Annotated in this window: 47 protein-coding genes (2 of these 47 running past the window's edge); 27 read left to right on the top strand and 20 right to left on the bottom strand. The window is 71.1% G+C overall.

Features of this window, described 5'->3' with window-relative positions; genetic code table 11:
• Window positions 1-78, bottom strand: the 5' end (the start) of a protein-coding gene (locus FOF48_RS28450; protein WP_143906582.1) for a DNA repair exonuclease. Its footprint begins 1173 nt before the window's first position; the window shows 78 of its 1251 coding nt (coding positions 1-78); it begins with the start codon at window positions 76-78; its stop codon lies beyond the left edge, outside the window.
• Window positions 79-361: 283 nt separating this feature from the next.
• Here FOF48_RS28450 and FOF48_RS28445 point away from each other — a divergent pair, with 283 nt between their 5' ends.
• On the top strand, window positions 362-1723 hold the full coding sequence (locus FOF48_RS28445; protein WP_143906580.1) for an outer membrane beta-barrel protein: 1362 nt from the start codon (window positions 362-364) through the stop codon (window positions 1721-1723).
• A gap of 74 nt (window positions 1724-1797) precedes the next feature.
• Here FOF48_RS28445 and FOF48_RS28440 read toward each other — a convergent pair whose 3' ends face one another.
• From FOF48_RS28440 to FOF48_RS28430, 3 genes are all read right to left on the bottom strand, one after another.
• Window positions 1798-2199, bottom strand: a complete 402-nt coding sequence (locus FOF48_RS28440; RefSeq protein ID WP_186002101.1) for a hypothetical protein — start codon at window positions 2197-2199, stop codon at window positions 1798-1800.
• 147 nt (window positions 2200-2346) lie between these two features.
• Window positions 2347-3300 (bottom strand): cyclopropane-fatty-acyl-phospholipid synthase family protein, encoded by a 954-nt coding sequence (locus tag FOF48_RS28435; RefSeq protein WP_235685554.1) that lies wholly within the window; start codon window positions 3298-3300, stop codon window positions 2347-2349.
• Complete coding sequence (locus tag FOF48_RS28430) at window positions 3297-4652, bottom strand: sensor histidine kinase (protein WP_143906578.1); 1356 nt, start codon at window positions 4650-4652, stop codon at window positions 3297-3299. The genes FOF48_RS28435 and FOF48_RS28430 overlap by 4 nt, the downstream gene beginning before the upstream one ends.
• A gap of 328 nt (window positions 4653-4980) precedes the next feature.
• Here FOF48_RS28430 and FOF48_RS28425 point away from each other — a divergent pair, with 328 nt between their 5' ends.
• Window positions 4981-5601, top strand: a complete 621-nt coding sequence (locus tag FOF48_RS28425; RefSeq protein WP_143906576.1) for a hypothetical protein — start codon at window positions 4981-4983, stop codon at window positions 5599-5601.
• A gap of 4 nt (window positions 5602-5605) precedes the next feature.
• Here FOF48_RS28425 and FOF48_RS28420 read toward each other — a convergent pair whose 3' ends face one another.
• On the bottom strand, window positions 5606-6343 hold the full coding sequence (locus FOF48_RS28420) for a site-specific DNA-methyltransferase (RefSeq protein WP_143906574.1): 738 nt from the start codon (window positions 6341-6343) through the stop codon (window positions 5606-5608).
• A gap of 195 nt (window positions 6344-6538) precedes the next feature.
• Between FOF48_RS28420 and FOF48_RS28415 the strand changes: the two genes are divergently transcribed.
• Window positions 6539-7327: an alpha/beta fold hydrolase gene (locus tag FOF48_RS28415; RefSeq protein ID WP_143906572.1), complete on the top strand. Its 789-nt coding sequence runs from the start codon at window positions 6539-6541 to the stop codon at window positions 7325-7327.
• A gap of 24 nt (window positions 7328-7351) precedes the next feature.
• Window positions 7352-7774, top strand: a complete 423-nt coding sequence (locus tag FOF48_RS28410) for a hypothetical protein (RefSeq protein WP_235685555.1) — start codon at window positions 7352-7354, stop codon at window positions 7772-7774.
• Window positions 7775-7778: 4 nt separating this feature from the next.
• Here FOF48_RS28410 and FOF48_RS28405 read toward each other — a convergent pair whose 3' ends face one another.
• From FOF48_RS28405 to FOF48_RS28395, 3 genes are all read right to left on the bottom strand, one after another.
• Entirely contained in the window at window positions 7779-8474 is a 696-nt protein-coding gene (locus FOF48_RS28405; RefSeq protein ID WP_143906568.1) for a molybdopterin-dependent oxidoreductase, read from the bottom strand.
• The gene (locus tag FOF48_RS28400; protein ID WP_143906566.1) at window positions 8467-9126 is read right to left on the bottom strand and encodes a cytochrome b/b6 domain-containing protein; all 660 of its coding nucleotides are present in this window, start codon (window positions 9124-9126) and stop codon (window positions 8467-8469) included. Before FOF48_RS28400 ends, FOF48_RS28405 begins: the two co-directional genes overlap by 8 nt.
• Before the next feature lie 266 nt (window positions 9127-9392).
• Window positions 9393-10154 (bottom strand): hypothetical protein, encoded by a 762-nt coding sequence (locus FOF48_RS28395; RefSeq protein ID WP_143906564.1) that lies wholly within the window; start codon window positions 10152-10154, stop codon window positions 9393-9395.
• A gap of 351 nt (window positions 10155-10505) precedes the next feature.
• Between FOF48_RS28395 and FOF48_RS28390 the strand changes: the two genes are divergently transcribed.
• The 6 genes from FOF48_RS28390 (at window position 10506) to FOF48_RS28365 (ending at window position 22672) form a co-directional block, all read left to right on the top strand.
• Window positions 10506-13106, top strand: a complete 2601-nt coding sequence (locus FOF48_RS28390; protein WP_143906562.1) for a right-handed parallel beta-helix repeat-containing protein — start codon at window positions 10506-10508, stop codon at window positions 13104-13106.
• A 57-nt stretch (window positions 13107-13163) separates the two neighbouring features.
• Complete coding sequence (locus FOF48_RS28385) at window positions 13164-15110, top strand: penicillin-binding transpeptidase domain-containing protein (RefSeq protein ID WP_143906560.1); 1947 nt, start codon at window positions 13164-13166, stop codon at window positions 15108-15110.
• 84 nt (window positions 15111-15194) lie between these two features.
• Window positions 15195-17822, top strand: a complete 2628-nt coding sequence (mgtA, locus tag FOF48_RS28380; RefSeq protein ID WP_143906558.1) for a magnesium-translocating P-type ATPase — start codon at window positions 15195-15197, stop codon at window positions 17820-17822.
• 168 nt (window positions 17823-17990) lie between these two features.
• The gene (locus tag FOF48_RS28375) at window positions 17991-20531 is read left to right on the top strand and encodes an RND family transporter (protein ID WP_161664738.1); all 2541 of its coding nucleotides are present in this window, start codon (window positions 17991-17993) and stop codon (window positions 20529-20531) included.
• Window positions 20528-22015, top strand: coding sequence for a serine hydrolase (locus tag FOF48_RS28370; protein WP_143906554.1), 1488 nt, complete (start codon window positions 20528-20530; stop codon window positions 22013-22015). The genes FOF48_RS28375 and FOF48_RS28370 overlap by 4 nt, the downstream gene beginning before the upstream one ends.
• Window positions 22016-22099: 84 nt before the next feature.
• Window positions 22100-22672 carry a glutathione S-transferase family protein gene (locus FOF48_RS28365; protein ID WP_143906552.1) on the top strand — a complete coding sequence of 191 codons (573 nt, stop codon included), beginning with the start codon at window positions 22100-22102 and terminating at the stop codon, window positions 22670-22672.
• Between the two features lie 40 nt (window positions 22673-22712).
• Here FOF48_RS28365 and FOF48_RS28360 read toward each other — a convergent pair whose 3' ends face one another.
• Window positions 22713-24602: a hypothetical protein gene (locus FOF48_RS28360; RefSeq protein WP_143906550.1), complete on the bottom strand. Its 1890-nt coding sequence runs from the start codon at window positions 24600-24602 to the stop codon at window positions 22713-22715.
• Between the two features lie 11 nt (window positions 24603-24613).
• Entirely contained in the window at window positions 24614-26338 is a 1725-nt protein-coding gene (locus tag FOF48_RS28355; protein ID WP_143906548.1) for a hypothetical protein, read from the bottom strand.
• 181 nt (window positions 26339-26519) lie between these two features.
• On the opposite strand from FOF48_RS28355, the gene FOF48_RS28350 reads away from it, so the two are divergent.
• Both FOF48_RS28350 and FOF48_RS28345 read left to right on the top strand, forming a co-directional pair.
• On the top strand, window positions 26520-27308 hold the full coding sequence (locus tag FOF48_RS28350) for an ABC transporter ATP-binding protein (protein WP_143906546.1): 789 nt from the start codon (window positions 26520-26522) through the stop codon (window positions 27306-27308).
• Between the two features lie 79 nt (window positions 27309-27387).
• Window positions 27388-28344, top strand: a complete 957-nt coding sequence (locus FOF48_RS28345) for a hypothetical protein (RefSeq protein WP_143906544.1) — start codon at window positions 27388-27390, stop codon at window positions 28342-28344.
• 25 nt (window positions 28345-28369) lie between these two features.
• On the opposite strand, the gene FOF48_RS28340 is transcribed toward FOF48_RS28345, so the two are convergent.
• On the bottom strand, window positions 28370-29278 hold the full coding sequence (locus FOF48_RS28340) for a CPBP family intramembrane glutamic endopeptidase (RefSeq protein WP_143906640.1): 909 nt from the start codon (window positions 29276-29278) through the stop codon (window positions 28370-28372).
• Between the two features lie 5 nt (window positions 29279-29283).
• Complete coding sequence (locus FOF48_RS28335) at window positions 29284-32049, bottom strand: hypothetical protein (RefSeq protein ID WP_143906542.1); 2766 nt, start codon at window positions 32047-32049, stop codon at window positions 29284-29286.
• A gap of 88 nt (window positions 32050-32137) precedes the next feature.
• Between FOF48_RS28335 and hflX the strand changes: the two genes are divergently transcribed.
• A complete protein-coding gene (gene hflX, locus FOF48_RS28330) occupies window positions 32138-33553 on the top strand; it encodes a GTPase HflX (protein WP_143906541.1) in 1416 nt (471 codons plus the stop codon).
• Window positions 33554-33557: 4 nt separating this feature from the next.
• Here the strand turns inward: hflX and FOF48_RS28325 are convergent, their stop codons facing one another.
• Window positions 33558-34367, bottom strand: a complete 810-nt coding sequence (locus FOF48_RS28325) for a hypothetical protein (RefSeq protein WP_143906539.1) — start codon at window positions 34365-34367, stop codon at window positions 33558-33560.
• A gap of 237 nt (window positions 34368-34604) precedes the next feature.
• Window positions 34605-36314 (bottom strand): R3H domain-containing nucleic acid-binding protein, encoded by a 1710-nt coding sequence (locus tag FOF48_RS28320; protein ID WP_143906537.1) that lies wholly within the window; start codon window positions 36312-36314, stop codon window positions 34605-34607.
• Between the two features lie 244 nt (window positions 36315-36558).
• Between FOF48_RS28320 and FOF48_RS28315 the strand changes: the two genes are divergently transcribed.
• Window positions 36559-37035, top strand: a complete 477-nt coding sequence (locus tag FOF48_RS28315) for a response regulator (protein ID WP_143906535.1) — start codon at window positions 36559-36561, stop codon at window positions 37033-37035.
• On the opposite strand, the gene FOF48_RS28310 is transcribed toward FOF48_RS28315, so the two are convergent.
• On the bottom strand, window positions 36969-37544 hold the full coding sequence (locus tag FOF48_RS28310; protein WP_143906533.1) for a GNAT family N-acetyltransferase: 576 nt from the start codon (window positions 37542-37544) through the stop codon (window positions 36969-36971). The two genes, FOF48_RS28315 and FOF48_RS28310, sit on opposite strands and share 67 nt — an antisense overlap.
• 57 nt (window positions 37545-37601) lie before the next feature.
• Window positions 37602-38168, bottom strand: a complete 567-nt coding sequence (locus FOF48_RS28305) for an RNA polymerase sigma factor (protein ID WP_201756021.1) — start codon at window positions 38166-38168, stop codon at window positions 37602-37604.
• A gap of 203 nt (window positions 38169-38371) precedes the next feature.
• Between FOF48_RS28305 and FOF48_RS37610 the strand changes: the two genes are divergently transcribed.
• Window positions 38372-39682: a DUF2185 domain-containing protein gene (locus FOF48_RS37610; RefSeq protein ID WP_143906531.1), complete on the top strand. Its 1311-nt coding sequence runs from the start codon at window positions 38372-38374 to the stop codon at window positions 39680-39682.
• A 299-nt stretch (window positions 39683-39981) separates the two neighbouring features.
• Window positions 39982-40785 carry a lectin ESA-2 gene (locus FOF48_RS28295; RefSeq protein WP_143906529.1) on the top strand — a complete coding sequence of 268 codons (804 nt, stop codon included), beginning with the start codon at window positions 39982-39984 and terminating at the stop codon, window positions 40783-40785.
• A 65-nt stretch (window positions 40786-40850) separates the two neighbouring features.
• Here the strand turns inward: FOF48_RS28295 and FOF48_RS28290 are convergent, their stop codons facing one another.
• On the bottom strand, window positions 40851-42110 hold the full coding sequence (locus FOF48_RS28290) for a Fic family protein (protein WP_143906527.1): 1260 nt from the start codon (window positions 42108-42110) through the stop codon (window positions 40851-40853).
• A 201-nt stretch (window positions 42111-42311) separates the two neighbouring features.
• On the opposite strand from FOF48_RS28290, the gene kdpF reads away from it, so the two are divergent.
• Genes kdpF through FOF48_RS28260 form a run of 6 tightly spaced genes read left to right on the top strand, consistent with a single transcriptional unit; the run spans window position 42312 to window position 49883 of the window.
• Window positions 42312-42401, top strand: a complete 90-nt coding sequence (gene kdpF / locus FOF48_RS28285; protein WP_143906525.1) for a K(+)-transporting ATPase subunit F — start codon at window positions 42312-42314, stop codon at window positions 42399-42401.
• Between the two features lie 9 nt (window positions 42402-42410).
• A complete protein-coding gene (kdpA, locus tag FOF48_RS28280; RefSeq protein ID WP_143906523.1) occupies window positions 42411-44129 on the top strand; it encodes a potassium-transporting ATPase subunit KdpA in 1719 nt (572 codons plus the stop codon).
• A gap of 2 nt (window positions 44130-44131) precedes the next feature.
• Complete coding sequence (gene kdpB / locus FOF48_RS28275) at window positions 44132-46192, top strand: potassium-transporting ATPase subunit KdpB (RefSeq protein WP_143906521.1); 2061 nt, start codon at window positions 44132-44134, stop codon at window positions 46190-46192.
• 22 nt (window positions 46193-46214) lie between these two features.
• Complete coding sequence (gene kdpC / locus FOF48_RS28270; protein ID WP_143906519.1) at window positions 46215-46847, top strand: potassium-transporting ATPase subunit KdpC; 633 nt, start codon at window positions 46215-46217, stop codon at window positions 46845-46847.
• A gap of 37 nt (window positions 46848-46884) precedes the next feature.
• A complete protein-coding gene (locus tag FOF48_RS28265; protein ID WP_143906517.1) occupies window positions 46885-48051 on the top strand; it encodes a sensor protein KdpD in 1167 nt (388 codons plus the stop codon).
• Window positions 48048-49883: an ATP-binding protein gene (locus tag FOF48_RS28260; protein ID WP_143906515.1), complete on the top strand. Its 1836-nt coding sequence runs from the start codon at window positions 48048-48050 to the stop codon at window positions 49881-49883. Before FOF48_RS28265 ends, FOF48_RS28260 begins: the two co-directional genes overlap by 4 nt.
• 3 nt (window positions 49884-49886) lie before the next feature.
• Here the strand turns inward: FOF48_RS28260 and FOF48_RS28255 are convergent, their stop codons facing one another.
• Complete coding sequence (locus FOF48_RS28255; RefSeq protein WP_143906513.1) at window positions 49887-50348, bottom strand: hemerythrin domain-containing protein; 462 nt, start codon at window positions 50346-50348, stop codon at window positions 49887-49889.
• A 160-nt stretch (window positions 50349-50508) separates the two neighbouring features.
• Window positions 50509-51858, bottom strand: coding sequence for a sigma-54 dependent transcriptional regulator (locus FOF48_RS28250; protein WP_143906636.1), 1350 nt, complete (start codon window positions 51856-51858; stop codon window positions 50509-50511).
• A gap of 193 nt (window positions 51859-52051) precedes the next feature.
• Here FOF48_RS28250 and FOF48_RS28245 point away from each other — a divergent pair, with 193 nt between their 5' ends.
• The 5 genes from FOF48_RS28245 to FOF48_RS28225 all read left to right on the top strand — a co-directional run bounded on the left by FOF48_RS28245 (window position 52052) and on the right by FOF48_RS28225 (window position 55870).
• Entirely contained in the window at window positions 52052-52462 is a 411-nt protein-coding gene (locus FOF48_RS28245) for a hypothetical protein (RefSeq protein ID WP_255442760.1), read from the top strand.
• 35 nt (window positions 52463-52497) lie between these two features.
• Window positions 52498-52821, top strand: a complete 324-nt coding sequence (locus FOF48_RS28240; protein ID WP_143906511.1) for a hypothetical protein — start codon at window positions 52498-52500, stop codon at window positions 52819-52821.
• A 178-nt stretch (window positions 52822-52999) separates the two neighbouring features.
• Entirely contained in the window at window positions 53000-53353 is a 354-nt protein-coding gene (locus tag FOF48_RS28235) for a hypothetical protein (protein ID WP_143906509.1), read from the top strand.
• Window positions 53354-53409: 56 nt separating this feature from the next.
• On the top strand, window positions 53410-53910 hold the full coding sequence (locus FOF48_RS28230) for a PTS sugar transporter subunit IIA (protein ID WP_143906507.1): 501 nt from the start codon (window positions 53410-53412) through the stop codon (window positions 53908-53910).
• A 367-nt stretch (window positions 53911-54277) separates the two neighbouring features.
• A complete protein-coding gene (locus tag FOF48_RS28225) occupies window positions 54278-55870 on the top strand; it encodes a methyl-accepting chemotaxis protein (RefSeq protein ID WP_143906506.1) in 1593 nt (530 codons plus the stop codon).
• Between the two features lie 77 nt (window positions 55871-55947).
• Here FOF48_RS28225 and FOF48_RS28220 read toward each other — a convergent pair whose 3' ends face one another.
• Window positions 55948-56460, bottom strand: partial view of a formate--tetrahydrofolate ligase gene (locus FOF48_RS28220; RefSeq protein ID WP_143906504.1) — the 3' end only. Its footprint extends 1140 nt past the window's final position; the window shows 513 of its 1653 coding nt (coding positions 1141-1653); its start codon lies beyond the right edge, outside the window; the stop codon is at window positions 55948-55950.

Genomic DNA, 56460 nt, shown 5'->3' with positions numbered 1-56460 from the left:
AAGCGGGCCGTGCGTGGCCACTCCCCGAAACGGCGTGTCCAGATGCAGATCCGCGGCGTGCACGAAGGAGAAGCGCATCGTGCGGGAAAACTACCCGAGTCCCGCCCTCCACCCGACTTTCCCACCCCCAGGGTGATGCACCGGTGGACACACCGGACACCCCGGGGTCGCACGCGCAGTCCACCCGCGGAAACCCGGTGCGTGGGCACCTCGCAGGCCCCTTGCGCTTCGCGGGAAGGCCTCGTTCCCGTCCCTGCATTCCGCACGACGCTCGGACGCGAGTGGATCGCCAACCCACCGAGGTCCTTGGACTCCGGCGCTGGCCGCGCCCCGGTACGACGGCTGCACTCGGGGGCAGGCCATGAGACCCGTCACCTCCTGGCTGTTCCTGTCGCCGTTGCCATCCTTTGTGCTCGCGGCGCTCACCGTGGCTCCGCTCGCCCACGCGGGGGCCGATGTCCCCACCGATGTCCCCTCCGGGGAGCCTCCCGCGCCGCTGGCCTTCGCGGACTTCTCCTGGCTGCCCGGCAACGCGGGCGCCAGCGAGAGGCCCCTGTCCCATGGGCCGTTCACCGGCGAGTTCCGCCTGGATACCGCGTACCACTACAGCTTCAACCGCCCCCAGGACGACACCCTCGCTGGCTCCAGCGAGGTCTTCCGCCACGGCGAGGTGCAGGTCACGCAGCTGGGGATCGGCGGTGACTTCCTCTACAAGAACGTGATGGGCCGGCTGATGACCCAGTTCGGCATGTATTCACAGACAACGCCGCGCAACGACGCGAGCCCCTCGCGCGGACAGTGGAGCCTGGACAATGCCTACCGATACATCTCCGAGGCCTACGGCGGCTATCACTTCGACGCGCTGAAGGGCATCAACCTGCAGGCTGGCATCTTCATGAGCTACATCGGCTTGTGGAGTTACTACAACGCGGACAACTGGACCTACCAGCCGTCCTACGTGTCGTCGAACACGCCGTGGTTCTTCAACGGTGTGCGCGCCCAGATTTTCGTGAGCGACACCCTGAAGATCGAACCGTGGCTCGTCAATGGCTGGCAGTCGTATGGCCGCTTCAACGAGGGCTACGGCGTGGGCGGGCAGCTGCTGTGGCGCCCCACGGGCTGGCTGTCGGTGGTGGGCAACCAGTACTACGGCACGGACACGCTGGGGACGCCGGGCCGCAAGCGCGTGCACACGGATGACAGCGTGATGGTGAAGTACCTCGACACGCCGAACGGGTTCCTCCGCAAGGCGGCGGTGTCCCTCACGCTGGACGCGGGCTGTGAGTTTGGTGGTGGCGTGAATTGCGGCTCGCAATACTTCCTGGGGTTCATGGCCTACCACCGCATGTGGTTCCACCAAGACCGTCTGGCATTGACGGTGGGCGGCGGCGCCATCACCAACCCCGGGCGCTACCTGGTGCTGCTGCCGCCCATCAACGGGGCGACCGCGGCCTCGGGCACGCCGTACTTCACCGCGAGCCCGGGCGACCGCTACCGCGCCTGGGACTTCCAGGTGGCGGCGGATGTGATTCCCCAGCCGTTCCTCACCTTCCGCGTGGAGTTCAACCACCGCGCCGCCAACGTGCCGTACTTCTCCGGTCCGGGAGGCGTCACGCCGCCGGGTGGCAACCAGGGCGCGCCCGGGTCACTCGTGGACGGGTGGAGCCCCGACCTGGTGAAGACGGAGAACCGCCTCACCGCCGCGCTGATGGTGAAGCTGTGAGGCGCGGGCGCGGGCGGGGCATCCAGTGCCCGCCCGCGCCTCGCGTGTGTCAGGCGTCGCGGTCGTGTCCACGCCTAGTGCGTGGACTCGTTCCCAGAGGTGTCGTGGCCGCCGGAGGGGCTCGTGGTGTTGCTGGAGCCCGTGTCGCCAGAGGTGTCCATGGAGTTCGTCGGCTCCTGCATCCCGGAGCCGCCCGTGCCTCCGTCATCCATCATCCCGGAGCCGCCGGTGCCCGCGTCGTCCATCATCCCGGAGCCGCCCGTGCCGGCGTCCATCATCCCGGAGCCGCCCATGCCCTCACCGGTGGAGCCCGAGCTCGTCGAGCTCCCCGTGCTCTGACTGCTTCCGGAGCCGCCCGAGCCCTGACCCTGCTGGGGCGCCATGCTTTCCGACGAGCGGTCCCGGCTCTGACACCCGGTCAGGGCCATCGCGCCCGCCACCGCCCCCATCACCAGCCATCGCGTGTAACCCGCCATTCGCACTCCCTCCGTTGGATGTGACGAACCCAAGGCTGGGGGTGGAGGGGCGCGGGGGCATCGTCCGGGGGGCTCCAAGGGGCCCGCCCGCCGTCCCCCCCACCGACCCGGGAGGGGCTTGCTCGCAAGGCTGTTGGAGGGCGGCCGTCAGGGCTCGCGGCGCAGGACGAGCAGCGCGTACTCCAGGCCCCCGTCCAGCAGGCCCTGCTGCAGCCACAGGTGGTCGCGCCGGGACTCCATCCGCACCGCGTTGAGCGCGGCGCGCAGGCTGCGCGTGTCGGGGGCGGCGCGGGCCATGTGCTCGTGGATCAGCAGCTCCGAGCTGAGCGTCCAGAAGCCCACCGTCCTCGCGGACACGTCGTCGTGCGCCTCCAGCTCCAGGCCCGCGTCGTGCGCGGCGGCGAGGAACGCGCTCATGCTGCCCAGGTGCTTGCGCCAGGGGTCGTCGGACGGAGGCACCGCGCTAGGACGCACCCAGAAACAGTCCGCCACGGCCAGCATGCCGCCGGGCCGGAGCCGGGTGTGCACCCGCCGCAGCCACTCCGCGCGGGGAAGGGCGCAGGTGTTCTCCACGGCGATGATCGCGTCGTAGCGCTCGCGCTCCCAGGGCGCCTCGCCCGTGCACAGCAGGGGCTGCACGCGGTCCGCCACGCCTGCTTCGAGCGCGAACCGGCGCACCCGCTCCACCTGCGCGGGCACGGTCACGAGCGCGGTCACGGACGCGCGGTGCTCCTGGGCCCAGTACAGCGCGCCGCCGCCCAGGATGCCGCCCATGTCCAGCACCTCGCAGCCGTCCGGGATGCGGCCCATGGCGCGCGCCAGCTCCTGGAGCAGCGCCTCCTGTGCGGCCCGGAGGCGATCGCGCAGCTCGGGGCCGGGCGCGCCAGGCGGGGGCAGCCGGTCCACCAGTCCCGTGTGGCAATGCACCCGGCGACCGGGGCCGAAGCGCTCCAGTCCGCGCGCGGCCAGGGACTCGTGATGGGCGCGCACTTCGAAGGGCGTCGGGTGTGGCGGGATGGCGGGGGCCTTGGCGTCATCCGTGTCCAGGGCGCGCGCGAGCGTGGAGGAGGACGTCGAGGAGAGAGCGCTCAGGGGCTTCATTGGTACTCCCGGGGCAACAGGATGCGGAGCAGGGCGCCGCCGCCCGGCCCGTTGTGGCGGTGGAGCAGGCCACCGCTGGCGCGCAGCAGGCATTCACTGGTGTAGAGGCCCAGCCCCGTGCCCTGGGGCTTGGTCGTGTAGAGCTCCTCCGCTGGGGCGAGGAGTCGCTCTGGGGGGAAGCCGGGGCCGTCGTCCTCGATCTCCACCTCCAGCCGTCCGCTGAGCGGTTCGGTGCGCGCACGGATGTAGACCCGGGATGCGCCCTGTTCGCCATTGCCCTCGCATGCGTTGACAACCAGGTTCTCCACCACCTGGCGCAGCATGAGGGGGCCGCCGCGAAGGAGCGCGCGTGGCCGCGGCGGCGGCTCCACGTGGATGTGGATGGCCACGTCCGGGAAGCGCAGCGACACGTGGGCCTGCACGGAGTCCAGGACGAGCCCCAGGTCCACGGCCTCCGGCTCCGCGCCGGCGAAGCGGCGGCTCTTCGCGCGCACCTCCTTCACCATCTCCTGGAGCTGCCGCAGGCTGTCCTGGAGCTGGCGGGCCTGGTCCTCGAAGCCGGTGCGCGCGACGAGGCCGCGCTGCGTGCCGAACGCCTTCATCATGTCCGCGGCGGTGCCCGCGTGGTGCAGCGCCTGGTCCATCTCCTGGTGGTGGCCGAGGATCTCCGCCATCGCCTGGGTGAGGCGGCCCACGTCGCGCTCCTGCTGCTCCAGCAGCTGCGCGTGCACGGCGGCGCGCAGGCGGTCGGCGTCCGCGCGGGCCCGGTCGTACCGCGTGGCGAGCGTGCCCAGGTACAGCTCCGCGAGCAGGGCCGCGGGGCCCACGACGACGAAGAGCACCGCGTGTCCGGTGCTGGCGGCCAGGGGCGCCGCGCAGAGCACGGCCGCGAGCGTGCCCACGACGAGGAACGGTTCGCGCCACGTCACCCGGTGGCGCCGGCCGTGCACGGCGGTGGTGCAGAGGAGCAGCACGCCGAAGACGATGGCCCCGGGAATCGCGGCGAGCGCCATGAGGCTCGCGAGGAAGAAGTGCAGGAGGGCCAGGGACTGCGCCCGCCACAGCCAGCCCCACAGGGCCACGCGTTCGCGGCGCGAGTGGACGGCCGCGAAGGCGAGCGTGTTGACGGCGCAGGGCGCGAAGCACGCGAGCGCGGGGACGAAGGGCACGGCGAAGAAGTCGCTCACGCGGGGGACGCAGGTGACGACGCCCAGGAGCGCGGTGCTCCGCAGGACGAAGCCGAGACAGGGGCCCACGCGCTCCGAGGCGAGGAGCCGGCTTGCGTCCTGGGCATGCACCCAGCGGCGGAAGGCCGTCACCCCGCGGGGAGCGGACGCGGGCGGGGACTTCATCAGGTGGCCCCGGCCGTGAGGAGAGGAAGAGGGGAGGCGCCGTGGGAGACGGACCGCGAAACGGCCGTGCGAGCCCGCTCGTCAGCGGACGGCTGGATGTGTCCCCACTGCGGCCGCATGCGGCTCCACCCCCCGGTGCCAGGCACAGCCTTCCCGGGGGGAAGCAGAGAGCGACCGCGACCTTCCGGTCAAACCCGGGGGCGTGGAGACTGTTGGCCAGTCCGCCGACCCTGTCTTCCTGGCCAGGGGGTGGGCGGCCCTGCGTGATTCCACCTGTCCCGCGCGACAGCGCTTGGGCATGCGTGCGGGCCGCGATAGAGGGGCGCCCATGCGCGACAGAATCCAGGCGGTGTTGCGGCGGCTGGCCCAGTCCCCCGAGTTGGAAGTGCGGTGGCTGCACACGGTGTCACTGATGGAGTTCATCGGCGCGCGGAAGATTTCGCGCACGGTGGCGGACCGGCACCCGTCGCTGGAGGTGCTGGGGCACCTGGCGGACGAGACGCGCCACGCGTTCATCTTCAAGCGGCTGGCGTGCGAGGTCGCGGGCCGCGAGGACGTGACGGAGTTCCTGAGCATGGAAGCGGCGGCGACGTGGTTCCAGTCGCTGGACCGCCAGCTGGCGGAGTGGGCGACGCGGCTGACCGGGACGACGGACGTGTACCTGCACTACCTGCTCACCACCGCCGTGGTGGAGCGCCGCGCGATGGTGCTCTACCCGCTCTACAAGGCCGCCACGCGGCAGGCCGTGGTGCGCGAGGAGCTGGGCCGCGTCGTCGTGGAGGAGCAGTCCCACCGGCGCGCCATCGAGGACGCCTGCCAGCAGCGCCTGGCCCAGGTGGGCGCGACGCTGGAGTCCGCGGTCGCGCTGGAGGAGCCCCTGTTCGAGGCGTTCCTCTCCGTGCTGGAGAAGGACGTGGACGCGGCGCTCGCGGGCGCCCAGGCGGCCTGAGGCGTCACCCCTCGCCGGGCGGCGCGTCCTCCGCGTCGTCGCCGCCCGCTTGGGACAGCACCAGCTTCCCGCCCAGCCACGCCGCCTGGAGGTTGCGCGCCTTGCGCGCCCGCTTGCGGCTCAGCTCCACCCCCACCGCGTCCAGGCCCAGCGCGTTCGCCACCGCGAGCGCCGTGCCGTGCCCACAGAAGGGGTCCACCACCGTGCGCGTGCGCGTCTGCTCCAGGATGAAGCGGCACGCCACCAGACACGCGGACAGCCCCATGCCTCGCGTCCACGTCACCTCGCCGGCCTCCGGCAAGACGTCCGCCGTGGACTTCGCCGCGTCCGCCCTCAGCCCCCGGCTGAAGCACAGCAGGTGCGAGTACGCCGGCCTCCCGAACGTCACCGTCCCTGGCGTCCTGCGGCACACCACCTTGTGCCACAGCGTCTCGCACCCGGCCGCCTCCGCCGCCTTCGATACCAGGTAGCCCTTGTCCACCCAGGCCCCGTCCTTCTTCACGTCGGACTGGTAGAACACCGCCACCCCGTCCTCCGGCACCCGCGACAACACCTTCGCCGCCGCCCCCACGAACCACTCCTTCCACTGGGGCAGCGTGAGGGACGGGAACTCCGAGACGTCCGGCATCGACGCCACCACCGAACACCCCTCCAACACTGGCCGTGCCTCCAGCCACGCCAGCGCGTCCTCGCAGTACACCGTGCGCTTCGCTCCCGCCGTCCCGCTCCGTGCGTCCGTCATGACGCCCTGAGTCTGCCGGAAGCGCCCACCCACTCCCACCCTTCATTCCCTCCGGGCACCTACCCCACGGGGCAGCCCGCCCTTCCAGGTTTCAAGCAACCTCCGAGCAGGTGGACGACCGCGCCCTAGTCATGGCTAGCTACGCTTCCCCGTAAAGCGACGACTTCTCGCTCTTTCCCCCCGAAGAGGACCCCCATGCCCACGACGAACGCGACGGACGGAACACCCCTGCACTATCGGGTGCTCGGAGAGGGTTCGCGCGACGTGGTGCTGGTGCACGGGTGGATGGTGTCCGGCGCGGTGTGGGACGCGATGTTGGAGAAGCTGGACCTGACGGGGCTGCGGCTCATCGTCCCGGACCACCGCGGCTCCGGGAAGTCCGGGCGGCCGGCGTCGGGGTACACGCTGGCGCAGTACGCGAAGGACGTCATGGCCGTGGCGGACCACGCGGGGGCGAAGCGCTTCGCGCTGGTGGGCCACAGCATGGGCGGGCAGATCGCCAAGTGGGTGGCGGCCGACGCGCCCGAGCGCATCACCGGCCTGGTGCTGCTCAACACGGTGCCCGCGTCGGGCCTGCCGCTGCCTTCGGACGCGGCCGGGCTGTTCCGCACGTCCGCGGGGGACCGGGAGAAGCAGAGGACCATCCTGAGTCTGGCCTGCAAGGAGCTCTCCCCCGAGTCGTTGGAGCGGCTGCTCCAGGACTCCGGCGAGGTGGCGCGGGACGCCATCGAGCAGTGCTTCGATTCCTGGACGGCGGGCGGCTTCGCGGACCGGCTGTCCGCCATCACGGCGGCCACGTTGGTGGTGGCCACGGATGATCCGTTCCTGCCGCCCTCGTTCCTGAAGCAGTCGGTGGTGGCGCTCATTCGCGGCGCGCGGCTGGCGCACCTGCCGGGGCCGGGGCACTACCCCCAGGTGGAGCGTCCGACGGAGACGGCGGCGCTGGTGTCGGCCTTCCTCGCGGGCAGCTCCGCGCAGGCCTGAGGGGGACGCGCGATGGCTTGGAGTATGTCCTTTGACCACGACGCCGAGAACGACGTGGTCACGGCGAGCTTCACCGACTGCATCCTGGCATCGGATGAGGACGTGTATCGCTGGAAGCGCGAGGTGGAGGCGCAGTTCGCGAAGTTCAAGGGCCGGGTGGACCTGCTCATCAACCTGGACGGGTTGGTGGTGCGTCACACCGCGGGGCGCACCTTCGGCAAGGAGCGCCGCGAGGTGCTGGAGCGAAACACGCACCGCTCGTTCCGCTACGGCGGCGACGAGATGACGCGCATGTTCGTGACCACCAGCGGCGCCATCAACGGCGCGGCGGTGAACCACTACCCGTCGCGCGAGGCCGCCCTGGCGGCGCTGCTCGCGGAGCGTGATTCCCTGCGCAAGCGCGGCTTCATGCCCTTCCATCCGGGCGTGGGCAATAGCAAGGGCTGACGCGCTACACGCCCGCGAACCACTCGTAGCCGCGGTCCTCCCAGGTGCCTCCCGTGGCCTCTGGGAGGAAGTGCACGGTGGTGAGGTACTTCACCATCTTGTAGCCCAGCTTCACGCCCGAATAGAGGCGCAGGGGCGCGCCGTGGCCGGGCGTCAGCGGCTGGCCGTTCATGCCGTACGCGAGCACCGTCTGCGGATGCAGCGCGCTGGGCGCATCCCATGACGAATAGTAGCCCTGGTCGAACGAGCGGAACTCCACGAAGCCCGCGCGCGGGTCGGCGCCCACGGCCTGGGCCAGGTCGCTGATGCGCACGCCGTGCCACGACGCCACCGCGGTCCAGCCTTCCACGCAGTGGTGGCGGATCCGGAAGTCCGTCCGGGGCAGCCGTCGCAGCTCCTCCACGGAGAAGGTGCGCGGCCGGGACACGAGCCCGCCCACCTCCAGGCGCCAGTCCGCGGGGGCCAGGGGCACGGTTTCGGAGATGAAGTACTTGGGGAAGTCGCCGGGCGGGGTGAGGCGCGCGACGGGTTCCTCGGGGGCGAGCCGGGTGGGGCTGAAGAGGCCGGTCTGGACGCGCTTGTTGAAGCGCTCCATCACGCCGAGGAAGCCCTCGCGGGGACGGCTGGAGTCACACGCGCTGGTGCCGAGCGCGGCGGCGCCCAGGAGGACGTGGCGGCGGGTGAGGATGCGCTCAGACATCGGGCTTCCTCCCTCCGGTGACCATCTCTCCGAAGGTGCGCGGGTGCAGGGCGACGAGCACCACGTGGCCCACGGTGAAGAAGGCGAGCAGCACGAGCAGCAGCAGGTGGATGGCGCGGGCGGGGTCGTAGCCGCCGAAGAGCGCGGTGAGCCATTGCAGCTGCACGGGCTTGTAGAGGACGAGGCCGGACAGGACGGACAGCGCGCCCAGGACCAGGGCGGAGGTGTACGCGAGCCGCTGGAGGCCGTTGTAGAGGCCCGGCTGCGCGGGCGCGGGGCGGATCCGCAGGTAGTACGCGAGGGTGGCCACGGCGTCGCGCGCATCGCGGCGGGGGAGGAACAGGCGGCGGCGCCACTCGCCGCTGAGCGCGAGGTAGAGCACGTACACGCAGCCGTTGAGGGCCAGGAACCAGCCGAACGCGAAGTGCCAGTGCCGCGCTCCCGCGAGCCAGTCTCCCAGCCGCAGCCAGGAGGGAGGCACGGCGCCCTGGAAGGGATAGAGCGAGTAGAGGTGCCCGCGAGGCCCCATGCGCGGATACGCGGCGAGGATCTGCAAACCGCTGGCGGCGAGGATGGCCAGCAACGGCACATTGGCCCAGTGGGCGAGGCGGATGGGCCACGGTTGGGGACGACGCTGCTCGGGTGCTTGCACGCGGCGCACCCCAGCACCGGGGCGTGAAGGGAGACATGCGGCGTGAGGACGGTTGCCCGATGGAGGACGCCTGCGCGGTGACTCCGTTGTCCAACGGATGGCGGCCGGGCCCCAGGGCTGAGCGCTCCCTCATGTCGGCAAGCTGAGCGCCAGCCGCCTGCCTGGCGGTCCCGTGCGAGGTGGGGGGCGGGGCAACAGGAGAGGCCATGCTGGGGCGCAAGGTGGCCATCAACGAGGAGTTGGTGCGGGCGCTCCCCGCACGCACCTCAGAACGCGTCCGCCTGGGCGCGACGTCGCGTAGCGATGTCCTCGAAGACGTCGGCGCGGACGACCTGGGCGAAGTCGCGTCCCTCGTAGTGGAGGGTCAGCATCCGCTCGCTGCGGCCCTCGTTCAGGCCCTCGCCGCCCATCAAGTAGACGGAGGTCTCGTCCGTGCGCCACGTGGCCGTCACGAGCGCCTGGAGGCGACGGACGAAGCCGTCGGCGCGAGCGACCGCGTCCGGCGGAACGGCGACCGCGTAGCTGGGGCTGGGCTCACCGGGGCCGGGGTGCGACTGGGGGAGGGTGTCCGTGAAGAAGGCGAGTGGCCAGGACAGGTCCGTCCCCACCTTGTGCCGGTTGGCGTGGCTCGCCTCCTTGTTCAGCAGCGTCCTGTATCCGCGAGGCCGCCCGTACTTGGCCACCATCGCGTCCACCAGCACCTTGTGCTCCTGGCGGACGTCGAACGTCTCCGTGAAGCGCACCAGCACGTTCCCCAGGTGCCCCTCCGTGAAGACGAAGAGCACCATGCCTTGCAGTCCGGCCAGCTCGGTGGGCATGAAGAGGTCGCCCCGCGTCGTGGGTTGGACCTCCGGGTGCAGCGCGCGCACCTCGTCGGGCGTCATTCCCCAGCGCGTGGCCCGGAAGCCATCGCCGCCGCGATGGTTCTGGGCATACCCCGCTTGGAGCAGGGCCCGCTGCTCCGAGACCGGCGAACCGCAACCCATCAGGACCAGCAGGACCAGTAACACCGCCCCATGACGATTCATGGCGGCATCCTCATGTTTCCATGAGGCCGTGGCAACTGAGCTGTCATTCGACTGGATCAGCCAGCAGGCGTGTGTCTGCCCAAGCTTCGGTCGCTGAGCCATGAGTGCGTCAAGGCCACATTGGGCAGGGCATCAAGGCGACCGAGCGAGGCGTGCACGAGGCCGCCGGAGTTCGACGGCGACCACGAGCGGGTGACTGCCCGGATAGCGCGGTGGGCCGAGCGGTGCTGCGCCGAGCGGAAACTTCCATGGCCAGGGTCGTGCCGGGAGTGCGCTCCCGGTGGATTGGACGTCCGGGAACGACCCGATATCGTTCCCGCCTCGCCCGTCTGCCCCAAGGACACCCAGACCATGAAACGAATCCACCTGGTGCACCTGGTCGGAGCGCTGCTGCTGTCTTCGCTGGGCTGCGTGGAGGAGGAGCCCGAGTTCTCCGTCGCGCCGTCGGGCGGTGCTCGGCTGGTGGTCGAGCTGCCCCGGACGGTGGGGGCCAGCCGGGTGACGTCCACGGTGACGCACGCCTCGGGCGCCACCGAGGCGACGTCGCTGACGTTGGATCCGGAGGGGGGGCGCGCGTGGTCGGCCGTCGTGAAGCCGGAGGCCCCCGGGGAAGAGGTCGGGCTGCGCGTGGACGCCGTGGATGCCTCCGGTGAGGTCGTGGCCACGGCGCGCCTGGACGCGAAGGTGAAGCTGCCCTTGTACGGTGAGGCGCTGGTGGTCGTGGTGCCCCAGCCGGAGTCCGGCATGGCGGGCCTGTCCAACCATGCGCCGCTCATCCACGCGGTCATCGGCTCCAAGGCCCGCGTGGCGTTGGGCGAGACCGTGGCGTTTCAAGCGCAGGCCCGTGACCTGGACGGCGATGCGCTCACCTACGCCTGGAGCGCGTCCTCGGGGACGCTCGAGTGCGAGGAGGCCGCGTGCACCTGGACGGCGCTCCGGCCCGCGGATGCAGGAGACGGCTCGGAGGCGCGGGACGGCGCGCTCGTGGAGGTGCGGGTCACGGATGCGCGCGGTGCCCGGTCCACGCTCCAGTTCCGCGTCGCCGTGGGCACCGTGCGAGGGGACGCGGCGTTGACGGACACGCGCTTCAACCGCTCGCCCGTGCCCGCCGCGATTGGCCAGCCCCAGCCAGTGGGCCTGAACACACAGGTCCAGGTGTCGGCGACGGCGACGGACGAGGACGGTCCCCTGGACGTGCTGACGTACGCCTGGAGCGCGACGTGCGAGGGACGCTTCGATGACCGCACCCTGGCCCTGCCCGTCTTCACCCCGACGGCGGAACCTCCGGCGTGCGCCTGTCAGTTGATGGGTGAAGTGAAGGACGGCTTCGGCGGAAGCACCGAGCAGGTCGTGCACCTGTGCGTGCGCGCGTCCGCGCCCCCGGTGGTCGAGACCGCCGTCCAGTCCGCCCCGAGCGCGATCTCAGGCGACCGCGTGCTGTTCACCGTCACGACGACGGATCCTCGGAGCGAGTCGCTGACGTACCGCTGGACGTCGAACGTGGGCGCGGTCGGCACGGCGGTGACGAGCGGCACGGGGAGCACGGTGGACTGGACGGAGGTGTCCTGCGTGCCCGCCGGGGTGACGCCCGCGGTGGAGTTGGTGGTGACGAATGCCTCGGGCGCGAGCACGCGCCAGTCCTTCCCGGTGGAGTGGCTCGGCCGTCGCTGCGGCGCGCTGGAGACGGCGTGCGCCACCACGCTGTCGCCAGGACAGGTGACGCTGCGCGAGGACTGCGTGACGCAGGGCACGGTGTTCATCCCGGATGGCCTCACGTTCAACGGGGCGGCGCACACGCTGACGGCATCGGAGGACGGGGCAGGGGACCACTACAAGGGCGCGGTGCTGCGCAACCGGGGCACGGTCGCGAATGTGCTCGACCTGACCGTGACGGCGCGGAACCTGTCGGATGTGTGCGACGCGGACGCGGACCGGCTGCGCGGCATCCTGCTGGAGGGCGCGAGCGGCACCATCGAGGGCGCCGTGGTGGAGGACCTGCACCAGGCGGGCAACGTCGGCGGGTGCCAGGAGGGCTTCGCCATCGACGTGCGCAACACCGCGCCGGGGGCCGCGCCCGTGACGGTGATCATCCGGGGCAACCGGCTGACCGGCTACCAGAAGGCGGGCGTGGTGGTGCTGGGCCCGGTGGACGTGACGGTGGAGGACAACCTCATCGACGGGCTGGGCCCGACGGACCGCATCGCGCGCATCGGCATCCAGCTGGCGTATGGGGTGTCCGGGCGCGTGGTGGGCAACGCGGTGAAGGGCAATGCGTACCTGCTCGAGAGCGACTACAGCTCCGGCATCCTGGTGCTGGGCGGCTCCTACTACGGCGCGGGACGGGCGCTGTGCCACGACCTGCTCATCCAGCAGAACACGCTGACGGAGAACGATGTCGGCGTCAGCCTCTTGCAGGCGGAAGGCGACGACTTCAGCCCGCCCGCCAGCTCCCAGAACATCGCGGTGCTCGCGAACGAGCTGAGCAAGGAGGCCCTGACGAACAACTATCAGGCCGCTGTCTCCGACAATGGGACCGCGAACCTCATCAGCCGCAATCGCATCAGCGGTGATGGCTACGACCCCGCCGTGTATCCAGACAACGCCCTCGCCGTGGACGTGACGACGCAGGGGGAGGAGCGAAGGGTGGGCTTCGCCACGCCCGCGCGGACGCTGGAGGCGGGGACGTGCTCGGAGGCGCTGGTGGTGCAGGGCTGGGACCTGGTGGGCAACCTGGCCACGCTGTCGGTGCCCGCGGTGGCGCTGGCCGCGTCGGACGCGGGGGCGACCTTCCACCTGCGGCCGGATTGCTCGGATGCGCCGGTCACGGAGGTCGTCCTCAAGAACACGCAGCGCGAGGGCATCTTCTACCTCCGGGCCAGCGCGGCGGGCGTGCTGACGGTCACGGCGACGGGCGACGGCGTGAACACGACGCAGGACCAGACGGTGCGTTGATCCAGGCGCCCGCGCTCCGCGTGCGCGCGGCGCGACCGCTGGTCCGGGGGAGGACGGATGCTCGCGTCGGCGGTGACGGCGCGGTACACGGGGCGCGTGTACGGACGGGCGGTCATTTCCTGGGTGGGGCTCTGCCTCCTGCTGTTGTCTCCCGCGTGTCTTCCGCGAGCCACCCGGCCCGCCGTGCCCGGAGGGCCGGAGGACCTGGCCCGCCAGTACCTGGAGGCCTGGGCGCGCAATGACCTCGCGGCCCAGCGCCAGGGGCTCCTCGACGCGCCCGCGGACTTCGACGCGCAGCACGCGCGCTGGAGACAGGACCTGGGCGTGGTGGCCTCCCGCTTCGCACCGCCCGAGCTGGAAGCCGACGATGGCACCACGGCGGTGGTGGTGTTTCGCGGCGTGCACACGCTGCGGGGACTGGGGGAGTGGGAGGTGGCGTCCCGGCTGCGCTTCGAGCGCCGGGGAAAGCGCTGGGGCCTGCGCTGGACGCCCCAGGTGTTCCACCCCGACGCACGGCCGGGAGACCGCTTCGCCCGGCTGAGGACCTGGGGGCCTCGCGAAGCGCTGCTCGACGCTCGGGGGACGCCGCTCACCGTGCCGGGAGAGGTCATCCGCGTCGGCGTGCTGCCGGGCCGGGTGAAGGACCGCGCCGCCGTGGCCACCGCGCTCCAGGCCCAGCTGGGCGTGGAGCCCACCAAGGTGCTCGCCGCGCTGAACGCCGCGAGCGCGCAGCCTGAGCAGTTCCTCGCGTTCATCGACGTGCGGCCGGAGCGCTACCAGCAGGTGCGCGCCGCGCTCGCGCCGGTGCCCGGCATCTTCTTCCGCAAGAAGACCGCGCGCCTCACCCCCTCGGAGGGCTTCGCCGCGCACACGCTGGGACGGGTGGGCGAGGTGACGGCGGAGGCGCTTCAGGCGCTGGGCCCGCTCTATCAGCCGGGGGATGTCGTGGGGCTGTCGGGCCTGGAGCGCGCACAGGAGCGGACGCTGGCTGGCCGGCCCTCGGGCGAGGTGCGGCTCCTGCGCCGCTCGGGCGACAGCGACGTGCTGCACCGCTTCGATGGCGAGCCGGGGCGGCCCGTGCGCACCACGTTGCGCATGGACGTGCAGGCGGCGGCGGAGGCGGCGCTCGCGGACATCGCCCGGCCCGCCGCGCTGGTCGCGGTGGACGCGGGGACGGGCGAGGTGCTGGCGGTGGCCAGCCGGCCGCTCGGGGAGGCGCTGCACCGGGCGCTGACGGGGCGCTACCCGCCGGGCTCCACGTTCAAGGTCGTGACCGCCGAGGCCCTGCTCGCGAGCGGCTTGAAGCCGGACTCCCGCGCCGACTGCCCGGTGGAGGTGACGGCCGGGCGCAAGCGCTTCCGCAACTTCGAGTCCGAGGTCCTGGGCACCACGACGCTGCGGCGCGTGTTCGCGCTGTCGTGCAACACGGCCTTCATCCAGCTCTCCGCGCGGTTGGCGCCGGGGGCCCTGGAGGACGCGGCCCGGCGCTTCGGCTTCGGGGTGGCCTACGACGTGGGACTGCCCTCGCCGGGCGCCACCTTCCCCGCGCCCCGAGACGACGCCGAGCGCGCGGCGGCCTCCATGGGACAGGGCCGCGTGCTGGCCACGCCGCTGCACATGGCCACGGTCGCGGCGGCGGTGGACTCGGGCGTCTGGCGCGCGCCGCGCCTGCTGGCGGACGCGGAGGCGGGCCCCGAGGCGCGGTTGAGTCCGGGGACAGCCGAGCCGCTCCGCGGCCTGATGCGCGCGGTGGTGACGGAAGGAACGGCGAAGTCCGCCGCGAGCATCCCCGGCCTCCTGGGCAAGACGGGGACCGCCGAGTACGGCACCGCGGCGCCGCCCGAGACCCACGCCTGGTTCATCGGCGTGCGCGGCGGCGTGGGCTTCGCGGTGGTCGTGGAGGGCGGTGGCGTTGGCGGCCGCGTCGCTGTCCCGCTCGCGCTTCGCTTCCTCCAGGCACTCGACGCGGTGGCGGTGCGCTCCATCCGCGGGGGCGATGTCTAGCCACGGAGGCGGCCCTCCGAGCCCCACGCTCCTCCCACGCCCCGCCGGGTGGCCATCCCAGCGGGCGCGGCCCAGCTTCAGGGGATGGCCGGTGAATCCCTGAGCGGCCGGGCCGCTCGCGCCGGGGTGCTTCCCACGCGCCGTGGCGGCAAACAGCGGAGACCGTCACCGAAGCCGGCGGGGAAGTCCACGGGGCCCCCTGCCTGGAGCGAGCCGGCGGAGGCGCTGTGTGAGCGGCTGGGCACCACGCCCCAGGGCCTGTCGGAGGATGCGGCGCGCGAGCGCCTCGACTCCCTGGGCGCGAACACCGCGGAGGCGCGGCGCCGCCATCCGCTGGCCCTGGAGTTGTTGCAGCGGCTGGGCAACCCGCTGGTGCTCGTGCTGCTGGTGGCCTGCGGCGTGTCCGCCGTCGTCCATGACCTGACCAGCTCCGCCATCATCGCCGTCATCGTGTTGATCAGCGTGACGCTGGACTTCGTCCAGGAGCACCGCGCCAACAACGCGGCGGAGCGCCTCAGGAGCGCCGTGGCCCTTCGCGCCCGCGTGCTGCGGGATGGAGAGGACCAGGAGCGGCCCGCCGTGGAGCTGGTCCCCGGGGACGTGGTCCTGCTCGCGGCCGGCAGCCTGGTCCCCGCGGACGCGCGCCTGCTGGAGTCGCGGGAGCTGTCCGTCAATGAAGCGCTGCTCACCGGCGAGCCCTATCCCATGGAGAAGGCGACGGGGCTGGCCGCCGCGGACGCGCCGCTCGCCGAGGTGGGCAACACCGTCTTCGCCGGCACGTCGGTGCTGGGAGGCACGGCCCGCGCGCTCGTCTTCGCCACCGGGGGCCGCACGGAGGTGGGGAGCATCGCCCGCGGGCTGGAAGAGCCCGTGGCCTCCACCGCCTTCGCTCGGGACACGCGCCGCTTCTCCGTGATGCTGATGCGGCTGACGGTCCTGATGGTCCTGTTCGTGCTCCTGGTGAACCTGGTCCTGGAGCGCCCGCTGCTGGAGTCCTTCCTCTTCGCGGTGGCGCTGGCGGTGGGCCTGACGCCGGAGCTGCTGCCCATGGTCGTGTCGGTGACGCTCGCGCGCGGCGCCCTGCGGCTCGCGGGGCAGGGCGTCATCGTCAAGCGCTTGAGCGCGGTGCACGACCTGGGCTGCATGGATGTCCTGTGCACCGACAAGACGGGCACGCTCACGGAGGCGCGGATCCGGATGGAGCGCGCCGAGGACGCCGCCGGCCACCCCAGCCCCCGCGTCCGGGGCTGGGCCTTCCTCAACAGCCACTTCGCGACGGGCCTGCGCAGCCCCATGGACGCGGCCATCCTCGACCAGCGGCTGGAGTGCACGGAGGGCTGGGACAAGCAGGACGAGCTGCCCTTCGACTTCGAGCGCCGCCGGGTGTCCGTGCTGCTTCAGAGGGGCGCCCGCCGCGTGCTGGTGGTGAAGGGCGCGCCGGAGGCCCTGCTGCGCCTCTGCGAGGCGCGCGAGGACGCGGACGGGGCGGTGCGCCCGCTGGACCCGGAGGCGCGCGAGGCCTTGCAGGCCCGCTCGGACGCCATGGGGGAAGAAGGCCTGCGGGTGCTGGGCATCGCCTGGCGTGATGAGCCCCCGCGGGCGGAGCCCCTGACCCTGGAGGACGAGGCGCGGCTCGTCTTCGCGGGCTTCGTCACCTTCCTGGATCCGCCCAAGCAGAGCGCGCGCCCGGCGCTGGACGCGCTCGCCCGGGAGGGCGTCGCCGTCAAGGTCGTGACCGGGGACAACGCGCGGGTGGCGGTGCACGTCTGTCAGCAGCTGGGGCTGGACGTGCGGGGCGTGCTCTCCGGCGCGGAGCTGGCGCTGCTGGACGACGAGGCCCTGAGCGCCCGGGCGCAGGACACCACCGTCTTCGCGCGCGCGTCCCCCGCGCAGAAGGGCCGCATCCTGCGCGCGCTGCGGCAGCGCGGCCACGTGGTGGGCTACCTGGGAGACGGCATCAACGACGCGCCGTCGTTGCACGAGGCGGACGTGGGCATCTCCGTCGAAGGCGCGGTGGATGTCGCGCGCGAGGCCGCGGCGCTGCTGATGCTGCGCCAGGAGCTGGGCGTCCTCCACAGCGGCGTGCTGGAGGGGCGGCGCACCTTCGGCAACGTCATGAAGTACATCCGGATGGGGACCAGCTCCAACTTCGGGAACATGCTGAGCATGGCCGTGGCGTCGCTGGCGCTGCCGTTCCTGCCCATGCTGCCCATCCAGATCCTCCTCAACAACATGCTGTACGACGTGTCGGAGCTGGCCATCCCGCTGGACACGGTGGACGCGGCTCAGCTGGCGCGGCCCACGCGCTGGGACCTGCGCTTCGTGCGCCTCTACATGGCGGTGTTCGGCACGCTCAGCTCGCTCTTCGACGCGGCCACGTTCGTGGTGCTGCTGCACGGCTTCCGGGCGGGCGCGCCGCTCTTCCAGACCAGCTGGTTCATGGAGTCCCTGACCACGCAGGTGCTGGTCATCTTCATCATCCGCACCCGGGGCGGACCGGGACGCGCGCCCCCTTCACGCGTCCTGCTGCTGTCGTCGCTGGGCATGGTGCTGGTGGCCAACGCGCTGCCCTTCACGCCCGTGGGGCACTACTTCGGCTTCGTGCGGCCGCCGCCCTCCGTGCTGCTGTCGCTGGGCGTGTTGGTGGCGCTCTACCTGGGCTGCGCGGCGTGGCTCAACCGCTGGTTCTTCCGGCACCTCGACACCTCGTGACCCGGCCCGGCGGGGCCGCCGAACGCGGCGTGGCGGACACCCGTCCCGCCCGGGTGTCCTGTAGCGGGCGCGCGGCCTCCCGGGGCGGTGGGCCGCGCCGGTGACCAGGGACTATCGCCCTCGGAAGCGGCCCCCGACGCCATGCGAGGGGCTGGAAACGGGGGCAGGGTGCACGGGCATCACGGGCATCACGATGGACGCTGGGGCGCCTCGCGGGACCAGTTCGCGCACGCCTTCGTGAGCGGGCTGGTCCGCCACCGCCGTGCCATCCTGGGCATCGCGGCGCTGATGTCCGTCGTGGGCGTGGCCCTGACGGTGTCCCTCTACGGCGATCTGCGCAGCGAGGTGGAGGAGCTGCTGCCCTCCACCGCCCCCAGCGTGGTGTCGGCCCGCGTCCTCGGTCCCCGGCTGTACGACGTCAACCACCTGTCCGTCGTGCTGGAGGGGGACGACCCCGCCGCCTTGAGGCGCTTCGCGGATGCCTTCGCGGCCCGGGTGCGCGCGCTGCCGCCCACGCTGGTGCGCGAGGTGGAGTACCGCTCGGACGCGGAGCTGGATTACGTGCGCCGCTTCGGCCTCTTCTACCTGTCCGTCGAACAGCTCCAGACGCTCATCCAGCGCGTGCGGGCCCGGCTCGATTGGGAGAAGCGCCATGCGAACCCCTTCGTGGTGGACCTGCTGGGCAACGACACGCCTCCCTCGCTGGACCTCCCCGCGCTGGCGGGCGCGGCGGGCGGAGGGGCGCTCGCGTCCGTGGAGCGCTTCAAGAACGGCTACTTCCAGAGCGCGGACGGCAAGCGGGTGGTGTTGCTCATCCGGCCGCCGGAGGCCACCACCGGGTATGCCTTCAACCACGCCCTGCTGGAGCGGGTGAGGGCGGAGGCCCAGGCCCTGTCCGCGGGGTTCCCCGGGGCTCCGTCGCGCATCGGCTACGACGGCGAGGTCGCCACGATGACGGAGGAGCAGGCGTCGCTGCGGCAGGACCTGGTGGTGTCCGGCATGTTGGTGCTGGGGGGCGTGTCGCTGGTGCTGTGGCTGTACTTCCGGAGGTGGCGGGCCATCGCCGCGCTCGTCGGCTCGCTGGCCGTGGGGTGCGCCGTCACGTTCGGCCTGGCGAAGCTGCTCATCGGCTACCTCAACGCGAACACGGCGTTCCTGGGCTCCATCGTCGTGGGCAATGGCATCAACGCGGCCATCATCTTCATGGCCCGCTACCTGGAAGAGCGCCGCGACGGGCTGTCCGTGGACGACGCCCTGCCCCTGGCCTGGAGCCGCACCCTGGAGCCCACCTTCGTGGCGTCCTTCGCCGCGGGGTTGGCGTACCTGTCGCTGATGGTGACGCGCTTCCGGGGGTTCAACCAGTTCGGCATCATTGGCGGGCTGGGGATGGCGCTGTGCTGGGCGGCGACCTATGTGCTGCTGCCGCCGCTGCTCGTCACGCTGGAGGGCCAGCGGCCCATGGACTTCACCGGCGTGCGGGGCGCGGCCCGGTTGACGGAGACGCTGGCCCGGCTCGTCGAGCGACACCGGCGGTGGGTGCGAGGCGTCGCGCTGGCGCTGCTCCTGGGCTCGATGGGCGCCATCGCGACCTACCGGGGCCCGCTGGTGGAGGCGGACTTCAACAAGCTCCGCGCCCGCGACAGCCAGAAGAATGGATCCATCTACTGGGGCCAGCAGGTGGACGCGGTCTTCCAGACCTACCTCACGCCCATCGCCATCGTCGCGGACACTCCGGCGGACCTCCAGCGCGTCGTCGGGGCGCTGGACGCGCGGCAGCGGGCGCTGGGCACCGGTGCCCCCGTGGGCGAGGTGCGCACCGCGAGCACGCTGATGCCCCAGGATCCCCAGGCGAAGCTGCCGCTGCTGCGAGAGCTGCGCCGGCTGCTGCCGGATGACAAGGTGGCGCGGCTGCCTCCCGCGGACCGCGATGAAGCCAGCCGCTTCCTGCCGCCCGTGGACGCGAGGCCCCCCACGTGGGAGGACCTGCCCGCGACGATTCGTCAGCCGCTCACCGAACGGGACGGCACGGTGGGGCGCATCGCGTTCGCCTATCCGAAGCGCGTGGGCGCCATCGATGCGACGTACGGCACCCAGCTGACGGAGCTCATCCGCGGCGCCATCCAGGACGCGGGAGGCCACGCGCTGGCGACGGGGCGTCCGCTGCTCATCTCCGACATCAACCAGTCCATCCTGCGCGACGGGCCCCGGGCCACGCTGCTCGCGTTCGCCGCGGTGACGCTGCTGGTGCTCGTGGTGGTGCGGCGGCCGGCGTATTCCGTGGCGGTGCTGGTGGGCCTGCTCCTGGGCGTGGCGTGGCTGATTGGGCTGGCCGCGGCGCTGCGGCTGCGGCTCAACTTCCTCAACTTCGTGGTGCTGCCCATCACCTTCGGCATCGGCGTGGACTACGCGGCGAACCTGGTGCTGCGCTACCGGCAGGAGGGCCCGGGGTCGTTCATCCGGGTGATGGACGATACGGGGGGCGCGGTGGCGCTGTGCTCCTCCACGACCATCATCGGCTACGCGTCGCTCATCTTCTCCAACAACCAGGCCCTCGCGGGCTTCGGCCTGCTGGCGACCCTGGGCGAGGTGGCCTGTCTTTCCGCGGGGTTGCTCGCGCTGCCCGCGTTCTTCTTCGTCCCCTCCACTCCCCCCGGGCAATCGCCGCGCGCCCGGGACGTAGAGCCGCTCATGAGCGGAGAGATTGAATGACCTGGAGCCCCCTGCGCCTCGTGTCCGTGGCCGCGGTCGTCCTGTTGTCCGTGCCCGCGTTGGCGGGCGCCCCGAACCGGCAGCAAGCGCTGGACCGGCTGGTGACGCAGTACCACCAGCTGCGCCAGTTCAACGGCGCGGTGCTGGTCGCGGACGAGAAGGGGGTCATCCTGAAGAAGGGCTATGGCTCCGCCAACTTCGAATGGAACGTGCCCAACACGCCGGACACGAAGTTCCGCCTCGCCTCCATCACGAAGCAGTTCACCGCGACGGTCATCCTCCAGCTGGTCGCGGAGGGGAAGCTGAAGCTCGACGACACGCTGTCCTCGGCGCTGCCTGACTACCGCAAGGACACGGGCTCGCGCGTCACCATCACCCACCTGCTCAACCACACCTCCGGCATCCCCAGCTACACGTCCGCGCCCGACTTCTTCGCGAAGGTGTCGCGCAACCCCTACGCCGTCGCGGACTTCGTGAAGCAGTTCGCCAGTGGGGACCTGCAGTTCGAGCCCGGCTCGAAGTTCGCCTACAACAACTCCGGCTACTACCTGCTGGGCGCCATCATCGAGCGCGTCACCGGCAAGACGTACGCGCAGGCGGTGCAGGAGCGCATCTTCACCCCGCTGGGCATGAAGGACTCTGGCTTCGACGTGTCCGCGACGGTGCTCCCGAAGCGGGCCAGCGGCTATGAAGTGACGCCGGACGGCTACGTCAACGCGGCCTACCTGGACATGTCCCTGCCCTACGCCGCCGGGTCGCTGTATTCGACGGTGGAGGACATGTACCGCTGGGACCGCGCGCTCTACGGCGACACGCTGCTGCCGGCGGAACTCAAGCAGAAGATGTTCACGCCGGGCCTGGAGCACTACGGCTTCGGCTGGACGATGGATGCGCTGAAGCTGGACGACGGGAAGACGGAGCTGGCCACCATCGGGCACAGCGGCGGCATCAACGGGTTCAGCACCCGCATCTTCCGCGTGGCGGCGGGCCGGGAGGTGGTCATCCTCCTGGACAACACGTCGCGCGGGGACAAGGTGAAGGAGCTGGCGGCCGGGCTGTTCAGCGTCCTCCACGGCCTCCCGCCCCGGGCGCCCCGTCCGAGCATCCAGGAGGCCCTGAGCGCGACGCTGGACACCGTGCCCATCGCGCGGACCCTCGCGACGTACCGCGAGCTGAAGGCCACGAAGCCGGACGCGTATGACTTCTCCGAGGGGCAGCTCAACAGCCTGGGGTACAAGCTGCTGCGCTCCGGGCGCATGACGGACGCCATCGAGGTGTTCAAGCTCAACGTGGAGATGTTCCCCGCCGAGGGCAACGTCTACGACAGCCTGGGGGAGGCCTACCTGGCCCACGGCGACAAGGACCTGGCGCGGGTGAACTACCGCAAGGCCCTGGAGCTGACCCCCACCAACGCGGGCGCGGCGTCCGTCCTCAAACAGCTGGAGCCCCAGTCAGGGGCCCCCGCGTCGAAGGCCACGCCCTAGTCCTTCCAGATGTGAGCGAATGCGGTCCGTTCCCGGGGCGTTCCGCCCTGGGAGTTCAACGCGTTGCTCACAAGGGGTGGCTGGATGAAGCTCTATTTCAATCCGCGGAGCCGGGCGGTGATCGCCAAGTGGATGCTCGATGAGGCGGGGGTCGAGTACGAAATCATCCCCATCGACCTGCGGAAGCACGAGCACAAGACGCCGGAGTTCCTGAAGGTCAACCCCGCCGGAAAGCTGCCCGCGCTGGTGGACGGAGACACCCGCGTCTTCGAGAACGCGGCCCTCTGTCTCTACGTGGCGGACCGCTATCCCCAGGCCCGGCTCGCGCCGGCAATCGATGCGCCGGAGCGCGGGCGATACCTGTCGCTGATGGTGTACTCGACGTCGCAGCTGGAGCCGTCGGCGGCCGACCACATGACGAAGACCGCGACGCTCCCGCAGCGCGGCTGGACGGAGTACCCGCTGGCGCTGGACGCGATGGAGCGCGAGCTGGGCAACGGGCCCTATCTCTTCGGCGACTGGTTCACCGCCGCGGACGTGATGATTGGCTCCATCTTCATCTACCAGCGCATGCTGGGCGCCCGGACGGACCGGCCCGTACTGGATGCCTACGTGGACCGGCTGATGGCCCGTCCCAAGGGCATGAAGCTGGGCTGAGGCTCACGGCCCGGCGAAGCCCCGCGACACGCCGCCAGCGCTAACGGGGGTTCAGCTCCCAGCGGTAGGGGCTCCGGTCATTCGAGCCGCTGAGCCAGGGGTTGACCCGGAGGTAGTGCCGCCCCGCGACGCGAGGCCGCACGTTGCCCGAGCCGGAGTCGGGGACGGGGGTCACTCCATCCGCCTCGAAGAGGGTGAAGATCGGGGGGTTGGAGTTGGCCCGCAGGCTGCGCACGGCGTAGGCGCGCGGCTCCAGCTCCAGCGCGAACCAGTCCACGTCGTCCCACGTGTCCAGCACGCCGTCGGCCCTCAAGGAGGGGCCGGGGACGGTCGTGGCGGCTTCGCGCGTGTCCCCGTGGTCATCCGGTCCCAGGTCGTCGATCCTCAGCACATAGGGGCTTTCGTTGACGACCACATCGAGGCCCACCTGGAAGACGATGGGCTCCGAGCGATCCGACTTGAAGAGGCCCTGCGTGGCGGAGAAGGCGCGCATCAGGTTCGTGGCGGGCTCCGCGGGTCGGAATGCTCCGAAAAGTCCGGAGGACACCTGGGGGGCGAAGGCCAGGCGGTAGACGTGTCCGGCCTCCACGTCCACGCGGAAGTAGTCCCGATCCGTGAAGGACGCGAAGTAGACCGGGATGGGGACGCCGACACTCGCGGGGACCGCATCCGCCACGCCCGTGCCTTGATCCGCGCCCAGGTCCACCACCTTGAACGTGTAAGGGACCGGGGCATGGGGACCGGCCTCCTTTCGAGGGGTGTTGTACACATACGCCCGCAGCAGGCCGTCCTGCGAGACGACAACGGGTTGCCCCAGCTCGCGGTCCGGGAAGCGGATGGAGGCGGCGCCACAGCCGCTCGGCGCGGCGCTGTCGCAGGCGAGGTTGTACGCGTGGCCCGCCTTCGCGGGGAAGCTGAACCAGTCCAGGTCGAAGCGAGTCCCCAGCACGCCCGTGAGCGCCGTGTCGAACGTGGCCAGGGGCGTGGCGTGGGCCGAGTCATCTCCGTGGTCATCCGCTCCCAGGTCCTGGAGGGTGCACTGGTAGTCCGCGGTGTCCGAGAGCGCGGCGGTGCCCACCCACAGCAGATAGGACCCCGCGGGCAGCTTCACCTCCGCGGTGCGGCCGCCATCCTCGTCGCGTTGGAGCTTCTGGCCCGTCCCCCATCCCCCGGCCGCTCGGATGTCCGCCACCAGCTCCGGGCCCGTGCAGTGCGCCCGGTACACGTGTTGCTCCAACGTGGTGAAGGCGAACGCATCCGTGTCGCCATGGAAGTCGATGCGGCCCGTGATGGGCGTCCCGTCCGTGGAGACGCTGGCCGCGTGCTGCTCCAGCGTGCCCTCCGGGTCCTCCACCTCCAGGAGCGAGAACGTGTACGCACCCCTGTCGAAGGAGTACCCGCCCGGCCACGCGGCGAGCTCCGCGGTGCGCAGGCTCGCGGTGTAGAGCGTGAGGGTGAGCACGGTGGCGCGGCCCTCGTAGCTCACCCGTGCGGGTTCGTACGGAGCGCCAAACCAGGGACTGATGGCCAGGTCGCACCACTGGAAGGCTTCCGGGATGCAGGTGAAGCGGTACGTGCGGCCGGCCTCCCCGGCGAAGGTGAATCGGTCGGTGTCGCCGCGATGCAGCCATCCGGATTCGGGGCCCACGGGCAGGCTGCGCATCTGGGGGCCAGGGGTCGGGAGATCGTCGAAGTCGCCTTCCTCATCCACTTCGCAGACCGAACCGGCCTCTTCATCCACCGGCCCGCAGCGGCACGTGGCCACGCCGCCCGCGCTGGTGCAGTAGCCCGCGGTGCAGTGCACGCCGGCGCAGACGCGTTCAACCTCTTCGAAGGAGGGGACGGCGGGGACGGACGGCTGTTCAGGGCCGCAGCCAGACAGCAGCGACGCGGCCACCAGGGCATGGAGAGCGGAAGAGAGGGCGCGCATGGTCGGTGACATCAAAGGGGGAGGAGTTCGAGGACGTAGGCGTCCGGGGCGGAGAAGGTGCCGAACACGTCGGCCCGTACGAAGTGCCGTCCGGCGGCGCGTGGCACCCAGGCGCCCCGGGCCGTGTCCCAGGGCACGGGTGTCACGCCGTCTGCTTCGAACAGCAGGAACTTCGTGTCGCGCGAGGTGATGCGCGGGGCATGGGGCCGAGCCTCCAAGACCAGCGAGAACCCATCCACGTCCGTGCTGGCATCCAGCACGCCACTGACCCGAAGCGCATCGCCCACGTCCGTCGCCTCTTCAGGCGTGCCCGCGTGGTCATCCACGCCCACGTCCTGCACGCGCAGCAGGTACTTCGCCCGGGGGCCGGAGACGCGCAGCAGCACGGTGGCGTCGGCGTCGACCAGGAAGCGCTGGACCTTCGCGATGTCGTAGCGGGTGAGGCTCTGCGATGGGGATGCGAGCAGGAGGGCCTCCACGGAGGCCCCGTCCACCTGGACGGTGTACACGTGCCCCGCCTGGGCTTCGAAGCGGAAGAAGTCCTCGTCCCCGGCAGGGGTGAGGTAGCCCGTGAGGGGCACGTCCGCGGTCACGCGCACCGCGTCCCGCGGGCCCGCGCCTTGATCCGCGCCCAGGTCCAGCAGCGTGAGCGCGTAGACGCCTGGGGTCCCCTGTCCCTCCACCTTCACCCGGAGCCGGGTGTCGCTGGCGACGCCCACGGGCGCGGGGAGTTCATTCCCTCGCGCGTCGAGGATGCGGGCGTCGCGGCAGGGGCTGAAGGTGGGGGTGTCGCAGCGCAGCGCGTAGGCATGGCCCGCGCGGGCGAGGAAGGTGAACGCGTCCAGGTCGTATCCGAGCTGGATGGCGCCCGTCAGCGGGACGCTGTCGCCCTCGGGCAGCGGGGTCGCGGTGGCCCACGCGTCTCCGTGGTCGTCCACGCCCAGGTCTTCCAGCGAGCATGCATAGGCAAGAGAGGTGGTGCGGTCGCTGACGAGCTGGAAGACGTAGCGGCCGGTGCGCGTCGCCAGGGCCCTGCCTGTCCAGCCGTCGCCGCTGACTCCGATGCTGAGTTTCGCGAGGCTGTCCTCATCGGGGCCCGTCAGCCTGGCCGTGATGCCGCGTTCGAGGTTGGCGGCGCCTGTGCAGTGCGCGGAGAAGGCGTGGCCCGCCTGCATGTCGAAGGCGAACGTGTCCGTGTCCGGTCCTGCCTGGAGCAGTCCCGGGACCGCCGGTCCGCCGGGAGTGAGGCGCGTGGCGTTGGCGGCGTCGGGCGCATGGTCGTCGGGGCGTTCGCTGAAGGCGTACCGGAAGGTGCCGGTGCTCCCCACGGGCCGCGCGCTCACGTAGGCGAAGTGGCTGTCCGGGCGGGTGCTCCGGAAGTGGACATGCGTGGTGCTCCCCTCCTGCTCAACGAACCCCTCGGTCTCATTCCCGTTGCGCAGGTACACATCGCAGGACTCGAAACCCTCCGCGGTGCAGGAGAAGGTGTAGATGCGGCCGGGCTCCGTCCTGAGCGCATAGCCGCGCCAGGGGACGTCCTCGCCCAGGCGGATGAGCTCCCCCGTCCGGGGTGGGGTGGGCGCGACCAGCGTTTCATAGGGCAGCCCCAGCCAGCCGCAGCTCCGGTCCTCATCGCAGGGATTGGGCTGGTAGCACCTCAGGTCCTCGCAGGGGCCCTCGGAGCAGCTGGAGGCGGACAGCGCGAGCAATGCAAGACAGAGGGTGCGGACGGTCATGCGCGAGGACCCTGGAAGGGAAGGGGGCGCACCGTACCGAAGCGCGTGTCGGGCGGACACTCGCGGGCGCGCCAGTGGGCCAGATGCTTGCGCCGCGAAAGCAACTCAGAGGACAGGCCCAGGGGGCCCCCCTCCTTTGGGGAGGGCGTTGGCGGGGCGTGCGCGCTAGGGTGCCGGGGCGATGAGTGACGCGAGCCGTGAGCCGGCGCCGAAGCTGACCCTGGAGGTGCGGGACCTGCACAAGTCGTTTGGTGGGCAGGCCGCGCTGCGGGGCGTGGACCTGGTGGTTCCGGAGGGGACGACCTGCGTGCTGATGGGGGTGTCCGGTTCAGGCAAGACGGTGCTGATGAAGCACATCATGGGCCTGATGCGGCCGGACCGGGGCGTGGTGCTGGTGGAGGGCGACGAGGTGGCGAAGATGGATGAGCCGTCGCTCAACCAGATGCGCCGCAAGCTGGGCATCCTCTTCCAGGCCAACGCGCTCTTCGACTCGCTCAACGTCTACGACAACGTGGCGTTCCCGCTGCGTGAGCGCACGAAGATGCCCGAGCCCGAAATCACGAAGACGGTGAACGAGACGCTGGCGAAGGTGGGCCTGTCGCACGCGGCCACGCGCTTCCCGGGCGAGCTCTCCGGCGGCATGCAGAAGCGCGTGGGCTTCGCGCGCGCCACCATCCTCCAGCCGAAGATCCTGCTCTACGACGACCCCACGGCGGGCCTGGATCCGCTCACCACGGCGGCGGTGAATGAAATCATCACCACGGGCAAGCAGCAGCTGGGCGCCACGTCGCTGGTGATTACACCGGACGTGGCCTCCGCGTTCGGCATGGCGGACCACCTGGCGCTGATGCACGAGGGCCGTGTCGTCGAGTACGGCCCGCCGGACCACTTCCGGCAGTCGCAGCATCCGGAGGTGAAGGCGTTCCTGCGCAATTGGTTGCGGCGGCGCTCGGCGCAGGCTCCGACCTGAGCCTTTATTTCCAGAAGCCTTGTATGAGAGGCTTCAGGCGCCCGGGGGCCGGCGGGTTCGTGATGGAAGCAGGTATTGCATGTCCCGCCGGAAGCTTCGCCCCGTGTTCTCGCGTCTGTGGTTGCTCGCGCCCGTCACGGCCCTGGGGATGGGGTGTTCCTCGACGTGGGGGTGTGACTCGGATGGCCACACGTCGCAGAGCACGTTCCCCATTCCCGCGATGCTGTTGGATGGAGGGACGCCGACGCAGGCCACGGCCTGCGAGGAGCTGTGCGCGAGCTACGGCGCCAAGGCTCCCTGCTCTCTATCGAAGTCCACGGAGGACAAGCCCGAACCGGACCAGGTGAGCTGCGAAACGCTGTTCATCTGCGAGGGCCGCCGGCCGGAGGGGCTGTGCAGCGACGGGGCCGTGGCCGTGGAGGTCCCGGCGTTGGGGGCGCTCTTCGCGAGGATGGCGCACCTGGAGGCCGCGTCGGTGCCTGCCTTTGAGAGGCTCGCGGACGAGCTGGCCGCGCACGGCGCGCCGGAGCGGCTGGTGCGGGCCGCGAGGCGGTCCGCGAAGGAGGAGGTGCGTCACGCGAGGGCGATGGAGGCCCTGGCGCTGCGGCACGGCGCTCCCATTCCGGAGTTGAAGGTGGCCCCCTTCCAGGCCCGGTCGCTGGAGGCGCTCGCGCTGGAGAACGCGGTGGAGGGCTGCGTGCGTGAGACGTTCGGGGCGCTGCTCGCGGGCTGGCAGGCGAGGAGCGCGGAGGACGCGCAGGTGCGCGAGTCCCTGGCGGCCATCGCGCCGGACGAGCAGCGGCACGCGGAGCTGTCGTGGGCGATTGACGCCTGGGCCCTGGAGCAGCTGTCCCCGGAGGCGCGCGAGCGGGTGGAGGAGGCCCGCCGCGAAGCCTGGCGTGAGCTGGAGCGCGACGCCGCGGCGAGCCTCGTACCGGACGCCGTGGCCCGGGCCTCGGGACTGCCCTCCGCGCGGATGGCCCAGCGGCTGGTGAGGGAGCTGGCGTTCTCGCTGATGCCCCAGGCCCACGCGTAACCGCCCAGGATGCGCCGCTCCTGAGTCACAGGGGCGGCAGCTTCTCCAACAGCCCCGAGCGCGACAGCCACAGCATCAGCGCGAAGCTGATGGTGTTGAACGCCGCGTGCGCGACCATCAAGGGCAGCAGCCGCCCGCGATACCAGAAGACGACGCCGAACCACGCGCCCATCACGAATGTCTGGAAGACCGCGAGCGTGCCCTCGTAGAAGTGCCCCACGCAGAAGAGCACCGCGGCGCAAAGCACCGCCGGCACCCAGCCGCCCAGCACCACCCGCAGCCGGGGCACCAGGAAGCCGCGGAAGACGAACTCCTCGAAGCCCGTCACCACCACCATGATGGCCGCGAAGGCCGGCACGCCCAGGCCCGTGTCCAGCAGCGCCGCCGCCACGCCCTTGCGCGCCAGCAGCTCCTTGCCCGCCAGCTTCAACGCCACCGCGACCGCCGCCAGTGGCACCGACACCGCGATGTGCACCGCGTACGTGCCCGCGAGCACCGGCACGCCCAGCAGCAGCTCCCGCGCCCAACCCTCGCGCACCAGCCCCACCTGCGCGGGCCCCTGCCCATCGCGCCACAGCAGCACCGCCACCAACAGGCACATGCCCAGCGCCCGGATGACCAGCGGCGCCATGGACAGCGAGAAGCCCTTCGTCACCTCCGCGTCCGTCGCCACCCAGGCCCCCGCGCCCGTGCCGCCCAACGCCACGAGCAGCCCCACCACGCCCCACCACGCCCCCTGGCGCGTGGACTCCCAGGGCCTCAGCAGGGCCAGCCCCCAGGCCAGGAGCGCCACCCCGACCGCCACCGTGGCCGCCAGTCCCAGCCGCCCCACCGTCGAGGGGCCCAGCACGGCGAAGAACACGAACGCCGCTTCCGACAGCGCCTGGCGCCGCGGCGGCGCCTTCTCCAGCAGCACGGCGACATCACCACGCAGGGGCGTCATACGTCCTCGGGCAGGTACAGGGTGACGCCGATCTCGTGGTCGAAGAGGGCGCGCGACTTCGCCATCTTTCCCACCGCCACCAGCAGCTCGTTGACGAAGGCATAGCGCTGCACGAACGCGTTCCTCCGGTCCTTCCAGCCGTGGGAGTCGAAGAGATAATAGGCATCGCCATTCCGGATGACGGACACGGTATAGCCGCCGAGCACCAGCGCCACCCCCATCCGCTCGCCCTGCCTCAAGAGCGACGCCAGCTCCTGGCCCAGGGTGTCCCGGTGGCTGGTGCCCGCGCCGGCTTGGAGGAGGCCTCGCAGCCGGATCTCCTCCTCGGGAATCTCCAGCGGGTTGTAGTAGGGCGCCTGGGGCTGCAAGACGATGGGATCCACCATCCCACCGCACGACAGCGCCAACGCCTGCATCAGCTCGGTCTCGTCCTCCGTCGCCGTGTTCATCCGCTGATAGAGCGCCGTGCCTTCCAGCAGGATGTTGTCGATGCGTTCGGTGTCCAGCTCTCCCCCGTGCGCCAGCACCGCGGCGATCCCCAGCACCGCCATCGCGGAGCAGGCGGTCCGTCCTCCCGGGACCTGGAACTGGTTGACGCTGCCCTGAACGCAGCCGACGAGCGACGGGGGAGGCGAGCCCGTGGACCGCTGCTTCTCCAGGTAGCCGCTCAGCAGCTCGATGATCTCCTGCTGCAGCTCCTGCGTCAGCTTCTCCTTGCCGGTGCGGGAGCCCGTCGACGCCGTCTGGCGGGTCCCCAGCTTGACCTGCGAGTACGTCTCCGACTCAGGGGTGAGGTCGAAGCTCCGCGGACGGATGCCAATCTGCTGGAGCGCCCGGTAGGCATTGCGGAACAGCAGCGCGAACTGCTCCAGGGCGTGGGGGCTGTTCAGCACGGAGGCGGTCTCCACCTGGGCGCAGACGCCGAAGAACTCGCTCAGGTGCTGCTGGGTCACGTTCTGGGAGTTCGCCTTCCAGCGCGGATACTGCTCGTCGGGTTCGAAGGAGACGCCCCGGATGGCGATCGCGGCCGGCGAGTTCAGGGCCTTGACGATCAACACGCACAGCCGCTGCGCCAGCCGGAGGCCATCCTCCTGCAACCGCGTCAGCAGGGGGATCAGCTCTCGGAGCGAGGACAGCAGCTCGTCCACGGCCTGCTTCTGGAGCTCCCAGACCTCCAGCTGGGCCTGGGACTGGCGCGTGCCCAGGGACTCGGAGATGAGTTGCCAGTTCCGGGCCCACTTCTCGGAGAAGGGCGAGTCGCAGAAGATGCCGCCGGTGGGCGCGTGGTCGCTCGTCTGGGCCCAGAAGTTCAGCGCCTGGTGGTTCGGATCCACCGGCAGCAGTCCCTTGACGGGAGAGAAGATGCCGGTGTGATGCAGGGCGAAGGCCCGGCTGATGACGAAGAAGTCGGCGCGCTTGTTGAGCTTGAACTTGTCGCCCACCTGGTCCCAGTCCTTGATGTAGCCCTTCTCCTTGAACTGCTCCTGGTTCTTCTTCGAGTTCACGCTGCGATAGGTCTGCGAGGACTGGTTCGACGCCGAGACAGGCACCGACAGCGTCAGCCCCAGGGTGTCCGCCTTCACGTGGAAGAGGTCGTCCCACTGGCGGCTCTTCGTGTCGGAGTTCACCGCCACCGTGGCTTCAGGGTCGATGTAGTAGTCGCCCGCGATGATCCACGGCTCGCCGGTGTTCTGGGAGACATGCTGGAAGAAGCCGGACACCTGCTCGTATTCCCCCATGCGGCCCAGCCCCTGCCCCGCGGGGGACGTATGGACCACGCCGATGTGCACGTCGTGCTTGCCGATGCGCAGGTCGTGGACCACGACCGGGCGCCAGGGGAGGTGGCGCGCGTTGAGCAGCCGGTATTGCTCCCTGCGCTCCTTGAGCAGCGTGGGGTACTTCGTCGTCCAGCCCTTGGGTGCCTTGGTGTATTCGACGGGCTTGGCCCACTGGATGGGTTCGGTGGAGCGGTCGCTGGAGCGCCGCTTCACCTCGCCGCCGCTGAAGGCGCGCCAGCTGCTATCGGTGCAGCAGCTCGTCCTGAAGATGATGGGGTACCACTCACACTGGCTCTTCCCGAGCGTCCAGGTCTCCTCGTCCGTATCGGACATGGAGCTCTCATCGTCGGAGTCCTCGTCCTCGCTGTCGTCATCCTCCGAGGCCTTCTGGCCCTTGTATTTCGGGTAGACCGCCTGCATCTGCGGCCCCAGCACCAGGGTGAGCCCGTGTCCCTTGAAGTCGATGGACTTCAGGAGGGGGAGCGCCTTCTTGTTGATCTCCTGGAGCACCAGCACGTCCAACCAGGGGTTCTGCTCGAAGAGGCGCAAGAGGAGGTCCTTCTTGGCCTTGGCTGTCTTCTGGCTGAAGTGGTTGATGTTGAAGGTGCCGACCCCCAGGTCCAGTCCGGCCTCCTCCTCATGGACCTCCTCCCTGCGCAGGGAGGGAGGCGGCTCCTGGGGCGAGGACGTCATCGACGGCGAATGCTTCCGCTTCTTGAAAGGGAGGAGGTGGTTGGGGAGCGGGGTCTTGAAGGTCTCCAGCTTCCTTCGCGCCAGCACGGAGCGCTGGGACTCCTTGGCGTCCCGCTGCCGGAAGGCCTTTCCTCCACGGATGGTGTAGCTCCCGTACCGCGTGGACTTCCGGTGCTTCGGAATGCCTCGGGGGACCTCCTTCATCGACCCGGTGCCCATGCATCCCCTGCACCTCACGGGCCTGAGCATGAAGGCGGCGTGGTAGCCGCAGATGGTGCAGTAGAACCGCATGCCTGCCCTCTGGGGGCACATGCGTGGGCCCCGCGAATGGCTCCACCATATCGCTCATCTCCGGGCCCGACGTGTTACGAGCCTGTCCATGGCGAAAACCCTCCCCGAGCGTCCGCGCGCGGTCCTCGTTGGTGTCCAGCTTCCCGGCGTCACGGACGAGGCTCATGCCGCGGATCTCGCGGAGCTGCGTCGGCTGGTGCACACATTGGGGTTCGACTCCGTGGCGACGGTGTCCCAGCGCCGGGAGCGGCTGGCCACCGGCACGGTGCTCGGCTCAGGCAAGCTCAAGGAGCTGGCCGCGCTCACCGGAGGCACCGGCGTCATCCCGTCCGGCGCGCAGGGCAAGGCTTCGAAGGCCCGTGAGAAGTGGGAGGCCGAAGCCGACGGGGAGCCGGAGGACGCGGACGCTCCTGGCGACGATGACGCGGAGGACCCTTTCGAGGAGGCCGAGGATGCTCCGGAGGCGACCGCCCTGGAGCCGGGCCCCAGGCCCACGGTGGTGGTCGTGGACCACGAGCTGTCACCCAGCCAGCTGCGCAATCTGGAGCGGGCCACGGGCGCGCAGGTGCTGGACCGCGCGGGCGTGATTGTCGACATCTTCCACCGGCACGCGAAGAGCCACGAGGCGCGGATGCAGGTGGAGATCGCCCGGCTCAACTACCTGGCCCCGCGCCTGCGCGAGTCCTCGGGAGGCCGCGAGCGCCAGCAGGGCCGCGGCTCGGGAGACTCGGCGGTGGAGTTGGACCGCCGCAAGATTCGCGACCGGCTGGCGGAGCTGCGCGAGGGGCTGGCGGCCATCCAGAAGGACCAGGACCAGCGCCGCTACGCGCGCCGCGACCAGCTGCGCGTGGCGCTGGTGGGCTACACGAACGCGGGCAAGTCCTCGCTGATGCGGGCGCTGACGGGCAGCGCGGTGCTGGTGGCGGATCAGCTCTTCGCGACGCTGGACACGACGGTGCGCGCGATGCAGCCGGAGACCCGGCCGCGCATCCTGGTCTCGGACACGGTGGGCTTCATCCAGAAGCTGCCGCACGACCTGGTGGCGTCGTTCCGCTCGACGCTGGACGAGGCGCTGGAGGCGTCGCTGCTGCTCTACGTGGTGGACGCGTCCGACCCCACCTGGGCCGCGCAGCTGGACGTCACCCGCACGGTGCTCCGGGAGATTGGCGCGGACGTGGTGCCCGGCAGGCTGCTCTTCAACAAGGTGGACCGGCTGGACGCGGCGGCGCAGGACGCGCTGCGGGCGGAACACCCCGAGGCCATCCTCGTGTCCGCGCATCGGCCGGACGACGTGGCGATGCTGCGCAAGGACATCATCGCCTTCTTCGAGGCCTCCATGGTGGAGGCGGACCTGGTGATTCCGTACGCCCGGCAGGCGCGCATCGGCGAGGTGTATGAACACACCACGGTGGTGTCGCAGGCCTACGACGAGCTGGGCAGCCGGCTGCGCGTGCGCGGGTTGCCGGGCGCCATCGCCCGGCTCACCCGGTCGTTGCAGGACTGAGGCCTCAGCGCACCACGGGCACGGTGATGGGGTCCTTGTCGTCCACGGTGACCTCCACCTTGCCCACGCGCCACAGCACCGGCTGGAACGTGAGCTTCAGCACGTGGCCGTTCGCGCTCTCCAGCAGGGCCGTGCCTTCCTTGGGCAGGTAGTCGCCGACTTCGTACAGGACGGACGTGAGCGTGAGGCGGTCCGTGCCGCCGGGCCCCGTCAGCTCGCCTGGACCGTCGAACAGCAGCGACGCGCCGCCGATGAGGGGCAGGCCCTGGCGCATGCCCACGCGGCTGTGGATGTGGAACGTGTGCCCTTCTCGGCCCGGCACGTCGCCCTCCACCTCCGCGAACAGGTGCGTCTCATCTGAACAGGTGCCATAGCCCACCTTCGCCTGGAGCGGCTGGCCGTCCACGGCCAGCCCGCGCAGGTCGGCGTTCAGCTCCATCAGGTCCTCGCCGCCGCGATACTCCAGCACCGCGTGTCCGGTGAAGCGCAGGCCGTGCACGTCACAGCCGCCGGCGGGGAACGACACGACGACCGCGTCGGTGACGTCATCCACCGGCCGCACGGTGGCCGTCGCGCAGGAGATGCGGGAGGACAGGCCTTCCGCGGCGTGGCCCAGGAAGGCGCGCCGGGGCTCGCCGCAGGTGTACACGGGCATCAGCCCCAGCGCCTCGAACGCGCCACGCACCTGGTGCGCGGAGGCCGCCACCCGCTCCACGCGCGCCGTCGCGTCTTCCACTTCCTCCTTCGTGGGGAGGTTGCCTCCACAGGCGCTGGTGGCGAGGACGGCGAGGGCAATGCAGGCGGTGCGACGCATGAAGGGCTCCAGGGAGGGTGCGGCGCCACCGCTTCCTCGCGGCGGACCGTGCCCTGGCCTTGAGCAACCGTCGTGCCCTCCTCAACCCCATGAATCTCCAGGCAAAGGGGCTCCCCTGACCCCGGTGGACGTGTGCAGTGCGCTGCGCAACCAGGGGCGGTCATGTCGGGACCGCCGCTCATGACGCCCGTGTCGCGCTCGCGGCGGCGGCGCGCGCCCACGCGGTCGCGGCGCCGGTCAGGTCCCCTCGTTCGGAGCCTCATCGTCGGAGGCGTCCTCATCATCAGGAGCTGCTTCGTCCTCATCCTCGAGCGCGCCTTCCGCGTCCAGGTCCTCCGCCTCCAGCGGCTCCACCTCCTCCGGTGACGGCTCCGCGCCGGAGGGCTCCGGCACGGCGGTGCCCAGCGGGTAGATGACCAGGTGGCGCAGGGGTTCGCTGCCCACGCTGATGGCTTCCAGGTGGTTCCTCACGACCAGCGTGTGCTGCAGCTTGCGCAGGCGTGACGGCCGAGGCGGGAGCGGCACGGAGACGCCGTCCACGAGCACGCGCTGGATGCCCTGCTCCGCGTCCGCGACGGCGGCGTGCACGTCGCGTGGATCGACACCCTCCAGCAGGTGGAACTCGGTGCGCAGCGCGCGGCGGATCTCCGTGGCGCTGTTGCGCTTGATGGCTAGCACCCGCGCCCCCGCGCGCTCGGACGCGCGGCGCAGGCGGGGAGAGTTGGCGCGGCTTCGCAACGTGAGCACCAGGTCCGCGTTCTCCGGCCGCCCCACCACGAGGGCCTCCACCGGCAGGTCGCGCAGCACGCGCTCCAGCAGCTCGCGGCTCACCGCATGCGCCGCGATGCGCGTGGGCCCTGGCTTCGGAGCGCCCAGCGCCGGGGTGCCCTTGGGCACGCGTCCACCCGGCGGCGTGGCCTCCACGACCTCCGTGGGCGCGTCCACGTGCACGGCGCCGTCCTGCTGCCGGCGGCGCTCCCCGCCCACCTCCGCGCCCGTGAGCAGCCGGTCCACCGCGCCGCCCGTGTCACGGTGAACGCGCACCTCCTCGCGGCTCACCATCTCCACCACGATGTCGAAGGTCGGCGCTCCCTTGCGCTCGGTCACGGTCTTCTGCGTGCCCCGGCGTCGCGCCTCGTCGTCGCTCAGCGTGACGGTGTGCACGCCGCCCACGAGGTCGGAGAGCGTGGGGTTCAGCACCAGGTTCTGCAAGGTGTTGCCGTGCGCGGTCGCCACCAACTGCACGCCGCGCTCCGCGATGGTGCGCGCGGCGGCGGCCTCCGCGGCGGTGCCAATCTCATCCACCACGATGGCCTCGGGCATGTGGTTCTCCACCGCCTCGATCATCACGTCGTGCTGCCGGTCCGGCCGGCTCACCTGCATGCGCCGCGCGCCGCCAATGCCCGGGTGCGGGATGTCCCCGTCGCCGCCAATCTCATTGGACGTGTCCACCACCATCACGCGCTTGCCCAGCGAGTCCGCGAGCACGCGCGCCACCTCGCGCAGCTTCGTCGTCTTGCCCACGCCGGGCCGTCCGAGCAGCAGCAGGTTCCGCCCCGACTCCACCAGGTCGCGCAGCATGTCGATGGTGCCCTGGATGGCCCGCCCCACGCGCAGCGTGAGCCCCACCACGCGCCCCTGCCGGTTGCGGATGGCCGACACGCGGTGGAGCGTGCGCTCGATGCCCGCGCGGTTGTCCCCGCCCGGCTCACCCACCCGGGCGAGCACCGCCTGCAACGCCTCTTGCTCCACGGGCGCGTCCGACAAGCGCGCCACGCCGCTCACCAGCCGTGCTTCCGGAGGGCGGCCCAAATCCATCACCACCTCCAACAGCTCCGCTTCGGGGAGCCGGCGCACCGCCTCCTGGAGCGGCGCGGGGAGGATCGCGACCAGCAGGGCGAAGTCGTCGTGGGAGGGGGGCGGAGTCTCGGGAGGGCGGCGGTCCATGGCGATGCAGGTTCTTTAGCCTCGGACCGGCGTCGCCGGGCCCCCTGCTTCCGCTTCCGGGAATCCCGGAAGAGCCCGTTTTCTACGGGCATCCCACGATTTACCTACCCAGAGTGGAGTCCTAATAAGCCCTGAGTCTCGGGTATTTGCGTTCCAATGCAGCTATAGCGTATATTTCACAGTGTACCTGGAAGGAATGTGCTTCAGACATCCTTACAAGGGCCTTGGAAGGCAGGAGGCGCGCATGGCGGAAGGCAAACTGAAGGCACTTGTGGTGGACGATGACCCACTTGTGCTCGAACTGGTGGAGCGTTCCATCAGCCGTTACGGCTTCGATGTCGTCACCACGCGCGCGGCGCTGGGCGTGGCGAACATGCTGCGCACGCACCAGCCGGACATCGTGCTCCTGGACGTGAACATCCCGGCGCTCAGCGGGGATCGCATCCTGGGCGTGGTGCGCCAGTTCGCGGGGCCGGACACGCTGTTCATCCTGTATTCGTCCATGGACGAGTCTCGGCTGCGCGAGCTGGTGCGGGCCTCGGGAGCGGACGGCTACATCCCGAAGGGCGTCACCGGTCCGGAGCTGGCGTTGAAGCTTTCGGGCATGCACCACAAGCGGATGGCGAACCGGCCTTCCCCCGTGGAGCCGTCGCTTCAGGGTGAAGTGGGGGCGTCCCAGTCCCAGAGCACCACGGCCCAGGTGTCGCTGGCGTCGCGGTAGGTGTGGACGGTCTCGAACCCGACCCGCGCGTGCGCGCGCAGAGAGCGGGTGTTGCGCACCGAGACCTCCGTGATGACGCAGTCGAACCGCTCGCGAAGCCGCGCGCGGTGCTGGTGGTAGAGCGCGTCGAACAGGCCTGTCCCCCGGTGGGCCTTGTCGACGCACACCTGTCCCATCACATAGAAGCGCTGGTCCTTGAGCGGACGGCCGCGGTGTTCGAGCTGCTCGATGAGCGCGAACATCGGCTCCAGGATGGGGACGAGCGCACGGCACTCGCGGGGCATGACCAGGGCGTACGCGACGACCTCGGAGCCCTGGAGGGCGATGACGCTGGGAGCGAGCGCGTGCATGCGCTCCAGCGTGGTCAGGTCGTGCTGGACGGTGACGAAGCCCTGCGCCCGCTGCTCCTCCGAGGAGAGCACCGGGGGCAGGTTCCGGCGCTGCAGGGCGAGCACCTGCTCCAGCTCTTCTGGGGACTGCACGGCCCGGACGTCGTACGGAAGCGGCATGGGGCCGGAGCATAGGTCCGCGTGAACGTCCTGGGCGCCGGATGTGGCCCAGGCGGTTCAGCGCTCGCGGCCTGCCTGGTCCCGGCGCGCTTCGGCCATGGCACGGAGCTGGTCGCGCAGCTGGTGCCGCGCGTGGAAGAGCCAGGAGCCCACCGTGGTCGCTGGAGCGCCCAGCCGGCGGCCGATCTCCTCATGGCGAAGCCCCTCCGCCTGGAGCTCGAACGTGCGGCGCAGGTTGTAGGGCAGGGCGGAGACCGCCTCCCGGAACTGCGCCTCGGTGAGGTGGTCCCACAGCTCTGGCGGAGGCGCGTCCGGCTCTTCGAAGAGCGTGTGCACGTTGTCCTGGGTGATGGCGGCCGCGGGCTGCGGGCTCTGGCCGCGGCACTGGTCCAGGAAGCGGCTGTGCAGCACCCGCACCAGCCATGCGCGCCGTTCAGGCTCTGGATCATGCTGGAGGGTGTCCCACTTGAGCAGCGCTCGGAGCAGCACGTCCTGCACCAGGTCGTCGCAAGCCCTGCCACGCGTTCCACAGAGCTTCCGGCAGATCGCCATCAGGATGGGCTGATGCCGGACCGCGAAGTCTGCGTACTCCATGTCGGAGCGATCCAGTTCTTCTCTTATCATCGAACGGCCCCCCAGTGCCGGTCACATATAGATAACGCTATAGGTCTGATTCCTTTGAGATGGCGTAAAGCCTTGCAGGTTGGATGTGGTGGGTTGGTAGCCTTTGTGAGAGGAATGGCGGCGGATGGGGCGCCCGGTGGTTTCCTCCCCCGCCCTCCCCGAATGCGCTGGGCTTCATGCGCCCTGGAGGTAGGGTCGCGTGGATGACACGCACCGCGAAGACGCCCGCATCGGTGGTCCTGGGAGAGGTCGAGCTGCCTGAGGGGGTGTTGCTCATCCTGGACCCGGGCCTGGCGCGCTTCTGGCGGCATGACGCGGAGCCTGCGTCGCCCCGGAAGAAGGCACCGGCGGAGTACGACCTGCGCCTCGCGGGGCCGGACGCGGAGGCGGCGGGACGGGCGTACGACCGCGAGTTCGATCCGCGCTTCCTCTTCGACCGGGAGGACGCGGCGGAGGCCGCGGAGCACTTCGCCGGGTTCGCGCGGGAGCGGGGCTTCGACGCGCGCGCGGAGGTGTTGCCGGAGCGCGTTCCGCACACCGAGCGAGCGCGGCTCGCGTTGGAGGCGGGTGGGGGGCTGGGGGTGGCGAAGTACAACGGCCTGTGGGCGGTGGTGGCGGGGGCGCTGCCCCGGGGCCGCGCGTTGCAAGTGGTGGGGATGCCGATGCCGCCTGGGGAGTTTGGAGGGCGCTGGCGCTCCATCGACGTGGTGGTGGACGGCGAGGCGAAGGCGGTCCGCTCCGAGGAAGTGGCGGGGGTGATGGTGGACCACGGCCAGCTCTTGTTCGCCGGACTGGGCCCGATGGGGCACTTCCGCATGTGGGAGCCGGAGGACGGGCTGGCGGACTACGTGTTCCACGGCAGGGACGCGCCCGCGCTGGCGAAGGAGCTGGGCGCGAGCGACCTGGGGGGCGGGCTGTTTGGATGGAGGGACCTGCCCCTGGAGCGGGTGGGGGAGAAGGCGACGCCGTTGCAGGAGCGCATCGAGAAGGACTCGCTCGCGGTGGGCGTGGACTACCGGCCGCACTGCAACCTGGAGAAGTTGAACGCGGGGCTGCGCGCGAGCGCGGAGGACGCGGCGTCGCTCGTGCTCGACGGTGCGCGGGTGGTGGGGTGCGGGAACCGATGGGGAGACGGGGTCTTCGCGGTCAGCCGGCACTTCGACGCGAAGGGCAGGGTGGTGCGCGTCCGGGTGGAGCTGGGCACGGAGGAGCGGCAGCGGCTGCTGCGCCGGATGCAGCTCCGGCAGCGCGGCGCGATTGTCACCCGGGCCATCCTGGATGACGGTGAACCCATCCGCTTCGCGGAGCGCATGAAGCCCAGCAACGCGCAAGACAGCGGCTGGGCGTTCTCTTCAGGCGTGGAGGATGCGGCCTACATGAAGAAGGCCTCGAACCTGGTGGTGGTGTCGCTGCGGTCGTTGCTGGGCCGGTGCAAGGAGTTGGATGCCATCCTGGACGCGCCGGTGGGCGCGGTGTTCCGGCGCGAGGGGGATGGGTTCATTCCGGACGTGTGAGCCCCAGCCATGGACGCGGAGTCGCCTGTGTCCAAGGGGCTGTGATTGTGGATGTCGTTGTGGCTGGGGTTCTAGGGGGAACCCCTTACGCGTCTTTGATTGACGCGTGTGCGTCGGCCTGGAACGCAAAAGACAATCAAGAATGGCGGCGTGCCGGGCCCTGCTCGAGGAGGGCTCTCTGAAGAACGCAGCGGCACGAGAGCTGCTTTGGCGCCCTGACGAACCGGACCTGTCTCCGCGTCCTGGTTCCAACCCGTGGTTGGCGAACCCTCCAGCCACCATTTGAAAGGGCGTCAAAGATGACTGCGTATGTCGTTCAGAATCAGTGGGGTGGTTCGGGTGCCCCGTGGAATCCGGGCGGTCTCTGGGTCATCGGCAGCAGGCCCGGGCAGGGCGTCGTCGCGATCAACGTCACGTCCAGCGACGGCGGCAAGACGCTGACGGGGACCATGACCTACAACGGTGAGGGCCCCATCGGCTTCCGCGGCACCCTGTCCGACGGCAACAACTACACGGTGGAGAACCAGTGGGGCGGCTCCTCCGCGCCCTGGCAGCCCGGCGGTGTCTGGGTCCTCGGCGCTCGGAAGGGCCAGCACATCGTCGCGCTCAACGTCACGTCCAGCGATGGCGGCAACACGCTGCTCGGCACCACGACCTACAACGGCGAGGGCCCCATCGGCTTCCGGAGCGAGCAGTCCAACGGCGGCGCGTACACGGTGGAGAACCAGTGGGGAGGCGCCTCCGCGCCCTGGCAGCCCGGTGGTGTCTGGGTCCTCGGCGCTCGGAAGGGCCAGAACGTCGTCGCGGTCTCGGTCACGTCCAGCGACGGCGGCAAGACGCTGACGGGCACCATGACCTACAACGGCGAGGGCCCCATCGGCTTCCGCGGCACCCTGTCCGACGGCAACAACTACACGGTGGAGAACCAGTGGGGCGGCTCCTCCGCGCCCTGGCAGCCCGGCGGGCTCTGGATCATCGGCGCCCGGCAGAACCAGAACGTCGTGGCCCTCAACTTCACCTCCCCGGATGGTGGGAAGGCCCTGACGGGGACCACGACCTACAACGGTGAAGGCCCCATCGGCTTCCGCGGCAAGTTGAACTGACCCCCACGTATCAAGAGCAGCCCCACCGGGCGGCCCCGCTTCAGGGTCGCCCGGATGCGCGGCGTTCAGCGCGGCGACAGGTACTCGGTGATCGCGTAGGTCCAGAGCTCCGTCGCGAGCGTGAGCGCGGAGACGCCGTGCTCGACCTCGGCGTCGAGCCCATCCCGCGACACGCTGAAGGTGTGTCCGGTGGGCACCGCCGAGGAGAAATACTTCAGGGCGATGCGCTCCGGACTGGGGGCGGTCATGCGAATGCCCGGAGGGACCGCACCCGCATCCGGAACCGGTGGCATCGAGTGGAAGAAGATCTCCACCTGTCGACCCTGGTGCTGGCCACGGATGCTGAAGAGCGCCAGGGAGGTCTCTTGAAGGGGCGCCCACTCACGCTCCGTGAGCGCGGCCAGCTCGGAGGTCTGGAGCCTCGGACGACCGCTCTCGGGAGCGCGCACTTCCAGCCGTGCCGCGACCTCCCGGAGCGCTTCATGGAGGGCGCGGGCGGCCTCGTACCACCTGCTGAACCGGGTCGGCGTCTCGGCCCGTGACGCTTCCATGTCGGGCTCGAGGACCTCACCGGCCGCTCGTTCGTACTCGTCGAAGCGCCGCTCCACCCCGTCGAGTGTCAGCTCCACCAGCGCGGTGATGTCGCTCGAATGGGAGGACTGGAGCGCCGCGTGATACCGCGCACGGTCCTCGACCCTCAGCGCGATGGGGGGATAGTGCTCCCGCATCAGCAGCAGGTTGGTGAGCAGTCTCCCTGTCCGGCCGTTCCCATCCGTGAAGGGATGAATCGCCGCGAACCACGCATGCGCGATGGAGGAGGCGACCACCGGATGCTCGGTCCTGACTCCCGCCAGCCACGCGCCGAAAGTCCGCATCGCTTCGGGCACGTGGGTCGCTTCGGGAGGCACATGCGGTGTGCCCTCCATCCTCAGGTTGAGCCGCCGGTACACCCCCGCGTCCAGGGGCTCGATGCCGCGCAGGACGATGCCGTGCAGCTCGCGCACGTCCTGCTCACCCGGAGCCGTGTCCTCGCGGGACCGGGTCTCGATGAGGTCGAGCGCATGCGCGAGGTTCACCGCCTCGAAATGGTCCTTCAGGGGCGTGCCCGCGATGACGATGCCATCCTTCAGCACCGCGTGGGTTTCAGGCAGGGTCAGCCGGTTCCCTCCCATCGCATTCGAGTGGTACGTGTGGTCGCACCGGAACGCGTGCCGCAGGCTTCGCAGCGCCGAGGGAGGAATCCTGGTGCCACGCAGCCGCCGCATCCGCTCGGTCGCTTGCCGAAGCCTGGGCTCGATGCGCTCGCTCCACCGGTACGGATCCACGGCACGCACCTCCAGTTCCCACGATAAGCACTCGCTTCAACCGGCCCGTCCACCATCGTGGCCTTTCACCCTGCGGACCTCGGCGGCGCCGGTTCGTGCACATTGCAACCCGGGCCCGGGGATGGCTCGCGCAACTCCCCGGAACATCTGGGCTCGACCTGGGGTCGCCCCGGTACGGCGGATGCAAAAGCCCCTCGGGTCATGACCTTCGAATACGCCGCGGGGATCGCGCTCGCGCTCCTGCTGACCGTCTATCTCGTCTACGCCCTGCTCCTGCCAGAGCGCTTCTAGGTGCCCGCCATGACCCTCATTGGCTGGCTTCAGATCCTGTTGTTCTTCGCCGCGGTCCTCGCGTTGACGAAACCCGTGGGCCTCTACCTCTTTCACGTCTTCGAGTCCCCCACCCAGCCCCTGCCCCGAGTGCTCGGCCCCGTCGAGCGCGTCCTCCTGCGCCTGTGCGGCGTGGACCGCGCGCGGGAGCAGACGTGGGGGCGGTACACCGCCGCCCTGCTCGCCTTCAGCGCCATGAGCGTCGTGGGCCTCTACGTCCTCCAGCGGCTCCAGCACGTGCTCCCGTTCAATCCCCAGCACCTGCCCGCGGTGGGCCCGGCGCTCGCGTTCAACACCGCCGCCAGCTTCACCTCCAACACCAACTGGCAGTCGTACGCCGGTGAATCCACGATGAGCTACGCCACCCAGATGGTGGGCCTCACGTGGCAGAACTTCGCCTCCGCCGCCGCGGGCATGGGCGTGGCGCTCGCCCTGGCGCGAGGCCTCACCCGCCGGCCCGGGCCGGACGGCCACAAGACCCTGGGCAACTTCTGGGTCGACCTGGTGCGCGGCACCCTCTACGTGCTCTTGCCCCTGAGCTTCCTGGTCGCCCTGTTCTTCGTGTCCCAGGGCGTGCTCCAGAACCTCTCGCCGTACCACCCGGTCTCCACCGTGGAGGGCGTGAAGCAGACGCTCGCCTTCGGGCCCGTGGCGTCGCAGGAGGCCATCAAGATGCTGGGCACCAACGGCGGCGGCTTCTTCAACGCCAACAGCGCCCATCCCTTCGAGAACCCCACCCCCCTCACCAACTTCGTCCAGCTGCTGCTCATCTTCGTCATCCCCGCGGGCCTCACGCACACCTACGGGAAGATGACCGGCGACACGAAGCAGGGCTGGGCCCTCTTCGCCGCCATGTCCGTCCTCTTCCTCGTGGGCGCTGGCGCCAGCTACGCCGCCGAATCCCACGCCAACCCCGCGCTCGCGTCCGCCCACGTCCTCCAGGACGGGAACATGGAGGGCAAGGAGGCCCGCTTCGGCGTCGCGGCCTCCACCCTGTTCGCCACCGTCACCACCGACGCGTCGTGCGGCGCGGTGAACTCCATGCACGACAGCTTCACCGCGCTGGGCGGACTGGTGCCGCTGGTCAACATGCAGCTGGGCGAGGTCATCTTCGGCGGCGTGGGCGCGGGCCTCTACGGCATCCTGGTGATGGCGGTGCTCGCGGTCTTCATCGCCGGCCTGATGGTGGGCCGCACCCCGGAGTTCCTGGGCAAGAAGATCGAAGCGCGCGAGATGAAGCTCGCGATGCTGTACGTGCTCGTCTTCCCGCTGGTCGCCCTGGGGTTGTCCGCCGTGGGCGCGGTGCTGCCGCAGGGCACGTCGTCGCTCAACAACGCGGGCCCGCACGGCCTGTCGGAGATCCTCTACGCGTACACCAGCGGCGTCGCCAACAACGGCAGCGCCTTCGCCGGCCTCAACGCGAACACGTCGTTCTGGAACATCAGCCTGGGCATGGCGATGCTCGCGGGCCGCTTCCTGATGATGGTGCCGGTGCTGGCGCTGGCGGGGGCGCTCGTGGGCAAGAAGGTCGTGCCCCCCGGCCCCGGCACCTTCCCCACCCAGGGCGTGCTCTTCACCGGCCTGCTCGTGAGCGTCGTCGTCATCGTGGGCGCGCTGACGTTCTTCCCCGCGCTGTCCCTGGGCCCCATCGTCGAGCACTTCCTCGGCGCGGCCGGAAAGGTGTACTGACCATGGCCCCCGCCTCCAAGCCGGCGTCCCTGCTGGACCCCGCGCTGCTCAAGCCCGCCGTCTGGGAGAGCCTCAAGAAGCTCCGCCCGCGCGACGTGGCCCGCAACCCGGTGATGTTCGTGGTGTGGGCCGGCAGCCTCCTCACCACCGTGTTCGTCCTCAAGGACCTGGTGAGCTCCCACGGCGGCAGCGCGCCGCTCTGGTTCACCGTGGGGGTGACGCTGTGGCTGTGGTTCACCGTCCTCTTCGCCAACTTCGCGGAGGCCGTGGCGGAGGGCCGCGGCAAGGCCCAGGCGAGCGCCCTGCGCCGCATGCGGCAGGACACCCAGGCCCGCCGGCTCCGCGACGACGGCCGCGAGGAGCGCGTCGGCGCGCCCGCCCTGCGCAAGGGCGACCGCGTGGTGTGCGAGGCCGGCGACGTCATCCCCGGCGACGGAGACGTGGTGGAGGGCATCGCCAGCGTGGACGAGTCCGCCGTCACCGGTGAGTCCGCCCCCGTCATCCGCGAGTCCGGCGGCGACCGATCCGCCGTCACGGGGGGCACCAAGGTGCTGTCCGACCGCATCGTCATCCGCATCAGCGTGGACCCCGGCGAGTCGTTCCTCGACCGGATGATTGGGCTGGTGGAGGGCGCGGCCCGCAAGAAGACGCCCAATGAGATCGCCCTGCACATCCTGCTGGTGGGCCTCACGCTGGTGTTCCTCATGGCGTGCGTGACGCTGGTGCCGCTGGCGCTCTACTCCGGCGTGAAGCTGTCCGGCACCGCGGTGGTCGCGCTGCTGGTGTGCCTCATCCCCACCACCATCGGTGGACTGCTGAGCGCCATTGGCATCGCGGGCATGGACCGGCTGCTGCGCAAGAACGTGCTCGCGCTCAGCGGGCGCGCGGTGGAGGCGGCGGGCGACGTGGACACGCTGCTGCTGGACAAGACGGGCACCATCACCCTGGGCAACCGCATGGCCACGGAGCTGTTGCCCCTGCCGGGCATCCGCATCGAGGAGCTGGCAGAGGCCGCGCAGCTGGCGAGCCTGGCGGACGAGACCCCGGAGGGGCGCTCCGTCGTCACGCTGGTGAAGGACACCTACAAGATGCGGCCGCGCGAGCTGCGCGCGCATCAGGCCACCTTCGTGCCCTTCACCGCGCAGACGCGCATGAGCGGCTGCGACCTGGTGGATCCGCACCCGCGCAGCATCCGCAAGGGCGCGGTGGACGCCATCATGCGCCACGTGAAGGAGCAGGGCGGCGCCGTGCCGGTGGAGCTGAGCCAGGCGGCGGACCGCATCGGTGACGCGGGTGGCACGCCGCTGGCGGTGGCGGACGGCGCGCGGGTGCTGGGCATCATCCACCTGAAGGACGTGGTGAAGGGCGGCATCCATGAGCGCTTCGACCGCTTCCGCGCCATGGGCATCCGCACGGTGATGATCACCGGCGACAACCCGCGCACCGCGGCGGCCATCGCGCGCGAGGCCGGCGTGGACGACTTCCTGGCGGAGGCGACCCCGGAGGCGAAGCTGGCGCTCATCCGCGCGGAGCAGGGCAAGGGCAAGCTGGTGGCGATGACCGGCGACGGCACCAACGACGCGCCCGCGCTGGCCCAGGCGGACGTGGGCGTGGCGATGAACACCGGCACCCAGGCGGCCAAGGAGGCCGGCAACATGGTGGACCTGGACTCCAACCCCACCAAGCTCCTGGAGGTGGTGGAGGTGGGCAAGCAGCTGCTGATGACGCGCGGCACGCTGACGACGTTCTCCATCGCCAACGACGTGGCCAAGTACTTCGCCATCCTCCCGGCGCTCTTCATGGGCGTCTTCCCCCAGATTGCCCCGCTCAACGTGATGGGGCTGACGTCGCCGTTCAGCGCCATCCTGTCCGCGGTCATCTTCAACGCGCTCATCATCGTGGCGCTCATCCCGCTGGCGCTGAAGGGCGTGCGCTACCGCCCGCTGGGCGCGGCGGCCCTCTTGCGCCGCAGCCTGCTCCTCTACGGCGTGGGCGGCGTCATCGTCCCGTTCCTGGGCATCAAGGTCATCGACGTGCTGCTCACCACCGTGGGCCTGGCCTGAGCCGGAAAGAGGAATCCACACCATGGTCTCCGTGCTGCTCACCGCCCTGCGCGCCAGCGTCGTCACGCTGGTCCTCACGGGCGTGCTGTACCCCCTGGCCGTCACCGGCGTGGCGCAGGGGCTCTTTCCCCATGAAGCCAACGGGTCGCTGGTGAAGGACGGCCAGGGCCGCGAGGTGGGCAGCGCGCTCATCGGTCAGGGCTTCACCCGGCCCGCCTACTTCCAGCCGCGCCCCTCCGCCGCGGGCACGGGCTGGGACGCGACGGCCTCCGGCGGCAGCAACCTGGGCCCCACCTCCCAGAAGCTCCAGGAGCGCGCGGTGACGGACGCGGAGCGGCTGCGCCGGGAGAACCCGGAGGCCCCTGGCCCCGTGCCCGGCGAGCTGGTGACGGCGTCCGCGTCCGGCCTGGACCCGCATGTGTCGCCGGAGGCCGCGCTGTGGCAGGTTCCCCGCGTGGCGCGGGCGCGCGGCGTGGAGCCCGCGCGGGTGCGGACGTTGGTGATGTCACAGGTGGAGGGCCGGACGTTCGGCGTGCTGGGCGAACCCCGGGTGAACGTGCTCACGTTGAACCTCGCGATGGATCGACAGTTCGGCGGACCCCTCCCCCCTCCCTCGACGCCCGTGCCCACCCCCGCGGGAGGCGCGTCCCCGTGAGCCCCGCTGGCGCCGCGCCGCGAGGGAGTTTCCAGCCATGACGACGCGACGCCCTCGCGCGGAGGACTTCCTGGAGCTGGTGGAGCGCGGCCGGCGGGGCCGGCTGAAGCTCTACATCGGCTTCGCGGCGGGCGTGGGCAAGACGTTCCGCATGCTGGAGGAGGCACACGCGCTCAAGGCGCGCGGCGTGGACGTGGTGCTGGGGTTCATCGAGACGCATGGCCGCCCGGAGACGGAGGCGCTGGTGACGGGGCTGGAGGTCGTGCCCCGGATGCGCCTCACGTACCGCGACGTCTCCGTGGAGGAGATGGACCTGGACGCCATCCTCGCGCGCCGGCCGCAGGTGGCCATCGTGGATGAGCTGGCCCACACCAACCTGCCGGTGTGCCGCCACCGCAAGCGCTACCAGGACGTGCAGGAGCTGATGGCCGCGGGCATCAACGTCATCGGGGCCTTCAACGTGCAGCACCTGGAGAGCCTCAACGACCTGGTGGAGCGCAACACCGGCGTCACCGTGCGGGAGACCCTGCCCGACAGCTTCCTCAAGACGGCGGATCAGGTGGTGAACCTGGACCTCGCGGTGGAGGACCTCCAGGAGCGGCTCAAGGCGGGAAAAATCTACGCGCCCGACAAGGTGGCGAGCGCGCTGGAGCGCTTCTTCACGGGCGACAACCTCTCCACCCTGCGCGAGCTGGCGCTGCGCGAGGTGGCGGAGAGCCTGGACCGCGCCACCACCGGACGGCAGGCGCTCGCCGGCGAGGAGCCCTCCCCGAAGGGCGGCGGCGCCTGGGGCCGCGTGCTGGTGGCCCTCTCCAGTCACCCGCCGCACGCGGCGACGCTGCTGCGCCGGGGCTCGCGCATGGCGGGCCGGCTCAACACGGACTGGTTCGTGGTGTACGTGGAGACGCCCCGCGAGGCGCCGCACCTCATCGACGCGGAGGCGCAGCGCCACCTGCTGTCGAACATCGAGAAGGCGAAGGAGCTGGGCGCGGAGGTGGTGCGCCTGCGCTCCGGCGACCCCGTGGCGGCGCTGCTGGACTTCGCGTGCTCGCACGGCGTGGGCCACATCATCATCGGCCGCTCCAACCAGCCGAAGTGGCGCCAGCGGCTGGGGTTGACCACGGACGCACGCCTCCTGCGCGAAGGGGAGGGCTTCGACATCCACATCGTGTCCTTCGAGCCCCACGAGGAGAAGCGCCCATGACGCTGCGCTCCCGACTGCTGCTGGCCCAGGCGCCGCTGGTGCTGGCGCTCCTGCTGCTGGGGGCCATGGCCGTCGTCACCCTGGCGCGCGTGGGCGAGTCCGGCCAGCGGGTGCTGGAGGACAACTATCGCAGCGTGCTCGCCACCCAGCGCATCACCGAACAGCTGGAGCGCATGGACAGCGCGGCGCTCTTCATCATCGCGGGAGAGCGCGAGCGGGGCGTGACCCAGCAGGCCGCGCAGAGGCCGTCGCTGGAGGCGGAGCTGGCCATCCAGAAGGGCAACATCACCGAGCCGGGCGAGGGGGAGGCGACGCAGCGGCTCCAGGCCGCCTGGGCGAACTACCAGTCCACGTTCGATGCCTTCCTCCAGGAGAAGACTCCGGAGGACGCGCGGACGCGCTACTTCGCCTCGCTCGCGCCCGCCTTCCAGGAGGCGAAGTCCGCCGCGTCGTCCATCCTCGCGCTGAACCAGGACGCGATGGTGCGCAAGAGCGACGGGCTGCGGAAGCAGAGCGAGCGGGTGAACACGCTGATGGCGCTGGCGATGGTGGCGGCGCTGGGCTTCGGCCTGTTCTTCACCACGTCGCTGGTGCAGCGCGCGATCCGTCCGATATCGGTGCTGTCTCAGGCGGTGCGCCGGCTGGGGCAGGGCGACGTGGAGGCGCGCGCGGTGGTGGAGGGGCGGGATGAGATCGCGCAGCTCGCCCGCGACTTCAACACCATGGCGGAGCGGCTGGGGCAGTACCGCAAGAGCAGCCTGGGCGAGCTGCTCCAGGCGCAGGCGGTGTCCCAGGCGGCCATCGACAGCCTGCCGGACCCGGTGCTGGTGCTGGGCGCGGACGGCGGCCTGCTCAACGTGAACGCCGCGGCGGAGGACACCTTGCATCTGCGGCTGGACGAGGGCGGGGATGCCCTGGGGCGCGTGGAGCCGGAGGTGCGCGCCGTGCTGGAGCGCGTGCGCGCGTACGTCGTGGGCGGGCGCGGCGCGTACCAGCCCCGGGGCTACGAGGAGGCGGTGCGGGTGGAGGCGTCCGCGGAGGGAGGCCGCTGGCTGCTGCCGCGCGGCAGCCCCGTGCACGGGGAGACGGGGGAGGTGGTGGGCGCCACGCTCATCCTCCAGGACGTGACGCGGCTGCGGCGCTTCGACGAGCTGAAGAACGACCTGGTGGCCACGGTGGCGCATGAGTTCCGCACGCCGCTCACGTCGCTGCGCATGGCCATCCACCTGGTCGCGGAGGGCGTCGTGGGGGAGGTGACGGAGAAGCAGGCGGACCTGCTCTTCGCGGCGCGCGAGGACTGCGAGCGGTTGCAGGGCATCGTGGACGACCTGCTGGACCTGTCGCGCATCCAGTCCGGGCAGCTGCAGCTGGACGTGCGCGAGGTGTCCACGGAGGAGCTGGTGGCGCACGCGCTGTCCGCCCAGCGCACGGTGGCGGAGGACCGGGGCGTGCGCCTGTCGCAGACCCTGTCACCGGACGTGGAGACGGTGCGGGTGGATCCAGACCGGCTCCAGCTGGTGCTGGGCAACCTGGTGGGCAACGGCGTGAAGCACACGCCCCGGGGCGGCGAGGTGTCGGTGCACGTCCGGCGCGACGGCATCCACGCGCGCTTCGAGGTGCGCGACACCGGCGAGGGCATCCCCGCGCAGGAGCAGGCGCGCATCTTCGAGAAGTTCTACCGGGCTCCGGGCGCCACGGGCGGCGGCGCGGGTCTGGGGCTGTCCATCGCCCGGGACGTCGTCCAGGCGCATGGCGGCGAGCTGGGCGTGGTGAGCACCCCGGGCCAGGGCAGCACCTTCTGGTTCACGCTGCCTCAGCCCGAGCAGGCCTGAGGTTCACCGCGGGGAGGAGGCATCCAGCTGGCGCATGGCCTCGCGGCGCGCGTCGGACGCGGAGCGGACGATCTCCGAGCTGGACAGGCCGAACGCGCCCGCGTCCACCTGGCGCAGCCGGGGCAGCACCTCGCGCTCCTCCTCCGCCATGTGGTTCGCCACCACCGCCTCCAGCTCCCGCACCGTGGCCTCCCTGCGGGGCACGTCGCGGCGCGCGCGCAGCAGCTCGGCGAGCAGCTGGGTCATCTCCCCGTGCTCCTCCACCGCGAAGTCGATGCGGGACCCGTCGACGACGCTTCGCGCGACCGGATACACCCAGCGCTCCTCGATGGTGCTGTGCATCGTGAGCGCCTCGGCCAGGCGCACGCACAGCTCAGGCTTCTCTTCGTCCGGGGCGTTGCGGTAGGCCTCGAAGAGGGCCTCGGCATCCCGGTGCTGCTGGATGAGCACGTCGATGAGGTTCATGAGGTATCCGTGGAGGGACACGCCAGGCGGCGGCAGCGGCGGTCCGTCCGCAGGGTTCTCACGCGCGCGCAAGGGCGCAATCCACGCTCCGGGACGAGCGCCCTTGGACGCCCCGGGCCCCGGGGTCATGCCGCCATGCACTGGCGCACAGGCCTTCGCCTCACGCGTCCGGCTTCGCGTCCGCCTCGTACTTCTTGCGCTTGCGCCACAGCGTCGACGCGTCGATGCCGAGCAGGCGGGCCGCCTCGTCCAGCGTCGGCGCGGAGGCCATCACCCGCAGGATGTGTTCGCGCTCCACCTCTTCCAGCGTGTGCGGACCGCCCAGGCTCACCCCTGGCCCCGCGGCGGACGCGATGCGCTCCGGGAAGGCCTGCGGCTCCACCACGCCCGAGGCCCCCACGATGAGCGCCCGCTCCAGGGCGTTGCGCAGCTCGCGCACGTTGCCCGGCCAGGGGTAGGCCCGCAGCATCGCCTCCGTGGCGGGTGACAGCTCCGGCGCCGGGCGCTGCGCGGCCCTGGCGAAGAAGGCGATGAAGCGGCGTGCCAGCGGGAGGAGGTCCTCGGGGCGCTCGCGCAGGGCGGGGAGCTTCAGCTCCAGGACGTTCAACCGGTACATCAGGTCCTCGCGGAAGCGCCCCTCCGCCACGTCCTTCTCCAGGTCGCGGTGCGTGGCCGCCACCACCCGCACGTCCGCCTTGCGCGTGCGGCCCTCTCCCAGCCGCTCGAACTGCTTCTCCTGGAGGAAGCGCAGCAGCTGCGCCTGGAGGGACGGGCTCATCTCCGCCACCTCGTCCAGGAAGAGCGTGCCCCCTTCCGCCTGCTCCACGCGCCCCGGCTGGTCCTTCACCGCGCCGGTGAAGGCGCCGCGCGCGTGGCCGAACAGCTCGCTCGCCAGCAGTTGTTCGGACAGGGTGGGGCAGTTGATGGTGACGAAGGGCCGCTTGCGCCGGGCGCTCATCGAATGCAGCGCCCGAGCGAGGACGCCCTTGCCGGTGCCGCTCTCCCCGCGCAGCAGCACCGCCGCGTCGGACGTGGCCGCGCGCGTGATGAAGCCAAGGGCCGCGTGCATGGCGGGCGACGCCGTCTCCAGCGTGGCCTCTGGCACCGCCTGCGCGAGCTGCCCCTCCAGGTCGCCCAGGTGCGAGGTCAGCTCGCGCTGGGCCCTCGCGCGCTCCAGCACGTGGCGGATCTGCGCGGGGGTGAAGGGCTTGGGCAGGTAGTCGCGCGCGCCCCGCTTCACCGCCTCCACGGCGGTGTCGAAGGTCGCGTACGCGGTGATGAGGATGACGTCCAGGGCGGGCGACTCGGCGAGCAGGCGGGGCAGCAGCTCCAGGCCGGACGCGTTGCCCAACCGCAGGTCCACGAAGGCCAGGTCCGCCGGCCCCTGCGCGAGCGCCGCCAGCGCGGCCTCCGGCGTCGCGGCCTCGCGCACCTCGCAGCCCAGGCCCTCCAGGCACACCCGCAGGGTGTGGCGGATGTTTCGCTCGTCATCCACCACGAGCACCCGCATGGGGCGCTCCTGTGCTTCCGGGCCGGCACGGACTTCCATGAGGCGAGTCTAAGAGCATGCCGTGTGCCGGGCCCCATCTGTTGGATGCCAGGCGCCCGGGAGTGCCGGCGCGCACCGCGAGCCGCAAGGTCGGCCCCGGATGGCGGTTGCAAGGTGCAACCCAGGGCCGGCTGGTGTCTGCTGGGGTACGGCCGTGCGGCTGGCACGCGCCATGGATGGAATGGAGCCCATGGGCAACGACGGGACGCCCCCGGAAGAAGGGGGTGAGGACGGCAACATCTTCGCGAAGGAGCTGGCCCCCCCGCCCGACCGCTGGCTGCGCCGGGGCACGTGGCTGGGCGTGCTGCTGCTGGTGCTGGTGGGCGTCTTCCTCTGGCTCCAGGGCGGGGAGAACCGCGCGCTCCAGGCCCTGTCGCCCTCGCAGCGCGAGGCCCTGTTCCAGGAGACACAAGAGGAGTTCCGCCTGCTGTGCCTGCCTGACGGTGGCGGCACGCGCTTTCCCAAGAAGTGCGCGCGGCACGCGGACTTCCTCATCCGCTTCTCCGAGTGCGACGACGTCTGCAGGCGCGAGGTGGAGCCCTTCGTCACCAGGCCCACGCGCTGAAGTCCGCGGCATGTGTCTTGCCCAGGAGCCGGGGCATGGACTCTTCAACCCCGCGTCCCACCGCCGTGAAGGGCGGGCTGTCCCGCCCCGGGTGGAGGGACCTGCCTGGCTGGTTGCTGCTCTGGGGCCTGGCGGCCGTGGCGCTCGCCAGCACGTGCTCCGACCGGCGCGGCCTCCAGGGCTTGCCCGCTGGAGAGCGGGCCGCCCTCTTCCAGCAGACCTCCGAGAGCTTCCGGGCCTTGTGCGAGGGACCGCGCGCCGGGGATTTCCTTCCGCGCTGCCGCGAGCAGGCCCGCTTCCTCTTGGGGTTCCCCGAGTGTGACGGCGTGTGCCGCGCCCGGCTGGGGCCGTGGCGCTGAGGCGAGGCGGCACCGCGTCCTGCATGGCGCCAGCGTGCAGGATGAAACCGCGCGCGAAGCAGGGGGAGGGAAACCCCTGGAAGAACGCGGGGATGGAGTGCCGCCGCCCCGGCACGCGGGGTGCTCCTGGGGGTGGGCGGCCCGGTGGAGGAACCCGGGCAGCCAGGAGTGGAATGCCATGGGAAGCGTCGCCATGTTGAACGCGTGGGCCGCCGTGAGGCGGCCCTGGGAGCACCGCGCAGGCACCCTCGAGGAGGGCTCGCTCAAGGCGGTGCGGATGCTGGGGGCCCGCGGCCTGGGGGACGCCCGACGCCGCGCCGGACGCGCGCTGGAGAAGGCGTGGCGCTGCACCTGCTGCCGCGGCCTGCTGGCCCATGTCTTCGAGCGCGTGGGCTCCACGCTGTTCCTGGACGACGACCCGGAGGTGCTGGCGCAGGCGTTCGACGACAGTGAGCGTGACGGCTTCAGCGCGCGAGTGCTCGCCGCCTGCATCGTGATGGTGGGGCGCGAGCGCGTCGCCGTCGCCACCTGAAGTGGGGGAGTGCTTCAAGACGACATTCGCGGCCACGAGGGCCGGGAGGCATGGACATGCGGTGGATGGATTTCCTGTCGTTGGAGGCGATCCGCCCGGCCTTACGGGCGCACGACCGCGACTCGCTGTTGGACGAGCTGGCGGGGCTGATGGCCCCGGAGTCGGGCGTGGCGCCGGAGGTGATTGCCTCCCAGCTCCGGGCGCGGGAGGCGCTGGGCGCCACGGTGATGGCGGGGGGCGTGGCCATCCCTCACTGCCGCGTGGAGGGGGCACGGGGCATCGTCACCTGCCTGGGAATGAGCCGCCGCGGCCTGGTCTTTGGCGCTCCCGAGGACGGGCGGGTGCGCATCTTCGTCGGCCTGGTGGCGCCGACCGACACCGCGGGCCTGCACCTCAACGTGCTCTCGCGCATCGCGACGCTGCTGCGCGCCCCGTCCCTGCGGGACGCGCTGCTCGCCACGACCACCGCCCGCGAGGCCTACGCCCTGCTGTCCTGGGCGGAGTCCCTCCACCCCCAGCCAGTGGAGTCACCGCTCCCGGACAGCCTCCACGGGTGAGGTCCGCCGGGTCACTCGCGCCCGGGCTCCTCCCGGAGCGCTGGGATGATCGCCCCACGGGGCGCCCGCGTGTCTCCTGGCTGACGTGAGGCGTCCTCTTTCGCCTGTCCCACCTGACAGGACGAAGTGTCGCGCCTGACCCTGAGGGGTCGGGCGGACCCGTTTCGAGGATATTTCAAGGGACGCGGGCTTGAGTCGGGGGGAGAGGTGTTGTCTATCCTACGCGTCCAGGCGGAGCCTCGGCCGTCGGGGTGTCCGTCCGGGCCGCGGAAGGATGAGCGACAATGAGCTGGCGCTGCAGGCCCCGCGCGGATGCACGTCCGCGCTTCATCGGGATGTGTGACGTGGGCCCGCGAGGGGGTGTGTGATGGCGTTGAGGCTCAAGCAGAAGATGATGGTGCTGCCCGTGGTGGCCGCGGGGTTCCTGGTGGCCATCGTGGCGGTGACGGTGGTGCTGGGGTCGCGCACGCGGCAGGCCGCGGAGCGCATTGGAACCAGCCTGGCCCCGTCGGTGAGTCTGGCGCAGACGGCGCGGGCGGGCTTCGCCGCGTTGCACCAGGACGTGGGCGACGCGGTGGCGTTGCACGCGGTGCAGCAGCAGACGCTGGACGCGGAGGTGGCGGAGTTCACGAGGGGGCTCACGGCGCTGGTCGCCCTGCCGGACGTGGACGCGGGCCGGGTGGAGGCGGTGCGCAAGGACTTCACGCGCTACTGGCAGGAGGCGTCCGCGGTGGTGGCGCTGGCGGCTCGGAGCGACGCGACCGCGGAGGCCGCGCTCGCGAAGCTGGAGCCCGCGTACAAGGCGGTGCATGGCGGGCTGGAGGCGGTGACGGCGCAGCAGGAGGCGTCGCAGCAGGAGGCCTTCACGGAGGTGTCGTCGCTGCACGGCACGACGCTGACGTGGGTGTTGGTGCTGGCGGTGGGCTGCATCCTGGCGCTCGCGGTGGCGACGCTGTGGCTGCTGCGCGAGGTGACGACGCCGCTGGCGCGGCTGACGGTGACGGCGACGCGCATCGCGCGGGAAGGCGACCTGTCGCTGAGCATCGACACCAGCGCCCAGGACGAGGTGGGCGAGCTGGCGCGCAGCATCCAGACGCTGATGACGCGGCTGAGCGCGGTGCCGGGCACGCTGCACGCGGTGGTGACGGAGCTGACGGCGGCGGCGGCGCGGCTGAACTCCGCGAGCCACGAGCAGCTCAACTTCCTGACCAGCCAGTCGCGCAGCCTGACGGAGGCCAGCTCCACCATCGCGGAGATCGCGCAGACGTCGGGCATGGCGGCCAGCCGCGCGGAGATGGTGTTGAAGGTGGCGGCGCAGGCGGACGCGTTCAGTTCATCCGGGCAGCTGTCCATCGAGCGGAGCGCGGAGGGGTTGCAGCAGATCCGCGCGCGGGTGGGCGCGCTGGTGGGGAGCATCGGGCACCTGTCGGAGCAGGCGGTGCACGCGGGTGAAATCATCGGCAGCGTGAAGGACCTGGCGGACCAGTCCAACGTGCTGGCGTTGAACGCGGCCATCGAGGCGGCGCGGGCGGGGGAGGAGGGGCGGGGCTTCGCGGTGGTGGCCAAGGAGATGCGGGCGCTCAGCGGGCAGTCGCTGCAGAGCACGCAGCGCATCGGGAAGATCCTCCTGGAGATCAACCAGGCCATCCGCCAGACGGTGGGCATCGCCGAGGGGGACAGCCAGAAGATGGAGGAGGGCATCGAGCAGGTGCTCGCGTCCGCGACGACGCTGAAGGACATCACCCAGGTGGTGCAGGAGAGCAGCCAGGCCGCGAGGCAGATCGTCGCGTCGGTGACCCAGCAGAACGCGGGCATCACGCAGATGACGGAGGTGGTGACGCAGCTGTCGGAGATGATGAGCGACGTGGTGATGGCCACCACCAACGCCGAACAGGCGGTGGGGCAGATCAACACGTCCCTGGGCAAGCTCCAGGAGCTGTCCACCACCTTCCGCGTCTAGCCGCGGTCCCCCCGGCGGACGCCGCGGGCCCACGTGCCGTCCCGGATGCACCGGGGCGGCCCGTTTTCGTTGGGGGGCTATTCGCCCTGCATCAAGCCCGTGATGCGGCCGTCCGGGTGGACGGTGACGCGCCGGGCGGCGGGCTCGCGGGGGAGGCCCGGCATGGTGAGCAGCTCTCCGGTGAGCGCCACCAGGAAGCCCGCTCCCGCGGACAGGCGCACCTCGCGCACCGTCAACGTGAAGCCCCGGGGCCGCCCTGTCTTCGTCGGGTCGTCCGACAGCGACAGGTGCGTCTTGGCCATGCACACCGGCAGCCCCGCGCCTCCCAGCGCCCGCGCCGTCTCCAGGTCCTTGCGCGCCCCCGGCGTGAACGCCACGTCGTCCGCGCCGTACACCGTGCGCGCGATGGCGCGGATCTTCTCCTCCGGCGTCTGCTCCAGCGCGTACAGGAAGCGCGGCTTCGGCGGCGCCGCGTCCGTCGCGTCCAGCATCGCCAGCACCGTGTCCGCCAGCTCCAGCGCGCCTTCGCCGCCCCGGCCGAAGCCGTCGCACACCGCGATGCCCACGCCCCGCGCCTTCGCGAACGCGCG

This window comes from Corallococcus sp. Z5C101001 (genome assembly GCF_007352635.1).
Taxonomy (GTDB): domain Bacteria; phylum Myxococcota; class Myxococcia; order Myxococcales; family Myxococcaceae; genus Corallococcus; species Corallococcus silvisoli.
Note: the sequence above shows the minus strand (reverse complement) of the source record. Positions and strands in the feature narration are given on the sequence as shown.

What these genes read in the sequence shown, in the direction of transcription:
- FOF48_RS28445 (WP_143906580.1), top strand. Translation starts at nt 362, where the DNA reads ATGAGACCCGTCACCTCCTGGCTGTTCCTGTCGCCGTTGCCATCCTTT.
- FOF48_RS28440 (WP_186002101.1), bottom strand. Translation starts at nt 2,199, where the DNA reads ATGGCGGGTTACACGCGATGGCTGGTGATGGGGGCGGTGGCGGGCGCG.
- FOF48_RS28435 (WP_235685554.1), bottom strand. Translation starts at nt 3,300, where the DNA reads ATGAAGCCCCTGAGCGCTCTCTCCTCGACGTCCTCCTCCACGCTCGCG.
- FOF48_RS28430 (WP_143906578.1), bottom strand. Translation starts at nt 4,652, where the DNA reads ATGAAGTCCCCGCCCGCGTCCGCTCCCCGCGGGGTGACGGCCTTCCGC.
- FOF48_RS28425 (WP_143906576.1), top strand. Translation starts at nt 4,981, where the DNA reads ATGCGCGACAGAATCCAGGCGGTGTTGCGGCGGCTGGCCCAGTCCCCC.
- FOF48_RS28420 (WP_143906574.1), bottom strand. Translation starts at nt 6,343, where the DNA reads ATGACGGACGCACGGAGCGGGACGGCGGGAGCGAAGCGCACGGTGTAC.
- FOF48_RS28415 (WP_143906572.1), top strand. Translation starts at nt 6,539, where the DNA reads ATGCCCACGACGAACGCGACGGACGGAACACCCCTGCACTATCGGGTG.
- FOF48_RS28410 (WP_235685555.1), top strand. Translation starts at nt 7,352, where the DNA reads ATGTCCTTTGACCACGACGCCGAGAACGACGTGGTCACGGCGAGCTTC.
- FOF48_RS28405 (WP_143906568.1), bottom strand. Translation starts at nt 8,474, where the DNA reads ATGTCTGAGCGCATCCTCACCCGCCGCCACGTCCTCCTGGGCGCCGCC.
- FOF48_RS28395 (WP_143906564.1), bottom strand. Translation starts at nt 10,154, where the DNA reads ATGAATCGTCATGGGGCGGTGTTACTGGTCCTGCTGGTCCTGATGGGT.
- FOF48_RS28390 (WP_143906562.1), top strand. Translation starts at nt 10,506, where the DNA reads ATGAAACGAATCCACCTGGTGCACCTGGTCGGAGCGCTGCTGCTGTCT.
- FOF48_RS28385 (WP_143906560.1), top strand. Translation starts at nt 13,164, where the DNA reads ATGCTCGCGTCGGCGGTGACGGCGCGGTACACGGGGCGCGTGTACGGA.
- mgtA (WP_143906558.1), top strand. Translation starts at nt 15,195, where the DNA reads ATGGCCGGTGAATCCCTGAGCGGCCGGGCCGCTCGCGCCGGGGTGCTT.
- FOF48_RS28370 (WP_143906554.1), top strand. Translation starts at nt 20,528, where the DNA reads ATGACCTGGAGCCCCCTGCGCCTCGTGTCCGTGGCCGCGGTCGTCCTG.
- FOF48_RS28365 (WP_143906552.1), top strand. Translation starts at nt 22,100, where the DNA reads ATGAAGCTCTATTTCAATCCGCGGAGCCGGGCGGTGATCGCCAAGTGG.
- FOF48_RS28360 (WP_143906550.1), bottom strand. Translation starts at nt 24,602, where the DNA reads ATGCGCGCCCTCTCTTCCGCTCTCCATGCCCTGGTGGCCGCGTCGCTG.
- FOF48_RS28355 (WP_143906548.1), bottom strand. Translation starts at nt 26,338, where the DNA reads ATGACCGTCCGCACCCTCTGTCTTGCATTGCTCGCGCTGTCCGCCTCC.
- FOF48_RS28350 (WP_143906546.1), top strand. Translation starts at nt 26,520, where the DNA reads ATGAGTGACGCGAGCCGTGAGCCGGCGCCGAAGCTGACCCTGGAGGTG.
- FOF48_RS28345 (WP_143906544.1), top strand. Translation starts at nt 27,388, where the DNA reads ATGTCCCGCCGGAAGCTTCGCCCCGTGTTCTCGCGTCTGTGGTTGCTC.
- FOF48_RS28335 (WP_143906542.1), bottom strand. Translation starts at nt 32,049, where the DNA reads ATGCGGTTCTACTGCACCATCTGCGGCTACCACGCCGCCTTCATGCTC.
- hflX (WP_143906541.1), top strand. Translation starts at nt 32,138, where the DNA reads ATGGCGAAAACCCTCCCCGAGCGTCCGCGCGCGGTCCTCGTTGGTGTC.
- FOF48_RS28325 (WP_143906539.1), bottom strand. Translation starts at nt 34,367, where the DNA reads ATGCGTCGCACCGCCTGCATTGCCCTCGCCGTCCTCGCCACCAGCGCC.
- FOF48_RS28320 (WP_143906537.1), bottom strand. Translation starts at nt 36,314, where the DNA reads ATGGACCGCCGCCCTCCCGAGACTCCGCCCCCCTCCCACGACGACTTC.
- FOF48_RS28315 (WP_143906535.1), top strand. Translation starts at nt 36,559, where the DNA reads ATGGCGGAAGGCAAACTGAAGGCACTTGTGGTGGACGATGACCCACTT.
- FOF48_RS28310 (WP_143906533.1), bottom strand. Translation starts at nt 37,544, where the DNA reads ATGCCGCTTCCGTACGACGTCCGGGCCGTGCAGTCCCCAGAAGAGCTG.
- FOF48_RS28305 (WP_201756021.1), bottom strand. Translation starts at nt 38,168, where the DNA reads ATGATAAGAGAAGAACTGGATCGCTCCGACATGGAGTACGCAGACTTC.
- FOF48_RS37610 (WP_143906531.1), top strand. Translation starts at nt 38,372, where the DNA reads ATGACACGCACCGCGAAGACGCCCGCATCGGTGGTCCTGGGAGAGGTC.
- FOF48_RS28295 (WP_143906529.1), top strand. Translation starts at nt 39,982, where the DNA reads ATGACTGCGTATGTCGTTCAGAATCAGTGGGGTGGTTCGGGTGCCCCG.
- kdpF (WP_143906525.1), top strand. Translation starts at nt 42,312, where the DNA reads ATGACCTTCGAATACGCCGCGGGGATCGCGCTCGCGCTCCTGCTGACC.
- kdpA (WP_143906523.1), top strand. Translation starts at nt 42,411, where the DNA reads ATGACCCTCATTGGCTGGCTTCAGATCCTGTTGTTCTTCGCCGCGGTC.
- kdpB (WP_143906521.1), top strand. Translation starts at nt 44,132, where the DNA reads ATGGCCCCCGCCTCCAAGCCGGCGTCCCTGCTGGACCCCGCGCTGCTC.
- kdpC (WP_143906519.1), top strand. Translation starts at nt 46,215, where the DNA reads ATGGTCTCCGTGCTGCTCACCGCCCTGCGCGCCAGCGTCGTCACGCTG.
- FOF48_RS28265 (WP_143906517.1), top strand. Translation starts at nt 46,885, where the DNA reads ATGACGACGCGACGCCCTCGCGCGGAGGACTTCCTGGAGCTGGTGGAG.
- FOF48_RS28260 (WP_143906515.1), top strand. Translation starts at nt 48,048, where the DNA reads ATGACGCTGCGCTCCCGACTGCTGCTGGCCCAGGCGCCGCTGGTGCTG.
- FOF48_RS28255 (WP_143906513.1), bottom strand. Translation starts at nt 50,348, where the DNA reads ATGAACCTCATCGACGTGCTCATCCAGCAGCACCGGGATGCCGAGGCC.
- FOF48_RS28250 (WP_143906636.1), bottom strand. Translation starts at nt 51,858, where the DNA reads ATGCGGGTGCTCGTGGTGGATGACGAGCGAAACATCCGCCACACCCTG.
- FOF48_RS28240 (WP_143906511.1), top strand. Translation starts at nt 52,498, where the DNA reads ATGGACTCTTCAACCCCGCGTCCCACCGCCGTGAAGGGCGGGCTGTCC.
- FOF48_RS28235 (WP_143906509.1), top strand. Translation starts at nt 53,000, where the DNA reads ATGGGAAGCGTCGCCATGTTGAACGCGTGGGCCGCCGTGAGGCGGCCC.
- FOF48_RS28230 (WP_143906507.1), top strand. Translation starts at nt 53,410, where the DNA reads ATGCGGTGGATGGATTTCCTGTCGTTGGAGGCGATCCGCCCGGCCTTA.
- FOF48_RS28225 (WP_143906506.1), top strand. Translation starts at nt 54,278, where the DNA reads ATGGCGTTGAGGCTCAAGCAGAAGATGATGGTGCTGCCCGTGGTGGCC.